At 66.9% G+C, this 57,124-nt stretch carries 47 protein-coding genes and 3 riboswitches (1 of these 50 cut by a window edge); of the genes, 19 read left to right on the top strand and 28 right to left on the bottom strand.

Annotated features, from left to right (window positions below; genetic code table 11):
- The first annotated feature begins 11 nt into the window (after window positions 1-11).
- From AAFG50_RS15330 to AAFG50_RS15315, 4 genes are all read left to right on the top strand, one after another.
- A complete protein-coding gene (locus AAFG50_RS15330) occupies window positions 12-1,154 on the top strand; it encodes an acyl-CoA dehydrogenase family protein (RefSeq protein WP_028172101.1) in 1,143 nt (380 codons plus the stop codon).
- Window positions 1,155-1,170: 16 nt separating this feature from the next.
- Window positions 1,171-2,754, top strand: coding sequence for a CoA-transferase (locus AAFG50_RS15325; protein WP_028172102.1), 1,584 nt, complete (start codon window positions 1,171-1,173; stop codon window positions 2,752-2,754).
- A gap of 9 nt (window positions 2,755-2,763) precedes the next feature.
- On the top strand, window positions 2,764-3,252 hold the full coding sequence (locus tag AAFG50_RS15320) for a MaoC/PaaZ C-terminal domain-containing protein (RefSeq protein WP_028172103.1): 489 nt from the start codon (window positions 2,764-2,766) through the stop codon (window positions 3,250-3,252).
- 71 nt (window positions 3,253-3,323) lie between these two features.
- Complete coding sequence (locus AAFG50_RS15315) at window positions 3,324-4,160, top strand: ABC transporter substrate-binding protein (protein ID WP_028172104.1); 837 nt, start codon at window positions 3,324-3,326, stop codon at window positions 4,158-4,160.
- Window positions 4,161-4,205: 45 nt separating this feature from the next.
- Here the strand turns inward: AAFG50_RS15315 and hydA are convergent, their stop codons facing one another.
- The 5 genes from hydA to AAFG50_RS15290 are packed head-to-tail and all read right to left on the bottom strand — an operon-like array spanning window position 4,206 to window position 8,983.
- Complete coding sequence (gene hydA / locus AAFG50_RS15310) at window positions 4,206-5,666, bottom strand: dihydropyrimidinase (RefSeq protein ID WP_074077099.1); 1,461 nt, start codon at window positions 5,664-5,666, stop codon at window positions 4,206-4,208.
- Window positions 5,627-6,364: an aspartate/glutamate racemase family protein gene (locus tag AAFG50_RS15305; RefSeq protein ID WP_028172106.1), complete on the bottom strand. Its 738-nt coding sequence runs from the start codon at window positions 6,362-6,364 to the stop codon at window positions 5,627-5,629. The genes hydA and AAFG50_RS15305 overlap by 40 nt, the downstream gene beginning before the upstream one ends.
- Window positions 6,365-6,367: 3 nt before the next feature.
- Window positions 6,368-7,144, bottom strand: coding sequence for an ABC transporter ATP-binding protein (locus AAFG50_RS15300; protein WP_011086077.1), 777 nt, complete (start codon window positions 7,142-7,144; stop codon window positions 6,368-6,370).
- Window positions 7,144-7,995, bottom strand: a complete 852-nt coding sequence (locus AAFG50_RS15295) for an ABC transporter permease (protein ID WP_039184144.1) — start codon at window positions 7,993-7,995, stop codon at window positions 7,144-7,146. The genes AAFG50_RS15300 and AAFG50_RS15295 overlap by 1 nt, the downstream gene beginning before the upstream one ends.
- A complete protein-coding gene (locus AAFG50_RS15290; RefSeq protein ID WP_011086075.1) occupies window positions 7,979-8,983 on the bottom strand; it encodes an ABC transporter substrate-binding protein in 1,005 nt (334 codons plus the stop codon). The genes AAFG50_RS15295 and AAFG50_RS15290 overlap by 17 nt, the downstream gene beginning before the upstream one ends.
- A 174-nt stretch (window positions 8,984-9,157) precedes the next feature.
- Between AAFG50_RS15290 and AAFG50_RS15285 the strand changes: the two genes are divergently transcribed.
- Window positions 9,158-9,892 (top strand): GntR family transcriptional regulator, encoded by a 735-nt coding sequence (locus tag AAFG50_RS15285; RefSeq protein ID WP_231166670.1) that lies wholly within the window; start codon window positions 9,158-9,160, stop codon window positions 9,890-9,892.
- A gap of 2 nt (window positions 9,893-9,894) precedes the next feature.
- On the top strand, window positions 9,895-10,644 hold the full coding sequence (locus AAFG50_RS15280) for an aspartate/glutamate racemase family protein (protein WP_028172108.1): 750 nt from the start codon (window positions 9,895-9,897) through the stop codon (window positions 10,642-10,644).
- Here the strand turns inward: AAFG50_RS15280 and AAFG50_RS15275 are convergent, their stop codons facing one another.
- Window positions 10,645-12,033 carry an amidase gene (locus tag AAFG50_RS15275; protein ID WP_028172109.1) on the bottom strand — a complete coding sequence of 463 codons (1,389 nt, stop codon included), beginning with the start codon at window positions 12,031-12,033 and terminating at the stop codon, window positions 10,645-10,647.
- Window positions 12,034-12,121: 88 nt separating this feature from the next.
- Between AAFG50_RS15275 and AAFG50_RS15270 the strand changes: the two genes are divergently transcribed.
- The 4 genes from AAFG50_RS15270 to AAFG50_RS15255 are packed head-to-tail and all read left to right on the top strand — an operon-like array spanning window position 12,122 to window position 15,990.
- Window positions 12,122-13,216: an ABC transporter ATP-binding protein gene (locus tag AAFG50_RS15270; protein WP_028172110.1), complete on the top strand. Its 1,095-nt coding sequence runs from the start codon at window positions 12,122-12,124 to the stop codon at window positions 13,214-13,216.
- A 29-nt stretch (window positions 13,217-13,245) separates the two neighbouring features.
- Window positions 13,246-14,292: an ABC transporter substrate-binding protein gene (locus AAFG50_RS15265; RefSeq protein WP_028172111.1), complete on the top strand. Its 1,047-nt coding sequence runs from the start codon at window positions 13,246-13,248 to the stop codon at window positions 14,290-14,292.
- 19 nt (window positions 14,293-14,311) lie between these two features.
- On the top strand, window positions 14,312-15,175 hold the full coding sequence (locus AAFG50_RS15260) for an ABC transporter permease (protein ID WP_011086069.1): 864 nt from the start codon (window positions 14,312-14,314) through the stop codon (window positions 15,173-15,175).
- Complete coding sequence (locus AAFG50_RS15255) at window positions 15,175-15,990, top strand: ABC transporter permease (protein ID WP_028172112.1); 816 nt, start codon at window positions 15,175-15,177, stop codon at window positions 15,988-15,990. The genes AAFG50_RS15260 and AAFG50_RS15255 overlap by 1 nt, the downstream gene beginning before the upstream one ends.
- On the opposite strand, the gene AAFG50_RS15250 is transcribed toward AAFG50_RS15255, so the two are convergent.
- Entirely contained in the window at window positions 15,991-16,326 is a 336-nt protein-coding gene (locus AAFG50_RS15250) for a hydroxyisourate hydrolase (RefSeq protein WP_028172113.1), read from the bottom strand.
- A gap of 26 nt (window positions 16,327-16,352) precedes the next feature.
- Between AAFG50_RS15250 and AAFG50_RS15245 the strand changes: the two genes are divergently transcribed.
- Window positions 16,353-17,543, top strand: coding sequence for an MFS transporter (locus AAFG50_RS15245; protein ID WP_028172114.1), 1,191 nt, complete (start codon window positions 16,353-16,355; stop codon window positions 17,541-17,543).
- Entirely contained in the window at window positions 17,524-18,891 is a 1,368-nt protein-coding gene (locus AAFG50_RS15240) for an amidase (protein ID WP_028172115.1), read from the top strand. Before AAFG50_RS15245 ends, AAFG50_RS15240 begins: the two co-directional genes overlap by 20 nt.
- A 155-nt stretch (window positions 18,892-19,046) precedes the next feature.
- On the opposite strand, the gene AAFG50_RS15235 is transcribed toward AAFG50_RS15240, so the two are convergent.
- Together AAFG50_RS15235 and AAFG50_RS15230 are read right to left on the bottom strand one after the other, a co-directional pair.
- Window positions 19,047-20,468, bottom strand: coding sequence for a PepSY domain-containing protein (locus AAFG50_RS15235; RefSeq protein WP_028172116.1), 1,422 nt, complete (start codon window positions 20,466-20,468; stop codon window positions 19,047-19,049).
- A gap of 12 nt (window positions 20,469-20,480) precedes the next feature.
- A complete protein-coding gene (locus tag AAFG50_RS15230) occupies window positions 20,481-22,826 on the bottom strand; it encodes a TonB-dependent receptor (RefSeq protein ID WP_028172117.1) in 2,346 nt (781 codons plus the stop codon).
- A 112-nt stretch (window positions 22,827-22,938) separates the two neighbouring features.
- Window positions 22,939-23,141, bottom strand: a riboswitch (cobalamin riboswitch).
- A 72-nt stretch (window positions 23,142-23,213) separates the two neighbouring features.
- On the opposite strand from AAFG50_RS15230, the gene AAFG50_RS15225 reads away from it, so the two are divergent.
- Window positions 23,214-23,786: a histidine phosphatase family protein gene (locus tag AAFG50_RS15225; protein ID WP_028172118.1), complete on the top strand. Its 573-nt coding sequence runs from the start codon at window positions 23,214-23,216 to the stop codon at window positions 23,784-23,786.
- A gap of 6 nt (window positions 23,787-23,792) precedes the next feature.
- Here AAFG50_RS15225 and cobT read toward each other — a convergent pair whose 3' ends face one another.
- From cobT to AAFG50_RS15185, 8 genes are all read right to left on the bottom strand, one after another.
- Window positions 23,793-24,845: a nicotinate-nucleotide--dimethylbenzimidazole phosphoribosyltransferase gene (cobT, locus tag AAFG50_RS15220; protein ID WP_028172119.1), complete on the bottom strand. Its 1,053-nt coding sequence runs from the start codon at window positions 24,843-24,845 to the stop codon at window positions 23,793-23,795.
- 10 nt (window positions 24,846-24,855) lie between these two features.
- Window positions 24,856-25,605, bottom strand: a complete 750-nt coding sequence (gene cobF / locus AAFG50_RS15215) for a precorrin-6A synthase (deacetylating) (protein ID WP_028172120.1) — start codon at window positions 25,603-25,605, stop codon at window positions 24,856-24,858.
- Window positions 25,606-25,651: 46 nt separating this feature from the next.
- Window positions 25,652-26,329, bottom strand: coding sequence for an energy-coupling factor ABC transporter permease (locus AAFG50_RS15210; protein WP_028172121.1), 678 nt, complete (start codon window positions 26,327-26,329; stop codon window positions 25,652-25,654).
- Window positions 26,330-26,365: 36 nt separating this feature from the next.
- A riboswitch (cobalamin riboswitch) is annotated at window positions 26,366-26,577 on the bottom strand.
- Window positions 26,578-26,631: 54 nt separating this feature from the next.
- The gene (cobA, locus tag AAFG50_RS15205) at window positions 26,632-27,363 is read right to left on the bottom strand and encodes a uroporphyrinogen-III C-methyltransferase (RefSeq protein WP_028172122.1); all 732 of its coding nucleotides are present in this window, start codon (window positions 27,361-27,363) and stop codon (window positions 26,632-26,634) included.
- Window positions 27,360-28,670, bottom strand: a complete 1,311-nt coding sequence (locus AAFG50_RS15200) for a cobyrinate a,c-diamide synthase (RefSeq protein WP_028172123.1) — start codon at window positions 28,668-28,670, stop codon at window positions 27,360-27,362. The genes cobA and AAFG50_RS15200 overlap by 4 nt, the downstream gene beginning before the upstream one ends.
- Window positions 28,670-29,452: a precorrin-4 C(11)-methyltransferase gene (gene cobM / locus AAFG50_RS15195; protein ID WP_011086055.1), complete on the bottom strand. Its 783-nt coding sequence runs from the start codon at window positions 29,450-29,452 to the stop codon at window positions 28,670-28,672. Before cobM ends, AAFG50_RS15200 begins: the two co-directional genes overlap by 1 nt.
- The gene (locus AAFG50_RS15190) at window positions 29,449-29,817 is read right to left on the bottom strand and encodes a cobalamin biosynthesis protein (RefSeq protein WP_028172124.1); all 369 of its coding nucleotides are present in this window, start codon (window positions 29,815-29,817) and stop codon (window positions 29,449-29,451) included. The genes cobM and AAFG50_RS15190 overlap by 4 nt, the downstream gene beginning before the upstream one ends.
- A complete protein-coding gene (locus AAFG50_RS15185; protein ID WP_028172125.1) occupies window positions 29,814-30,995 on the bottom strand; it encodes a bifunctional cobalt-precorrin-7 (C(5))-methyltransferase/cobalt-precorrin-6B (C(15))-methyltransferase in 1,182 nt (393 codons plus the stop codon). Before AAFG50_RS15185 ends, AAFG50_RS15190 begins: the two co-directional genes overlap by 4 nt.
- On the opposite strand from AAFG50_RS15185, the gene AAFG50_RS15180 reads away from it, so the two are divergent.
- A complete protein-coding gene (locus tag AAFG50_RS15180; RefSeq protein ID WP_028172126.1) occupies window positions 30,994-31,740 on the top strand; it encodes a cobalt-precorrin-6A reductase in 747 nt (248 codons plus the stop codon). The genes AAFG50_RS15185 and AAFG50_RS15180 overlap by 2 nt on opposite strands.
- On the opposite strand, the gene cobJ is transcribed toward AAFG50_RS15180, so the two are convergent.
- The 7 genes from cobJ to AAFG50_RS15145 are packed head-to-tail and all read right to left on the bottom strand — an operon-like array spanning window position 31,716 to window position 39,638.
- On the bottom strand, window positions 31,716-32,450 hold the full coding sequence (cobJ, locus tag AAFG50_RS15175; RefSeq protein WP_011086051.1) for a precorrin-3B C(17)-methyltransferase: 735 nt from the start codon (window positions 32,448-32,450) through the stop codon (window positions 31,716-31,718). The two genes, AAFG50_RS15180 and cobJ, sit on opposite strands and share 25 nt — an antisense overlap.
- Window positions 32,447-33,178 (bottom strand): precorrin-2 C(20)-methyltransferase, encoded by a 732-nt coding sequence (locus tag AAFG50_RS15170; protein ID WP_011086050.1) that lies wholly within the window; start codon window positions 33,176-33,178, stop codon window positions 32,447-32,449. The genes cobJ and AAFG50_RS15170 overlap by 4 nt, the downstream gene beginning before the upstream one ends.
- Window positions 33,179-33,180: 2 nt before the next feature.
- On the bottom strand, window positions 33,181-33,810 hold the full coding sequence (locus AAFG50_RS15165) for a precorrin-8X methylmutase (protein WP_028172127.1): 630 nt from the start codon (window positions 33,808-33,810) through the stop codon (window positions 33,181-33,183).
- On the bottom strand, window positions 33,810-34,973 hold the full coding sequence (gene cobG / locus AAFG50_RS15160; protein ID WP_028172128.1) for a precorrin-3B synthase: 1,164 nt from the start codon (window positions 34,971-34,973) through the stop codon (window positions 33,810-33,812). The genes AAFG50_RS15165 and cobG overlap by 1 nt, the downstream gene beginning before the upstream one ends.
- Window positions 34,970-38,218, bottom strand: coding sequence for a cobaltochelatase subunit CobN (gene cobN, locus AAFG50_RS15155; protein ID WP_028172129.1), 3,249 nt, complete (start codon window positions 38,216-38,218; stop codon window positions 34,970-34,972). Before cobN ends, cobG begins: the two co-directional genes overlap by 4 nt.
- On the bottom strand, window positions 38,218-39,267 hold the full coding sequence (cobW, locus tag AAFG50_RS15150; RefSeq protein WP_011086046.1) for a cobalamin biosynthesis protein CobW: 1,050 nt from the start codon (window positions 39,265-39,267) through the stop codon (window positions 38,218-38,220). The genes cobN and cobW overlap by 1 nt, the downstream gene beginning before the upstream one ends.
- A complete protein-coding gene (locus AAFG50_RS15145) occupies window positions 39,264-39,638 on the bottom strand; it encodes a DUF1636 domain-containing protein (protein ID WP_011086045.1) in 375 nt (124 codons plus the stop codon). The genes cobW and AAFG50_RS15145 overlap by 4 nt, the downstream gene beginning before the upstream one ends.
- A 94-nt stretch (window positions 39,639-39,732) precedes the next feature.
- A riboswitch (cobalamin riboswitch) is annotated at window positions 39,733-39,953 on the bottom strand.
- 40 nt (window positions 39,954-39,993) lie between these two features.
- Between AAFG50_RS15145 and cobO the strand changes: the two genes are divergently transcribed.
- Window positions 39,994-40,629 (top strand): cob(I)yrinic acid a,c-diamide adenosyltransferase, encoded by a 636-nt coding sequence (cobO, locus tag AAFG50_RS15140; RefSeq protein WP_028172130.1) that lies wholly within the window; start codon window positions 39,994-39,996, stop codon window positions 40,627-40,629.
- A gap of 11 nt (window positions 40,630-40,640) precedes the next feature.
- Window positions 40,641-42,089: a cobyric acid synthase gene (locus tag AAFG50_RS15135; RefSeq protein WP_028172131.1), complete on the top strand. Its 1,449-nt coding sequence runs from the start codon at window positions 40,641-40,643 to the stop codon at window positions 42,087-42,089.
- On the opposite strand, the gene cobD is transcribed toward AAFG50_RS15135, so the two are convergent.
- Together cobD and cbiB are read right to left on the bottom strand one after the other, a co-directional pair.
- Window positions 42,078-43,043, bottom strand: coding sequence for a threonine-phosphate decarboxylase CobD (gene cobD, locus AAFG50_RS15130; RefSeq protein ID WP_028172132.1), 966 nt, complete (start codon window positions 43,041-43,043; stop codon window positions 42,078-42,080). The two genes, AAFG50_RS15135 and cobD, sit on opposite strands and share 12 nt — an antisense overlap.
- A gap of 11 nt (window positions 43,044-43,054) precedes the next feature.
- On the bottom strand, window positions 43,055-43,996 hold the full coding sequence (gene cbiB, locus AAFG50_RS15125) for an adenosylcobinamide-phosphate synthase CbiB (RefSeq protein ID WP_028172133.1): 942 nt from the start codon (window positions 43,994-43,996) through the stop codon (window positions 43,055-43,057).
- Window positions 43,997-44,123: 127 nt separating this feature from the next.
- Between cbiB and cobU the strand changes: the two genes are divergently transcribed.
- The 3 genes from cobU to bluB are packed head-to-tail and all read left to right on the top strand — an operon-like array spanning window position 44,124 to window position 46,043.
- Window positions 44,124-44,627, top strand: coding sequence for a bifunctional adenosylcobinamide kinase/adenosylcobinamide-phosphate guanylyltransferase (cobU, locus tag AAFG50_RS15120; RefSeq protein ID WP_027549028.1), 504 nt, complete (start codon window positions 44,124-44,126; stop codon window positions 44,625-44,627).
- Window positions 44,624-45,406: an adenosylcobinamide-GDP ribazoletransferase gene (cobS, locus tag AAFG50_RS15115; RefSeq protein WP_028172134.1), complete on the top strand. Its 783-nt coding sequence runs from the start codon at window positions 44,624-44,626 to the stop codon at window positions 45,404-45,406. The genes cobU and cobS overlap by 4 nt, the downstream gene beginning before the upstream one ends.
- 4 nt (window positions 45,407-45,410) lie before the next feature.
- Window positions 45,411-46,043 (top strand): 5,6-dimethylbenzimidazole synthase, encoded by a 633-nt coding sequence (gene bluB, locus AAFG50_RS15110; protein WP_011086038.1) that lies wholly within the window; start codon window positions 45,411-45,413, stop codon window positions 46,041-46,043.
- Between the two features lie 123 nt (window positions 46,044-46,166).
- Here the strand turns inward: bluB and AAFG50_RS15105 are convergent, their stop codons facing one another.
- Window positions 46,167-47,852: a ShlB/FhaC/HecB family hemolysin secretion/activation protein gene (locus AAFG50_RS15105; RefSeq protein ID WP_028172135.1), complete on the bottom strand. Its 1,686-nt coding sequence runs from the start codon at window positions 47,850-47,852 to the stop codon at window positions 46,167-46,169.
- Between the two features lie 4 nt (window positions 47,853-47,856).
- Window positions 47,857-57,124: the 3' portion of a leukotoxin LktA family filamentous adhesin gene (locus AAFG50_RS15100; RefSeq protein WP_028172136.1), read on the bottom strand. The gene runs 7,790 nt beyond the window's last position; only the last 9,268 of its 17,058 coding nucleotides appear in the window; its start codon lies beyond the right edge, outside the window; its stop codon occupies window positions 47,857-47,859.

Below are 57,124 nucleotides of genomic sequence, written 5' to 3'. Positions count from 1 at the left end.
GGGAGCACACCATGGACCGCTTTTACAGCCAAGACCAGAAAGCCCTGCGCGAGACCGCCCGTCGCTTCGCCGAAGCGGAGATTTTGCCGCGCGCCGCCACGATCGACCGCGAGGACCGCTTCGACCGCACCCTCTACAAGGGCATGGCCGATCTCGGACTGTTCGGCATCTGCCTGCGCGAAGGCGCCGGAGGCGCCGGCCTGGATGCAGTCGCGGCCTGCATCGCGATGGAGGAGCTGGCGCGATGCTCCGGCGCAGTCGCCAATGCCTTCGCGATCCCCGTCGAGGCGGTGCTGTTCTTCGACCATCACGGCACCGACGCGCACAAGGCACTGATCCCGAAAATTCTCAGCGGCGACATTATTCCTGCGACCGCCGTCTCGGAGCCCGACCATGGCTCCGACGTCGCCGGCATCCGCACCCATGCGGTGCGCGAGAGCAACGGCTGGCGGCTCAACGGCACCAAGGCCTGGGTGACGCTCGGCGGTGTCGCCGACCGCATCATGGTGTTCGCGCGCACCGGCAGCGAGGCGGGCCACCGTTCCATCTCCTGCCTGCTGGTCGACGGCGCCCTGCCCGGCATCGCCCGCGGCAAGAACGAGGAGCTGCTCGGCATGCACGGCCTCGACGACTGCCAGATCACCTTCTCCGACGTGCGCCTGCCGGCCGACAGTGTGATGGGGCCGGAGAACCAGGCCTTCAAGATGGCCATGAGCAATTTCAACTTCAGCCGGCTGATGATGGCCTCGATGGCGCTCGGCATGGCGCAGGCCGCGTTCGAGGACGCCACCGCCTATGCCCGCGACCGCAAGCAGTTCGGCCAGGCCATCATCGGCTTCCAGGCGGTTCAGTTCATGCTCGCGGACATGTCGACCGACATCGCCGCCGCGCGGCTTCTGATCCACCACGCCGCGCGCCTGCACGATGCCGGCGAGCCAATCGCCAAGGAGGCGGCGCAGGCAAAGCTGTTCACCACCGACATGGCGATGAAGCACGTCTCCAACGCGCTGCAGATCCACGGCGGCAACGGCTATTCGCGCGAGTACCGCATCGAGCGGATCTTTCGCGACGTCCGCCTCGCCCAGATCTACGAGGGCACCAACCAGATCCAGCGGCTGATCATCGCCCGCCAGGTCGAGAAGGAGGCCGCGTGATGCGGGGCGTGCAATCATGCTGAGCATCATCACGGCGGCAGAGGCCGCCGGCCTCATCCGCGATGCCGATTCGCTGATCGTCGGCGGTAATGGCGGCACGGGCGCGGCCGAAGCCATTCTCGACGCGCTGGAGCGGCGTTTCCTCGGCGGCCAGGGCCCGCACAATCTGACGCTGATCAACATCACCGGCGTCGGCGCCGTGACCGAGAAAGGCCTCTGCCATCTCGCCCATGAGGGCCTGATCGCGCGCGTGATCGGCGGCAATTTCGGCTTGCAAGTGCCGTTCATGCGCCTCGTTCGCGACGAGCTGATCGACGCCTACAATTTCCCGCAAGGGGTGATGAGCCAGCTCTGCCGTGCCATGGCGGCGAAACATCCTGGCGTGCTCACCCATGTCGGCCTCAACACCTATATGGACCCGCGCCAGGACGGCGGCCGCATGAACAAGCGCACCACCGCGCCGCTGGTCGACCTGCTCGAACTGCACGGCCAGTCGTGGCTGCTCTACCGCGTCCCCGCCCCGCCCGATGTCGCCATCATCCGCGGCACCTCCGCCGACGAAGACGGCTATGTCAGCATGGAGCACGAGGGCACGACGCGCGAGGATCTCTCGATCGCGCAGGCCGTGCACAATGCCGGCGGCACCGTGATCTGCCAGGTCAAGCGCATCGTGAAGCGCGGCTCGATCCATCCGCAGATGGTCAAGATCCCCGGCTTCCTGATCGACCACATCGTGCTCGAGCCCGATCAGATGCAGACCTACGGCACCGCCTACGATCCGGCGCGCTGCGGTGAAACGCGTGTGCCCGAGGCGATGATCACGCCAGATCCGCTGACCGAGCGTCGCGTGATCGCCCGCCGCGCCGCCTTCGAGCTGCGCCCGCGCGACGTCGTCAATCTCGGGGTCGGCATCTCCGCGATGATCCCCAATGTCGCGGCTGAGGAAGGCATCTCCGACCTGATCACGCTGACGGTGGAATCCGGCGTGGTCGGCGGCGTGCCCGGGCACGCGCGCGAGTTCGGCACCGCGATCAATCCGCGTGTCATTCTCGACCAGGCCTATCAGTTCGACTTCTACGACGGCGGCGGGCTGTCTTGCGCCTTCCTCTCCTTCGCGGAGGTGGACGCGGCTGGCAACGTCAACGTCACCCGCTTCGGCGATCGCCGCGATGGCTCCGGCGGCTTCATCGACATCACGCAGAACGCCAAGCGATTGATCTTCAGCGGCACCATGACCGGTGGCAAGTTCGATATCGGCGTCGAGAACGGGCGCCTCGCGATCCGGCGCGACGGCGCCTTCCGCAAGTTTGTGCCGCAGGTTGGCCAGATCAGCTTCAGTGCCTCGCTCGCCGCGCAGCGCGGCCAGCACGTCAGCTATGTCACCGAGCGCGCCGTGTTCGAACTGGAGAACGGCAGCGTGACCTTGACCGAGATCGCGCCGGGCGCTCGCCTGGAGGAGGACATCCTCGCGCATATGGGCTTTCGGCCGCGCATCAGCCCGCAACTGAAGGACATGGATCCGCGCATCTTCCGCTCCGGGCCCATGGGCATCGCGCAGAGCTTCAAGGCCTTGCCGGCGCGGCCGCGCAAGGTCGCCTGAGGATTGGGCATGGACACCAGCGCCCCGATCAATCTCCGTTACGAGGACATCGCGCTCGGCACGGAGTTCGAGACCGCCGCGCACACCGTGACGGAGGCCGATATTGCTGTCTTCGCCGACGTCACGCGCGACCATCATCCGCTCCACCTCGATGCCGGCTATGCGAAGTCGCGCGGTTTTCCCGCGGTGATCGGCCACGGACTGTTCGGCCTGTCGCTGATGGAAGGGCTGAAGTCGGAGTTGAAGCTGTACGAAGAGACCTCGGTCGCCTCGCTTGGCTGGGACGAAGTCAAATTCAAAGGTCCTATCGTCGCCGGCGATAGCTTGCGCGTGCGTTTCCGTTTCGTCGAGAAGCGGCCGACCAAAAATCCCGCGCGCGGCATCGTCATCGAGACGCTCGACCTTCTCAACCAGCGCGATGAGGTGGTGACCACCGCCCGCCACACCTCGCTGATCCTGACCCGGCAGGCCGATCGCGACGCGACGGCGGCCATTTGACGAGACAATGAAGAAGACGTCGGACCGGAGAACGGCTCCTCTGCCACCCACGATTTGATCGGAGTATTCAGATGCGATTTCTCAAGATCTTCTCCGCCTTCGCCCTGCTGGTCGGCCTGTCCCAGGCCGCCGGCGCCCAGACCTGCACGCCGAAGGTGCCGGCCTCGAGCCTGATCGAAGCGCCGAAGTGGCAGATGTCGATCAACCCGACGCTGCCGCCGCAGCAATTCGTCGACGACAAGGGCGAGTTGCAGGGCCTCAATGTCGAGCTCGCCCGCGAGATCGCCAAGCGCATCTGCGTCGAGCCGGTGTTTCTGCGCATGGACTTCCCGCCGATGATCCCGGCGCTGCGCTCGGGCCGCTTCGATGCCATCAACACCGGCCTGTTCTGGACCGAGGAGCGGTCCAAGATGCTCTACCTCGTGCCCTACGCGCAGCAGGCGATCAGCATCTACACCGATCCCTCCTCCAGCCTGAAGCTGGAGAAGTTCGAGGATCTCGCCGGCCGCGTCGTGGGCGTGGAATCGGCGACCTACACCGAGCGCAAGGCGCGCGAGTTCAGCACCGCGATGGAGGCCAAGGGCCTGAAGCCGATCGAGCTGCGCACCTTCACCACTGTCACCGCCACCTCAGCGGCGCTGCGTGCCGGTCAGCTCGAGGCCGCGCTCAACATCAACGAGACCGCCAACTCGCTCGAACAGAAGGGCATCGCAAAGATCTGGGTCCGCGACATCGCCGGCACCGACATCACCCTCGCCTTCCGCGACAAGCTGCTGGCCCAGGCCGTTGCCGATGCGCTCACCGCGATCCGCGCTGACGGCACCTATGACAAGCTGTTCGACAAGTTCGGCATGACCAAGCTGAAAACCACGACATTCGCCATCCGCGGCGACGGACCGACGAACTGACGGCGGAGATCGCCGACCCGATGTGATCCTCACATCGTGTGAGGATCACACCAGGCTGGACTTGCCGCGGCTCAGCACCTCGCCCGCGCCCTTGTCGCCGACGATCCTGCCGTGCTCGTACACCACGCGGCCCCGGGCAACGGTCGTGACGGGCCAGCCGGTGACGTCAAAGCCCTCCCACGGCGTGTAGTCTGCGCCGTGATGCAGATCGGCCTGCTGGATCGGCTTCTTCAATTTGGGGTCCCACAGCACGATATCGGCATCGAAGCCGACACCGATCGAGCCCTTGCGCGGATAGAGGCCGTAGATGCGCGCATGGTTGGTCGCGGTCAGCTCGACGAATTTTTGTAGGCTGATCCTTCCCTTCGACACGCCCTCGGAGAACAGGATCGGCAGTCGCGTCTCGACACCGGGGATGCCGTTTGGCACCCAGCGGAACGAGGTGCGCGAATTCGGTGTCAGCTTGCCCTTCGGGTCGTCGTAGCGGAACGGGCAGTGGTCGGACGAGAAGGTCTGGAACACGCCTGATGTAATGCCCTCCCAGATCGCCTGCTGGCTTTCGGCATCGCGCGGCGGCGGCGAACAGACGTATTTCGCGCCCGTAATGTCCATGTTCAGGCCCTTCATGTCGTCGGCCGTCAGCGTGATGTATTGCGGACAGGTCTCCGCATGAACAGGCAATCCGCGCTGCTGAGCCCAACGCACCTGCTCCATCGCCTCGCGGCCGGAGACATGGACGATCATGATGGGGACGCCGACGATTTCGGCATGGCTGATGGCGCGATGGGTCGCCTCGCGCTCGACCGCCTGCGGCCGCGAGACGCCGTGATAATAGGGCGCGATATGGCCCTCGCGCTCCAGCTTGGTGGTCAGGAAGCGGATGGCGTCGTAGCCCTCGCAATGGACCATGACCAGCGCCTCCTCGCGGCGCGCGACGTCGAAGACCTCGAGCAACTGCTTGTCGCTGAGCACGAGGTCGTCATAGGTCATGAACACCTTGAACGAGGTGTAGCCGTCCTTGACGAGGGCCGGCAGTTCCTGCCCGAGCACGACCGCGGTCGGATCGGAGATAATGAGATGGAAGGCGGTGTCGATGTAGCACTCGCCCTCGGCGAGCTTGCGGTAGTTCTCGACGCAGGTCCGCAGCGAGGTGCCCTTCTCCTGAAGCGCAAAGGGCAGCACCATGGTGTTGCCGCCGGCGGCCGCCGCGCGCGTCGCCGAGGCGAAGTCGTCGGCCATCACCACGTCGGGGCCGGAAGCTTGCGAGATGTGCACGTGGCTGTCGATGCCGCCCGGCAGTGCCAGCAGGCCCGTCGCGTCGATCTCGCGCGCCGCACCCTCGAGATGATCGGCGATGCTGACGATGCGGCCGTCACGGATGCCGATATCCGCACGAAACTCGTCGCTGGCCGTCACGATGGTGCCGCCGCGAATGGCGAGATCGAGCTGCGTCACTGATGTCTCCGTCACTTGATGGCTGGCATTGTCTGGAATATCCGGCCCCATTCCGCAAGAGCCGCAATGTCGCCGCCGGCAAGGCTCAGGGTCCGCCACAGCGTGACCGCGACCGAATCGAGCACGGCGATATCCAGTTCCCGCTCCAGCGAGGCGGCCAGCGCGGCCCCGTCGAGATTGGTGCAGAGGATGACGATCGCATCCGATCCTTCCGCCGCCACCGCGCGGATCATACCCGCAATCGTCGCCGGCGCGACCTCGCCGAAGGAAAAATTGTCGCGCAGTCCAAGATGCCGCTCGGCACGCGGGGCGATCCCCTCCTCGGCCCAGACCTCTGCGATCCGCCGCTGCACGTCGTCCGTATAGGGCGAGACCAGGCCGACGCGTTTGGCACCGAGCGCCCGGGCGGCATCGATGCAGGCGAGCGTCGACGTCGTCGCGGGCACGCCTGTGCGCGCCGTGATCGCCTCACAAAGGTTCCTGTCGCGGCCGATGCCGAGCCAGCTTGCGGACGTGCCGTTCCAGGCGATCGCGTCGACTTTCGCATCCGCCAGCAGGTCCGCCGCCGGCAGCATCACCGAGGCGTCGAACTGGCTCAGCGCGGCGGCGTCCAGCGCAATCTCGGTGACGCGGAAGCGTGAGAAATGCGCGGTGACATCGGCCACGCCACGCAGCATGGCGCTGGTGACGGGCTCGAGCACCGAGTTGGACGATGGCGTGATCATGCCGAGACGCTTGCGCATGACCATACTCTACGACGCCTGCGCGAGGCGCGTCGACTCCTCCCGGATCAGAGCCAGGATGTGGCGCTTGGCGTCGTTGAATTCGGGGCTGGTGATGTCGCGCGGACGCGGCAGGTCGAAATTGACGGCCTCGCGGATCCGACCGGGCCGCTTGGTCATCACCACGATCTTGTTGCCGAGCACCAGCGCCTCGTCGACACTGTGGGTGACGAACACGATGGTGCAGCGGCGCTTCTGCCAGATCGCGACCAGTTCCTCCTGCATTTCGAGCTTGGTCTGGGCGTCGAGCGCCGCGAACGGCTCGTCCATCAGGATGACGCTCGGGTTCATCAGCAGCGCGCGGGCTATCCCGACCCGCTGGTTCATGCCGCCGGACATCTCGGACGGATGATGGTGCTCGAAGCCACGCAGGCCGACGAGATCGATGAACTCCATGGCGCGGTGATGCCGTTCGGCCTTGCCGACGCCCTTGAGCTTGAGATGGAACGCAATGTTGTCGATCGCCGTCAGCCACGGCATCAGGGTCGGCTGCTGGAACACCACGCCGCGGTCCGAGCCGGGCCGCTCCACCTGCTTGCCGCCGACCAGCGTGCGGCCGCTCGTCGCCTGCTCGAAGCCGGCGATGATGTTGAGCAAGGTTGACTTGCCGCAGCCGGACGGGCCGAGCAGGCAGACGAAGTCATTGGCCTCGATGTCGAGATTGATGTTGTCCAGCGTCAGGAGATCGCGGCCGCGCCGCTTGTCGGAGAATACCTTGACGATGTTGCGAAGCTCGATTGCCGCCATCAGCCTGCCCTGCCCTGCACGGTGGTCGTCTGCTGCCAGCGCAGCGTGCGCGCCATGATCGCCTTGAGGCCGAGGTCGGAGAGATAGCCTAGCAGCCCGATCGAGATCATCGCGGCAAGCACGATGTCGTAGCGCAGGAAGTAGTAGGAATCCCACAGGACGTAGCCGAGGCCGCTCTTCACCGCGACCATCTCGGCCGTGACCGTCAGCATCCAGGCCGATCCGACCGCGATGCGCAGGCCTGCGAAGATCGAGGGCAGCGCCGCCGGCAGCACGATATCGGTCAACATCTGCCGCTGGCTTGCGCCCATCATCGCGCCGGCACGCACGAGATTGTGGTCCACGGTCTTCACCCCGTGAATGCTGTTCATCAGCACGGGAAAGAAGGCGCCGAGGAAGACGAGGAAGATCGCGGGCTTGTCGGCGATGCCGAACCAGATGATCGCCAGCGGAATCCAGGACACCGGCGGGATCGGCCGCAGCATCTGCAGCGTCGGCTCCAGCGTCTTCTCGAACAGGCGCGACCAGCCGATGGCGACGCCGGCGAGAATGCCGAGCGCGCTTGCCAGCGCAAAGCCGCCGAAGACGCGAAGAGCGCTGGCGAGCGCATCGCGCAGCCAGTGCCCCGAATAGGTCTGCGTGGTCTCGTCGAAGCCGAACACCCAGTCGCCGAGCGCATGCAGCACCGCGCTCGGCGCCGGCAGCAGCGCCGGCGGCAGCATGCCGCTGCGGGCAAAGGCTTCCCAGCCCGCGATCAGCAGCGCGGGGACGACGACGCGTTCGAGCCCCTGAAACGCCCGTGTCAGCCGGAACGCCGGCTTGGCCGGCGCGGCATCAATAACCGAGGTCATTCTTGGCTTTTCCCGTGGCCTGCTCCAGGAACGAATAGTCCATGTTCTTCTCCGCTTCCGCGGAGACGTCCTTCGCAATGTATTTGAGGTCGCGCATCATCGCGGCGATCGCGAGCGTCTGCGAGCGATGGATCGCGGGATCCGGCGAAGCGTTCTTCAGCGCCTCGGTCGCCACCGTCTTGTCGAGGCCGGTGAGCTTGTTGATGACCTCGATCCATGGCCCCTTGTCGGCGATCAGCTTGTTGTCGAGCTCGACCACGGCGCTGACGACGCCCTGGACACCGGCGCGCTGGCTCGCGATCACGTCGGAACGGGTGACGATCAGGTTGGTGAGATTCCCCGCGGCCTGGTCGTAGGGCAGCACGAAGTGCTTGCCGGCGCCGGCGAGCCGGATCTGCGAGGCAAACGGCTCGACCGAGCAAATCATGTCGACCTCGCCGCGCTGGAGCGCCGCGAGATGGTCCGACGGATTCGGAATGTTGATGAACTGGATGTCCTTGTTCGGATCGACGCCCTGCTTGAGGAACGCGCCGCGCATGTGGATGTCCTGCGCATTGCCGCGGGACGCTGCGACCTTCAGCGGCTGGCCGTCGCTCTTCGCCTTCAGAGCGGTCGTCTTGAAAGTGGTCCAATCCTCAGGGGGAAGGTTCAGTTTCGCGGAGGAGAGACATTCCGAGCCGCCATTGATCTGGCCTGATACGGCGACGACGTCAAAGCCTTTGTCGAGCGCGGTGATGTAGTGGAGGTAAGTGACCTGCGCGACGTCGATGCTCTTCGACACCAGCGCGGTGAGCACGTCATTGCCCGAGTTGAAGCCGGTGGCCTCGACCTCGACACCCTTCGCCATGCCTGCAATCAGCGACATCGGCAGGCAGTGCGCGCATTTGGCGTAACCGAGCTTGATCTTGGCGGTCTGCGCGGAGGCGAGATCGCTGCCACCGAACATCGCCGCCATCACCACGAGGCCCCATCGCAAACTCGTCCGCATCGCTCACTCCGTTTCGAAGGCGCGAGGTCTCGCGCGTCACCAGAGATCATCGGCCGGCCTTTGCGGCAGCGCAACGGGGATTCTGCATGCTGCATACAATTTGCGCGTTGTGCCATTGTTTTCAGCGAGATGCGTCGGTATTTTGGGCAAGTCAAAGGGCTGGAAACGGCTAAGATGAGCGGAAGCAGTGAGGCACGCGTGCAGCAGAAATCGGAAGCGCCGAAGGGACGAAAGTCGCCCAAACTCAAGCGGATGGGCCTGCATGAGCGCGCCGCCGCGCGGATGCGGACGATGATCATCCGCGGCGAGCTGCCGCCGGGATCGCAGACCCAGGAGACCAGGCTGTCGAAAGAGCTGGGCGTGTCGCGCACGCCCTTGCGCGAGGCGATGAAGGTGCTCGCGGCCGAAGGGTTGATCGAGCTACGCCCCAATCGAAGCCCTCGCATCGCCGACATCGCGGTCGATGGCATCTCGGAGCTGTTCGAGGCACTGTCCGGGATCGAACGGCTGGCCGCCGAGCTTGCCGCGGAGCGCGCCACCGAGCGCGATCTCGCCCGCCTGCGCACGCTTCAGACCCGCATGGAGGGTCATCACCGCAACGGCAAGCTCGACGATTACTTCGCCATCAACGGCGAGATCCACAACACCATCGTCCGCATGGCGCGCAACACGCCGCTGCGCGAGGCGCACGAGACGCTGATCTCCCGCGCCGAACGCGCGCGTTACCTCGCGCTCGGCGCCGACCGCCGCTGGAGCAATTCGGTCGACGAGCACGCCGATATCCTGGCAGCGCTCGAGGCGCGCGACAGCGAAGCGGCCGGCCGCCTGCTCGGCGCCCATGTCCGGCGCACCGGCACTGCCCTGCTCGAAGTGATCGCCGCCTCTCAAGCCAAGCAGACGGCGGCGTGACCATGAAGCTGCTGCTGCTCAATCCGAACACCAGCACCGAAGTCACGCACCTGATGATGGGGGTCGGGCAGCGCGCGGCCTCATCAGGCACCGAGCTGATCCCATGCACCGCGACCCGCGGCGTGCCCTACATCGCGACGCGGACCGAGGCGCAGATCGGCGGCGCCATTGCGCTGGAGATGCTGGCCGAGCAGCACCGGAACGTCGATGCCGCGATCATCGCCGCCTTCGGCGATCCCGGCCTGTTCGCGGCGCGCGAAACCTTCGACATTCCCGTGGTCGGCATGGCGGAAGCCGCGATGCTGACGGCTTGCATGGCGGGCCGCCGCTTCGCCATCGTCACCTTCGCCCAGGCATTGGGCCCCTGGTACGAGGAATGCGTCCGCGCCCACGGGCTATGGGAGCGCTGCGCCGGCATCCGCATGCTCGACACGCCGTTCCAGGCGATCTCCGAGGTCGGCACCGAGAAGGAGGATGTGCTGGTCGATCTCGCCCGGCGCGCCATCGTCGAGGATGACGCCGACGTGCTGATCTTCGCCGGTGCGCCGCTCTCGGGCCTCGCCGAACGCGTGGCCGACCGGATTCCCGTCCCCGTCGTCGATCAAGTCGTCGCCTCGGTGAAGCAGGCCGAAGCGCTTCATGCGCTGCGCCTGCGCAAGGCAACGGCAGGCACGTTCCGCCGGCCCGCCGCCAAGCCGACCATCGGTCTTGCCGAGGCGCTCGCCGCCCGGCTCGAGCATCGCGACAGCTGATCAGAGAGGCGGCCGGCGATGCGAAAACCCCAATTCGTTCTCGATGGCACGGCCGAAGGCAAACAAGCGGGATTCGCCGCCGGGCGGCGCGATGATCTGGATGCCGAACGGCAGCTCGTTCACATCCCTGGGTGCCGGCAAGGTCAGGACCGGAAACCCGACCAGCGACACAATGAAGGTGACGGCGAGATAGTCGATCGGCGTCTCCAGCGCGGCGCCGTCGACTGCGGTGACGTCGCTGATCTCGTTCGGCCAGGGCAAGACCGATGCCGCCGGCGCGACCAGGAAGTCGGCGCGCGTGAACAGCTCGCGAAAGCTGCGGTAGATCGCCGTACGGCGCCGCTCGGCGGTGAGATAGTCCTCGGCGGAGAGTTTTGCGCCCGCCTCGATATTCCAGATCACGGTGGGCGTGAGCTCGGCGCGGCGGGTCCTCAGCAACTCGCCATAGCTGTTGGCAATGTGCGCCGCGCGCAAGGTGCGGAAGGTTTCGATCGCTCCGCCGCAATCGGGCGAGGACGGCACGACATCGACAACACGCGCGAGCGCCTCGCAAGCCGCTGCGAAACGCGCACGAACCTCGCGTGCAACCGGCGCGACGCCGAAGTCAAGCGTGACGGCGATCCGGGGACGTCCTGCGATCGCTCGATCGTCACTGACTACGCGGGCCGAGAGCGGATCGTGCGCGTCGCTTCCCCCGCATACCGACAGCGCAAGCGCGAGATCGTCGACGCCGCGGGCGAGGAAGCCGTGGCTGGCCAGCATATCCCAGCCGAGCGGACGGCGCGGCGACGGGATGCGGCCTGGCGTCGGTCGGATCGAGGCGACGTTACAGAAGCTGGCGGGCGTGCGCACCGAGCCGCCGAAATCGGTGCCGTGCGCCAGCGGCACCATGCCGGCCGCGACCGCAACGGCAGAGCCGCCGGACGATCCGCCGGAGGTCAGCGCGGGATCGAAGGGATTGCGCGTCGGCCCGCGCAACCGGTTGGTGCAGACCGCACCGAAGCCGAATTCCGGCGTGTTGGTCTTGCCCAGAATGATCGCGCCGGCGCGCCGCAGCCGCGCGACCACGAGATCGTCCTCGGCCGGGACGTGATCGCGGAACAGAGCCGATCCGTAGGTGGTGATCAGCCCGCCGGTATCGGTGAGGTCCTTGATCCCCATCGGCACGCCATGCAGCGGTCCGATCGGCGCGGGCGCCGCATCGCAGATTTCCGCCGCGCGGCGGGCGCCCTCCGCATCCACCGTGACGAACGCCGCCAATTGGGCGTCGAGGCTCTCAATCCGTGCGAGGTGCGCCTCGACGGCGTCACGCGAGGACAGCTCGCCCCTGGCGATAGCGCGCGCAAGCTCCGTAGCGGTGAGATCACAGATCGATGGCTCGGGTATCATCGGACCACCATGCCAAAACTCACGCTGAAATGCGACCGGCGCGGGCACGAGACTTGCTTTCTTTTCCGGGGCAACGGGAGGCAACACCATGGCTGATGCGCCAAGCGGACGTTCGCTCGTCGTCGATGCGGTCACGCACCGCTATCCGAGCGGCGCACTCGCGGTCGAGAACATCAATCTCGACATCAAGGGCGGCGAGATCATCGCCCTGCTCGGTCCGTCAGGCTGCGGCAAGACCACCCTGCTGCGGATCATCGCCGGCTTCATCGCGCAGACGCAGGGGCGCATCATCATCGGCGACGACATCGTCGATTCGCTGCCGCCGAACCGCCGCGCGGTCGGCATCGTGTTCCAGAACTACGCGCTGTTTCCGCACCTGTCGATCAGCGAGAACGTTGCCTACGGGCTCGCCGCGCGCGGCATCGACAAGGCGAGCCGCCAGCGCGAGGCGCAGCGCCTGCTGGAGCTGGTGCAACTACCGACCATGGCAGAACGATTGCCGCGGCAGCTCTCCGGCGGCCAGCAGCAGCGCGTTGCGCTCGCCCGCGCGCTCGCGATCAAGCCGTCGATCCTGCTGCTCGACGAGCCCTTTGCCGCGCTCGACAAGAATTTGCGGCTCGACATGCAGATCGAGGTCAAGCGGCTGCAACGCGTCTCCGGCATCACCACGCTGATCGTGACGCACGACCAGGAAGAGGCGCTGTCGATGGCCGACCGCGTCGCCGTGCTGAGCCATGGCAAGCTCGAGCAGTTCGGCTCGCCGTCCGACGTCTACGACCGTCCGCAGACGCTGTTCGTCAATACCTTTGTCGGCTCGACCAATCGCATGCCCGGTGTCGTGGTCTCGGCGGACCGCACCGCCGCAAAGGTCCGCCTCGATGCCGGCGCGGAGATCATCGCACGGCCCGCGGGCGGCGCGCTCGCCGAAGGTGGCCGCGTCACCGTGTGCATCCGGCCCGAGCATCTGCAATTCGTCGGCGACGAAACCGGCTTTGCCGGCGTCGTCGGCATGTCGCTGCCGCTTGGCGCCACCGTCGTGCACGAAGTCACGACCGCCGACGGCTCCGGCGTCAAGGTCTCGCAGGCGCGCATCGGCGAGACGCGCGCGCTGGAGAACGGCGCGGCGGTGCGCCTCGCACCGCTCGCCCCATCGCTCGCCAACGCCTTTCCCGCAACGCTTTAGATCCAGTTCTTGTCCAGAGGGAGTTCCACATGATCATGAACCGCCGAAGCCTGATGACGACCGCACTCACACTCGGCGCCATGAAGGCGTTTCCCGGCCTGAGCTTCGCCCAGGCCCGCCCGCTGGTGTTCGCGACCTTCACCGGAAGCTGGGAGGAGGCGCACAAGGCCGTGCTGGTTCCCGCGTTCCGCAAAGCCAACGCGGACGCCGCGATCGTGCTCGATCCCATGCTCTCGGTCGACCAGATCGCGAAGGTCAATGCCGCCAAGGCCAATCCGCCGATCGACGTCATGCTGCACGATCCCGGCCCCGCCCTCGTCGCGATCGGCCAGGACCTGGTCGAGCCCTATCCGGTCGAGAAGAGCGCCTCTTACAAGGACCTGATCGCCGAGGCGCAGGAGCCGATGGGCCCCGCCCCGTTCTTCCAGGTCGTCGGCCTCACCTACAATCCGGAAGCCGTCAAGACGCCGCCGACCTCCTGGGCCGATCTCTGGAAGCCGGAGTTCAAGGGGCGCGTCGGCATCACCAATCTCAACTCGACGCTCGGCACCGGCTGGCTGGTCGAGATCGCCAAGATGCGCGGCGGCTCGGAAGCCAATGTCGATCCCGGCTTCAAGGCGCTGGAGGAGTTGAAGCCCAATCTCGCCGCGGTCGCCGCCAATCCCGGCGCGCTCGCCACCCTGTTCCAGCAAGGCCAGATCGACATCTCGCCCGGCAATTTCAACGCCATCCAGATCCTGAAGGCGCGCGGCGTGCCGGTCGAGTTCGTGGCCCCGAAGGAAGGCGCCATCGCCTTCAAGACCACGATCCACATCGTCAAGAACTCGCCCAACCGCGAGCTCGCCTTCAAGCTGATCGAGGCGGCGCTGACGCCCGAGGTGCAGACCACACTGATGAACCCGCCCTACCTGATCGTGCCCACCAACACCAAGGTGACGATGGGCGGTGAGATCGCGCGCGTGCTCGCCAAGGACACGGCCGAGCTGAAGCAGAAGTTCGTGTTCCAGGACTGGAAGAAGATCAACGAGCAGCGCTCGGCCTGGATCGAGCGCTTCAACCGCGAGATCAAGATCTAAGAGCTCCAAGGACCTGACGATGGGCGCAGCACCGGCATCACGGGACGTGACCTCCTACGGGATGGGATTGGCAGTGCCGCTGGCGCTGTTCTTCCTGGTCTTCTTCGTGGCGCCGCTGCTGCAACTGCTCTGGCTCTCGCTGCACAACGACACGGCCGGGCTCCATTGGGGGCTCGGCCAGTACCTGCACTTCCTCACCGATCCCTTCAGCCTCGGGGTGCTCGGCTCGACGCTGCTGCTAGGCGCGGAGGTGACGGCCGTCTGCCTCGTGCTCGGCTTTCCCATCGCCTGGCTCTATCAGCGGGTCGGGCCAAAGCTCCAGACCATCATCATCCTGATCGTGCTGCTGCCGCTGCTGACCAGCGTCGTGGTCCGCACCTTCGCCTGGATTGTCATCCTTGGCCGCCAGGGCATCATCAACGCGACGCTGCAATCGCTCGGCATCATCAATACGCCCTTGAAGCTGCTCTACACCCAGTTCGGCGTCGTGATCGCGCTGGCGCAGGTGCAGATGCCGCTGATGACGTTGCCGCTGATCACCGCGCTCGGCCGCATCGATCCCAATCTCGACGATGCCTCCTGCTCCCTCGGCGCCGGGAGCTGGCGCACCTTCTTCAGGATCGTGCTGCCGCTGTCCTTGCCGGGCGTCATCGCCGGCTGCACGCTGACCTATGCCGCCGCGATCACGGCGTTCATCACCCAGTCGCTGATCGGCGGCGGACAGATGCTGTTCATGCCGATGTATCTTTATCAGCAGGCTTCCACGCTGCAGAACTGGCCCTTTGCATCCGCGATCTCGATCATCTTCCTGCTCGCCGTGCTCGCGGTCGTCTCCGTCTTCACCACGCTCGGCCGCCTGTCGCGCGGCTATGGAGGCGCGTGATGAGCGGTCGCAAGCGCACCCTGGAGGCGATCAGCTTCGAGTTGGCCATGACCGTGATCGCTGTCATCGCGCTGATCATCATCATCGCGCCGTCGCTGGTGGTGCTGATCGTCTCCTTCACCAGCGGCTTCTCGCTGCGCTTCCCGCCGCCGGGTTACTCGCTGCGCTGGTACGCCGAACTGTGGGAGGCCTGGCAGCTTCACTTCGCGGCGAAGAACAGCCTCATCGTCGCGCTGTGGGCGACGGGCCTGTCCGTCGTCCTCGGCGTTGCCGCCGCGCTTGCGATCTCGCGCTCGCGGACGCTGTCGGCACGACTGCTCGATTCCCTGTTCATGTCGCCGCTGGTGCTGCCGGCGCTTGCCTTCGGGCTTGCCGCCCTGATGCTGTTCTCACTGGTCGGCCTGCCGGTCTCGCCCCTGACGCTGGTGATCGGCCACACCGTGGTGTGCGTGCCCTACGTCGTGCGCAATACGGTCGCAGCGCTCGCCCAGCTCGAGCCGACCTTGCTGGAGAGCTCGGCGGTGCTGGGGGCGAGCCGGCTCTACACGTTCCGCCGGATCGTGCTGCCGCTGATCCGGCCGGGCATCATCGCGGGTGCCTTCATCGCCTTCATGTCGTCGTTCGACAATGTGCCGGTGTCGCTGTTCCTGCGCGACGCCGCCACCGACATGCTGCCGATCCGGATGTGGCAAGACCTCGAGGGCAAGCTGGATGTGACCATCGCTGCCCTGTCGGGCGTGCTGATCATTGCGACCGTCGCGCTGGTTGCCGTCATGGAGCGCGTCACGGGCCTGTCGCGGCGGCTGACGAATTGATCAGGCGCCGCGGAACAGCGAATACCCCCAGCGCGTGAATTTCAGCGGCAGGTGAAAATGCTCGTCAACGTTCTTGATGCGGAAGCGGAACGGCGTCACCGTGAGAAAACCGTCGCTGTCCGCAAAGAACTCGCCGAGATGAAACAGGACCTCGTACTCGCCGGCCGTCACACCGGCGCCTTGCACTATGGGGTGATCGAGCACGCCATTGGCGCCGAGCCGCCCGTCGGCGATGCGCGAGGAGTCGGGATCGATCCGCCAGATCTCGACGCGCAGCCCCTGCGCGGGCCGTCCGCTCGCCACATCGACCGCGTGAATGGAAATACCGCCTGCCATCATGTCCCTCCCCTGAGCGTGCCGCCATGGTAGACGGAAACGCCGCCGCTCGGCCAGCACTGCTGCCAGCCCTGGGCGCGATGACCTGGCTCCAGGCGCTGGTCGCGCTCGCCTTGTTCGCGCCCGGCGTGGTCGCGCCGCGCGCCCATATCGAGGTCTGGCAGCTCTCGATGTTCTCATGCGCGGTGTTCGCCGTCGGTATCCCCGCCTCGTTCTGGGGCGGCGGCTTCATCGCGCGGGTTGGCTCGCTGCGGATCGCGAGCCTGTGCGCGGCGGCCATCGTCGTCAGCATGGCACTGGCTTCGCTCGGATCGAGCGCCGCCCTGCTCGCCGCGGGCCTCTGCCTCGGCCTTGCCATGGGCCCCGAGACGCCGGCAAGCGCAGCGCTGCTGGCGCGGCTGGTGACCGCCGAGCGCCGCGCCTTCGTCTTCTCGGTGCGCCAGACCGGCAACCAGATCGGCGCGGTCTGCGGCTCGCTGGCCCTGCCCGCGATCGCCATCGCGTTCGGGCCGGCCTGGTGCTATGCGGCCGTTGCTGCCCTGGCGCTGTTCGCGATCGCGCTGTTCGAGTGGCTGCGGCCGGCCTACGCCGGCAAGCTCGTCCCGCCCCCAAAGCTCGATCTGCGCGCGCGGCTGGCACTGGTGACCGCGGACCGGCGGATCGCGATGCTGGCGCTGGCATCGATGCCGTTCAGCGCGATGCAGGTGTCGCTCAACACCGTCTTCGTCACGCTCGGCACCCGCGAGCTTGGTCTCAGCCATATCGAGGCCGGCATGGCGCTCGCCTGCGCGCAAGCCGGCGGCCTCGTCGGCCGGCTCGGCTGGGGCTACGTCGCCATGCGCCTCGACGCCCCCCGCGCCATGCTCATCGTCATCGGCCTCGGCATGGCCTTCTGCGCCGCGCTGCTCGGCCTCGACGGCGGATCGCTCAGCCGCACCTGGCAGTTCGCAGTTGCGGCGCTGTTCGGCCTGACGGCGTCGGGCTGGAACGGCGTCTTCATCGCCGAGATCGCGCGCCTCGCCCCGCAGGACCGGATCGGCGAGACCACCGGCGCGGTGCTGACCGCGTCCTATGCGGGCCTACTGGCGGCGCCGGCCGTGGTGTCGATCCTGGACGGTGTGGCCGGCCTTGGCGCGGCGTTCTTCGCCTTGGCCTGTCTTGCCCTCTGCGGCACATTGGCGCTGATGTGGGGAGGCCATGACAAAACCGACGCATAGTGCGCGCGAGATCGCAGCCGCCGTCACCGCCGGGCGGATGACCGCCGTCGACACGGCGAAGGCCGCCCTTGGCCGCATAGACGCCGCCAAGGCCTTGAACGCAGTGGTCACGACCGATCCCGCACGCACGCTGGCCGACGCGGCGGCGGTCGACGATCGCCTGCGTGCCGGCAAGACAATGCCGCTGGCCGGCGTCCCCATCCTCGTCAAGGACAACATCTGGGCCAGCGGCTGGCGCATCACGCAGGGCTCGCGCCTGTTCGCCGATTTCATCGCGCCACAGGATGCAATTGCGATCGAGCGCCTGCGCAAGGCCGGCGCGGTCATCGTCGGCATTGGTGCAACCTCCGAATTCGCCAGCAAGGGCGTCACGACATCGCCGCTGTTCGGCCCGACGCGACATCCCCTCGATCCCGCGTTGACGCCGGGCGGCTCTTCGGGTGGACCCGCCACCGCCGTCGCAGCCGGCCTCGTGCCCCTCGCGATCGGCACCGATGCGGGCGGCTCCAGCCGCAGGCCGCCGGCCCATGTGGGCGTCGCCGGCTTCAAGCCGTCCTATGGCGCGATCCCCTACGGGCCCGGTTTCGCCGAGCCGTTCTTCGGCCTGTCGGTCATCGCGCCGATCGCCGCCGATGTTGCCGATATCGCGCTGGCGTTCGAAGCCATGGCCGGCGCCGATCCGCGCGATCCGGATGCAGCCGGCATTGCGCAAGAAGCCGAGGACATCGCCGGCCTTCGCATCGCCTTCTCACCGCGGCTCGGGCTCGACGTTGCGGTCGATGACGTTGTCGCCAACGGGCTCGTTTCCGCAGTCGCGCGTCTCTCCGCCGCAGGCCTCAGCATCGCGCTGCGCGATCCCACCTGGCCGGCGGGTGCGACGGAAGAGGCCCTCATGCCGCTTCAGCACGCTGGCCTTGCCGCGCTCCATGGAGACGCTTTTCGCAAGGACCCGACTGTCTTCGACCCTGACATCGCCAGGCAGATCGAGCGAGGGCTGTCCTGGTCAGGCGCGGACGTCGCGGGTGCGCTGGTCGCGAGCGCCGCGATCGCCAATGCATTCGCGGCCTTCTTCGCCGAGGTCGATCTGCTGCTGACGCCGACCGTCCCCTGTGTCGCCTGGCCGTTCACCCAGCTCGGACCCGACATGATCGGCGGCCGCGCGGCGAGCCCGCGCGCGCATGCGGTGTTCACGCCGTTCGTCAATCACGCCCGCCTGCCGGCGATTTCACTTCCCTGCGGCACCGACGCCCGCGGGCTTCCGTTCGGTCTCCAGATCATCGCCCGGCGCGGCCAGGACCGCACGCTGCTGCGCGCCGCGCGACATATCGAGGCGCAGTTGCAGGCGTAACTTTGCGAGATCGCGACGATTTCGGAATAGTCGCAATATACCCCTGTTTTGCCCGACGGGTCAAATCGCGCCGATGCCTGCGTAAGCCGTTGATTCCACTATCCCCGGGTACTGTGCATGGGGTTGTTTTCGCACTTTTTGTTTTATCGGGCGTCCTAGCTGGCGAAAGACAGACGCAACCGCCGCCAGCCGATGGCGATGCCGGTGATGGAGAACACCAGTCCGAGCGCGCATAGGCCCACGATCAGGACATCGCGCAAACGCGGATGCGCCAGCAGGACTGGAAAGTCGAGCGTGTGGAGCGCGCCGTAGAACCAGCGATAGGCTCGCCGCGACGCATCCAGCCTTTGCAGCACGCGGCCATCGGCGCTGTCGATGTCGAACCACAGGCCGCCGCAGCGGGAACGGTAGACGGGTCCACCGGGAACGACGGACTGCGCGGGATAATCGTCGCTATCCGCGAGAATGGACGGCGCATTGCAGGCCGTCGCAAGCCTCGTCACCATGCTCCCGATCACCCGCGCACTGACGACCGGCGCCTCCTCACTGTCGGGCCCAACCACAACCTGTTTCTCGAGACCAATCCGCTCGCGTCGATAGAGGCTGCCGTCAACGGCAAACCATTCGACCTCTCGGGCCGAGGGCGATATTCGCTTCCGTTCCGCCGATGGGGCGGTCGTCCAGTCCGGCGATGCATCGATCACGCCGGCTTCGGCCGGGGTCAGCAGCCCTCGCGAGAACAGCCGGCCGTGATCCATGGAGAGCCATCCACTGAAGATCCACGTCAGCACGAAGACGGTCGCCACGAGGCCGATGATATGATGAAGGGCGTGCCAGCCGCGATAAGGCGAGGAGATCCGGTATCCTCGCATCCTGGACCGCACGATTCCGAGCACTGCACCCAGCATGGCTGCAATCAGCGCCAACAGCGACAGCGTCCAGACCACGCCGTCCCACAGCGCCCAGTTGCTTCTCAGGACCGTCGGATAAATCCAGTGCAGGACGCTGCCGACGAGGTTCCAGCCGCGCTCGCTTCGCGTCGTATCCAGCACAACCTCGCCGGTGCGCGACGAGACGTAGAGCTCCGTTCCGGCCGCGTCGCCGAGCGTTGCGCGAAACAAGGGCCGGTGACGATCAAAGCCGTTCGGCACGCTCCACTGGTCGTAGTCCGCCTGCGCAACGACAGCCGCATGCGCGGCATCGAGCCCGCGTTGGCGCGCATGCACCTGCGCGATGGCGAGCGCGGCCTCGGGCGACCGCACCGATGCATCCTGCCCGTCTGTCGCGCGAACCGCGCGAAGGTGCGAGGACCCCGACACGACATAGACCGGCCCATCGCTCCGCTGAATCAGGCGCAGGCGCGTAGCATCGGCGATGCCGCTCGCGGCCACGGCATCGGCAACGCCGATCCTCACCTCCGTACGATCCACCGGCGCGAGACCGGCAATCCGCTCCGCTTCCGTCAGCGATGGAAACGGAACGAAGTGCATCACGATTCCCGTCGCGAACCACATCGCGAACAGCAGGCAGAACGCGATCCCGAGCCAGCGATGCAGCAGGACGATCGCACCCATCATGTGGTCAGCGCCCTACCATTTGAATGCGGCCGAGAGTTCATAGGTTCGCGGCGCGCCCAGCAGGATCTGGTCGGGATAGAACGGATCGCCCCATATCGCGTAGCGCTTGTCGGCGATGTTGCGCACGCGGAAGGTCAGGCGAGCCTGATCGACCGCGTTGAATACCGTCTTGGGAATGTCGACGAAGGCATAGACGTCGGCGACGGTATACGCCTTCATCGTCACCGTGTTGGCATCGGTATTGTAGCGGTCGCCGACATGACGGCCGGTGATGCCGACTTCAACCGGCCACGGCGTGAAGAAGCGGTACGAGGCGCCAGCATTGGCAACGATGCGCGGCACGTTCGGCGGCGTGTTGCCCGAGAACGATCCGCCGACGAAATTGTAGTCGGCATAGCGCGCATCGACATAAGCGATGTTGCCCCACAGTCGAAGGGGCTCGATCGGCCGCACCGAGGCGGCGAGCTCGACGCCCTTCGACTCCTGCCGTCCCGCAATATTGAGCGCCTGCCCGCCGGCCGCCGCATAGACGTTCTTGCGCAGGATGTCGTAGGCCGAGAACGACCACTCCGCCCGGTTGTCCCAGAACAGGTGCTTGACGCCGGTCTCGTAGGTCCGCGCGGTCGTGAGGTCCAGCGGCTGGGTCGGCAGCAGCAGGAAGATGTTGTTGGCGGAGATATCAGCGCCGGTCGCGTACTGGCTGAAGAAGGTGAGGCCCGGAACGGCCTCCCAGGTGTAGCCGATGCGTCCCGTCACCGGCGCCCAGTCCTTGGTGAACGGAAAGCCCGCGTTCACCAGACCGTTCTCGTCGGTCGAGTTGCGGTCGAGCCCGATATGCTCGACGCGCAGCCCGCCGATCAGCGCGAAGGTCCGCGTCAGCTTCAGCCGGTCCTCGAACGACAGCGCCTCGTTGTCGATGCGCGCGGTCTGCTGCTTGGTCGCGAGCAGTCCGTAATAGCCACGATCGAAATCGACCAGCGGAACATAGTCGTTCGGGAATTTCGCCGCGCCTGGCCTGACGAAGTCGAGATAGCTCGACGACAGCGTCGTGACCAGCCGGTTGTCGAAGCCTGCGATGTTCGTGTCCCAGATCAGGTCGGTGATATTGCCGACAAGGCGCTGGCTGTGCGCGACATAGAAGCGCTCGCGATACACTTGGTTTTTCGTGGAATCGAACGCCTCGATCTCGTTGTTGAACCACGACCGCTCCGCGCCGTAACCATAGGCCTGGCTCTTCAGCGTCAGGTCCGGCGCCAGTTTCAGCTCGAAGCCGCCGCGCAACCAGACCTCTTGCGCTACGTTTCGGTTGTCGAGAACGTTGTAGTTGGTGTTGAAGGTGCGGTCGTCGATCGTGACGGCCCCGAGGTCGGTCCTGTTGAAGTAGGTGCCGGAAACAATCCCCGTCGTCGCATGCGAGCCGCTGAAAGCGATCGGCACCAGCGGCGCGCCCCAATAGGCCTTCCCGCGATCCTCGCGGTACTCGATCGCACCCCAGACCTTGAGGCTGTCGGAGATGCGGTAGTTGAGCTGGCCGGACACGTCGAGCGTCTTGGTGTTGGTGTCGTCGACAAAGCCGTTGAGCGAGGAGCGGCTGATGTCGAAGCGGTAGTCGAGGCCCTGAACGTTGGTGCTGCCGCCCGAGCCGTAATGCGCGCGGAACGAGTTCAGGGAGTCGTACGAGAAGTCTGCCTCGTTGCGGATCGCTCCGGTGTGCGGCTGCTTGGTGACGAGGTTGATCGAGCCGCCGGCGGCGCCCTCGCCCGAGATCAGCGAGGCCGGGCCCTTCAGGAATTCGACGGCCTCCAGATTGGCGGTGTCCATGATCCGCGAGGTCATGTTCTGCGGGCCGATCTTGATGCCGTTGTAGAGCGTGTTGATCTGGCTGTTGGTGAAGCCGCGCATCGAGAAGCCCGCCGGCTCCCCCGGCGCGTCGCCGGAGGTGACGCCGACTGCGCCCTGCGCCACCTCGGACACGATGCGATAGCCCTGCTCGCGCATGGTCTCGGCCGAGATCACCTCGACGGTCGCGGGCGTCTCGCGCACGGTGAGGCCGAGACGCGAGGCGCTCTCGGCCACCGCATTGCTGTTGAGCGGCGTTGGCGCCGCTTCGCCTGGCACGGCGGGCTTGGGCGCCGCCGATGCGGCCGCTGGCCTCCGCGGCGTCGCGCGGCGCGCGCTCTGCGCGTCCCGGCCAGCCGGCTTGGCCTGCTTACGGGACTGGGCGGGCGACACCTCGACAGGCGGCAGCGGTTCGCGGACCTGCTGCGCCAGCGCGGCGGGCAGATCGGCGACTGTAAACGACGTGAGAGCAGCAGAGGCGAGCAGGAAACGCGACCGTACAATACGGATAGAAGACACAGCGGGACCTCGGTATGACGTCAGTGGCACGTCACAGCGAACGAGGTCTCACCTTTGGCCTTTCAGCCGTCCGATGAAGCCGAATGTCTGTACTCCCCGACCGACATCTTCGCGTGTGACCACGGCTGACGGCAGGTCTCCTGGCTCGCGGGTCGTCACCACTTCGTCGCCTTCCCGGGACCGAGGACCCAGTGGCTTCTGACGAAGGATTATCCGCTTACAGTTGCGGGGGCAGCCGCGGCATTGGGGAAACATCCCCGCACCGCATTCCCTTTTCATCCCCTCTCGGGGGAAACCGTCGCGAGCATCTAGGATTACGATCGAGACAGAGTCAATGTGGCAGTTGCGGCGTTATTGCCACAGCGACCAACTTCCTTGGAGATAAGCATGGAAGGCGAGACCTTCCTCTGGCTGATACGCCATGCACCCGTCGACGGCGTCGCGGGGACGATTCACGCGCCGGACGCGCCCGCCGATCTCGGCGATCGCGCGCAACTGCAGGCGTTGCGGCAGCGCCTGCCGCGGGACTCTGCGAGCTATGCCAGCCCGTCGCGGCGCACGGTCGAGACGGCGCGCGCGCTGGGGCTCGAACCGGATCTGGTGGGCAACTTCAGCGAACAGGATTTCGGCGACTGGACCGGCCGGCGACATGACGAACTCGCCGCGAGCGGCGGCGAAGCCTACGCGCAATTCTGGAGCGACCCTGCGCACCTGAGACCACCGGGCGGCGAAAGCTTCGAAGATCAGGTCGCGCGCGTCCACCTGGGCCTGTCACGGATCGGAGCCGGGCCAGCTACGCTCGTCGTGCATTCCGGCACAATCCGCGCCGCACTGTGCATCGCGCTGGATCTTGCGCCGCAAGCCGCCCTGCGCTTCGTGATCGATCCGCTGTCGCTCACCAGGATCGACCGGCTCGCGATCGGCTGGCGCGTCGTGTCGGTCAATCAGCGCGTGGTGTGAGCCCGATCAGGCCGGGCGATCCGGCACATTGGCCTGCGCGAACGTCGCCATGCCGTTGTGAAGCGCACAGGCCGATCGCACCAGCGGCAGCGCGATGGCGGCGCCCGATCCCTCGCCGAGCCTGAGATCGAGGCTGATCAGCGGCTGCACGTTCAGTGCCCGGAGCACCAGCCGATGCCCCTGCTCCGCCGATTGATGCGAGGGCAGCAGGAAAGGCTGGCACGACGGATTGAGGCGCACGGCCGCCAGCGCCGCGACCGACACGATGAAGCCGTCGATCAATACGGGAATGCGGCGCTGCGCGGCCGCGATGATGGCCCCGCAGATGGCCGCGATCTCGAGGCCGCCGACGGCGCACAGGATTTTTTCGGGCGATGCAGCCGCAACGCCATGACGCGCAATCGCGGCATCGATCACGCGCACCTTGTGCGCACGGCCGGCGGCATCGACGCCGGTGCCGCTGCCCGCGATCTCCTCGGCGCTCACGCCGAGCAGACTCGCCGCGATCGCCGCCGAGGTCGTGGTGTTGCCGATGCCCATCTCGCCGAAGATCAGAAGATCGGGCTGGCCGGCTGCCGCGCGCGCAACCGCACGCTCGCCGGCCTCGAAGGCGAAGGCCAGCTCTGCAGGCGTGAGCGCAGCCTCGACGCTGAAATCGCGCGTGCCGCTGCGCGGCTTGTCGGTGACGATGCCTATCATCTCGTCTTGCGCCAGCGTGCCGGCGTCAACGACTTCCAGGTGCGAACCCAACTCACGCGCCAGCACCGAGATCGCGGCGCCGCCCGAGGCGAAGTTCGCCATCATCGCGATGGTCACGGCTTGCGGATAGGCCGACACGCCTTGCGCAACGATGCCGTGGTCGCCCGCGAAGATGATGATCGGCACGCGTGCCGCGCGTGGCTGCTCGGTCGCTTGCAGGCCCGCGAGCTCGATCGCGAGCTGCTCGAGCCGGCCGAGCGCGCCGGTCGGCTTCGTCAGTTGCGCCTGCCGCACGATCGCCGCCTCGCGATGGACCGCGGAGATTTCGGGGCACTTATGGTAGACCCATTCGGGGAGCATGCTGCCTCGCTTACGGCCTGCGCTTGAGAATGTAGCAGTCCATGATCCAGCCGTGCCGCTCGCGCGCCTCCTGCCGCAGCGCGGCGATGCGCGGGCCCACCTCGGCCAGCGCGCCGGACATGATGATCTGATCGGGCATGCCGAGATAGGCACCCCACCAGATCTGGAGCCCGGCCGGATCGAGCGACTGAAACGCCGTGCCGCCATCGAGCATCACGACCACGGTGTCTGCGCTTACCGGCCAGCCGCCTTCACGCAAGCGGCGGCCTGTCGTGACCAGAAAGGGCTCGCCGATGTCGTTGAGCGGCAGCGCATGCGCCGCGCACAACGCCTGGATCGACGTGATACCGGGGATGACCTCGATTGTCGGCAAGGGATCGAGCCGGCGCGCAATACGCAGCGAGGAATCGTAGAGCGACGGATCGCCCCAGATTAGCAGCGCGACCCTGCCATCCCCTTCGAGATGGCTCGTGATGGTCTGCGACCATTTCGCGGCGACCGCATCGTGCCAATCGTCGACGCCCTTGCGGTAGTCCGCCTCGCCTGCGTCGCGCACGGGAAGATCGAACTCGGCGATGCGCGTCTTGTCGCTGGTCAGCACATCCGCGCAGATCGTCCGCCTGAGATCGGCGAGATCGGACTTTGCGCTCCCCTTGCGCGGGATCAGGACGAGATCGGCCGCGTTGATGGCGCGGGTCGCGGCGTGCGTGAGCTGCTCGGGATCGCCGCAACCGATGCCTATCAGGGAGAGCGTGAGCATCGCGTTCGCGAAGGGCGGCCATCACGGCCGCCCTTTCGCTTGTCTCTCAGGCCGCGTTGTGCAGGCGCGGGGTGACGAGGCCGGGCGCGGTGACGCCGCGCAGCGACTTCGCCAGCGCCAGCACGGCGAGATCGGCCAGCGGCTCGATCACGATGACGAGCGCATAGGAGGCCGCGAAGGTCGCGATGTTGACGAGGTTGGTCATAGCAAAACCGGAGCCATAGAGCGCCCAGAACGCCACCCAGCCGATGACGCCGGCCTGATAGGTCGTCGAAAGCGCCAGCGCCTGGCGATACCTGAGATCGACATAGGCGGTGTTGCGGGCAATGATCCGCGTGGCGATCGCCTGGATCGCGAACAGCGGCACCAGCAGCGTGGTGACGTTCATGCCGTATTGCGGCAGGTCGGCCGGCTCGAAGAGCACGCCCTGGAACAGCAGGCCGAGCGCGAGGCCGAAGGCCGCGGGGGCAGCACCGAACAGCAGGAACAAGGTCGAGCCGAGGATGAAGTGCACCTCGGACACGCCGACCGGGAAGTGCGGCAAGATCTCGAAGAAGGTGAAGACGAGGCCGGTGGTGGCGAGGGTCCGCGCCGCGAACGACGTGATGCCCTGTTCGCGCACGGTCTCGGCCGCGAGCTTCAGCGCAACGCCGCCTGCGGCGATGCCGGTTGCGTAACTCAACACGAGCTTGGCGCCCGTCACGATCCCGGGTTCGATATGCATGGCTCAGTCCTTTCCTGCCGTCACACCCGACGGCCTTGGCCTCAAAACATGCACGGCCGGTCTCCTGGCTCGCGGTTCACTGGGGATCTCCGGCCTTCCCGGACCTTGCGATCCAGTGGCGGTTCGGAGCCCCTCACCGCTTACAGTCGCGGGGGCGGCTGGGGTTTTGGGCGCCGCAACTGGGTCCGCCCATCCCCATTCCCGATTATGCTCCGGCGCTTTGCGCCACCTCGAGCACCATGCTTGTCCTGTGTGCCCCTTTCACGCAGCCTGCGTCAAGGGCCGAACGGCGGCGGTCGCCGTCATGACGGGTATTCTCCCGCCAGTGCGCCGAACAGGATCACGGCGGCCGTCGAGGCAGCCCCGCCCCGCGCAAGCTGCTCGGCAAGCTCGGCAATCGTGGTGCGGACCAGCCGCTCGTCGGGGCGGCCGAGGGATTCGGCGAACAGCGCCGGGGTGGTCGGCGCGAGGCCGTGCGCGATCAATTTTGCGGCAAGCGCCGGAAAGGTGCGGCGGCCCATATAGACCACGGTGGTCGCCTCCGGATCGGCCAGCGCCGCCCAGTTCAGGTTTTGCGGCAGCTCGCCGGTGACGTCGGCTCCGGTCACGAACTGCACCCGGCGCGAGGTGTGGCGCCGCGTCAGGGGCATGCCGGCTTGCGCAGCGGCCACGCAGGCCGAAGTGACGCCGGGAACGATCTCGTAGCCGATGCCGGCCGCGCGCAGCGTTTCGAGCTCCTCCTCGAGCCGTCCGAAGATGCCGGCGTCGCCCGACTTCAACCGCACCACGCGCGCGCCAGTCGCGGCATAATCGACCAGCAGGCGGTTGACGTGATGCTGCTTGGTCGAGGGCCGCCCGGCCCGTTTCCCGACCGCAACGAGATTGGCGCCGGGACGGGCGAGATCGAGAATCGCGCCGGACGCGAGGTCGTCATAAAGCACGACATCGGCCTCGCGCAGCCGCGCGGCACCCTTGAGCGTGAGAAGCTCGGGGTCGCCGGGACCGGCGGAGATGAAGGAGACAAAACCGCTCACCGGTCCTCCGCGATCAGATGGAAGAACGTGCCGGTGGCATTGCCTCGGCGCGAACCGGTCTCGGCGATGACCGCACCGGTCGCGTCGTGCACCACCGCGAGCGGCATGTCGGGCTGGGCGGCAATCGTCGAATAGTGGAATTCGTGGCCGCGCAGGCGCGCGCCGGGGCTATGTCCCGGCATCGGTGCGGCGAGTTCGGCGAGACGATAGCCCAGATGCATGCGGCGTTTGGCAAAGCTCGTCTCCAGGCCGAGCAGGCCCGCCATCTCATGGCGGACACCGTCGGCGTCGGTCAAAGCGGTTCCGAGCACCATATAGCCTCCGCATTCACCGTGCACCGGTCGTGTCTCGGCGAAGGCGCGCAAGCCGCTGCGAAAGCGCGCGTTGGCCGCGATCTTCCCGGCATGAAGCTCGGGATAGCCGCCGGGCAGCCAGCAGACATCGGCGCTCGCGTCGGGCGCCTCATCGGCAAGCGGCGAGAAGGTCGAGATGTCGGCACCCGCCGCGCGCCAGGCTTCCAGCATATGCGGATAGACGAACGAGAATGCCGCATCGCGGGCAAGCGCAATGCGCTGCCCGGGCGGCGTCACGTTCAGACCGTTCGCAGCGGGTTGCGGCGCCCAGGCGGCCGCCGATTGCAGCACCGCATCGAGATCGACATGCTCGGCGACGAAACGCGCGGCCTCGTCGATCAGTTTTCCGATCTCCGCCTGCTCCTCGGCCTGCACCAGGCCGAGATGCCGCTTCGGCAGGCTGATCTCGGCATGGCGCGGCAGCGCGCCGAACACGGCGATGCCGGCGTCGTCAAGCGCGCGCCGTACGAGGTCTTCATGGCGCGGGCTGGCGACGCGATTGAGCACGACGCCGGCAAGGCGCACGCCCGGGCGGTAGTCGCGAAGGCCCGCAGCGATCGCCGCCGCCGTCTGCGCCTGTCCCGAGGGATCTATCACCAGCAGCACCGGCCAACCCAGCATCTCCGCAATGTCGGCGGTGGCGCCTGTGCCGGAGACGCCACGCGCGGCGACGCCGTCGAACAGACCCATCGAGCCCTCGGCAAGCACGACATCGGCGTCGGCGCCGCGGCCGACGAGATGCGCGATTCCCCCGCGATCCATCGCCCAGCTATCGACGTTGACGGAAGCGCGGCCCGTCGCAGCGGCATGGAAGGCGGGATCAATATAGTCGGGCCCGCTCTTGAAGCACTGCACGTTCAGTCCGCGATTGCGCCAGGCGCGCGCGAGCGCCAGCGTCAGCGTCGTCTTGCCGACACCGGAGGCAGGCGCGGAGATGACGAGCCCTGCCGGCATCAGGAGGCCTCCGGAAAGCGCGGCTCGGCGCCGACCGGCCGATAGCGGCGGTCGTAGTCGGCGGCATAGAGGCGGCTCTCGTCGAAATCCGCGGCGCCAAGCGTCTTGCCGACGAGAATGAGCGCGGTGCGTTCCATCTCGGCGCCGACGGCGGCATCGAGCGTCGCAAGCGTGGCGCGGACGATGCACTGGTCCGGCCAGCTCGCGCGCCAGACGATGGCGACCGGGCAATCCGCGCCGTAGTGAGGCAGCAGCTCCGCAATCACCTGGTCGAGCAGATGGATCGACAGATGGATGGCGAGTGTCGCACCGGTCGCAGCGAAGGCGGCGAGCTTCTCCCCTTCGGGCATCGCACTGGCGCGGCCCGGCGTGCGCGTCAGCACCACGGTCTGAGCGAGCCCCGGCAAAGTCAGCTCCACCTCGAGTGCCGCGGCGGCGGCCGAGAAAGACGGAACGCCGGGCGTCACGGTGAAGGGAATGTCAAGCGTACGGAGACGGCGGAGCTGCTCGCCCATCGCCGACCAGATCGAGAGATCGCCGGAATGCAGCCGCGCGATGTCCTTGCCGTCCGCATGCGCGGCGGCGATCTCCGCGATGATCTCGTCAAGCGACAACGGCGCGGTGTTGACGATGTGCGCGCCCGGCGGGCAATGCGCCAGCACGCCCTCAGGCACCAGCGAGCCGGCATAGAGGCAGACCGGACAGGCGGCGATCAGGTCGCGTCCGCGCAACGTCAGCAGATCGGGAGCACCCGGCCCGGCGCCGATGAAATGCACCGTCATGCACCGTCTCCTTCCGCGATCGCGGCCGTCGCGGTACGGTCCTGCGAAATCACCCGGGTCGCAATCAATCGGGCGCGAGGGCCGGCCGCGGCGAGCGCCGCGGCTTCGGCGACCGATCCGGTCCCGAACTTTTCCGCGATGAGCCTGGACTGCGTCGGCGTGTCGATGCCGGCCAGCACCTCGGGCGACACCGCCCTGATCGGCACACCGCATTCGCGCGCGAGCTGCTGCAGCGCTTCTACATCGGCCTTGTCGCTGACGGTCGCCACCGCCGCAAGGTCTTCAGCGCCGCCCGCCGCCAGCAGCGCCTCACGCAACGAGGCCAGCGTGACATCCTGCCTGAATCCGAGCCCGGCGACCTTCATCGGACCGCACTCCACTGCACCACGGGACGCGCCGCTTCCCAGGATCGGTAGCGGCCGAGCGGGCCGGCATGGGCGATCTCGACCCGCATCAACTCGCCGCCGTGGCGCTGGTGCAGTTCGCCAAGCAGCGCTTCCGTCTCCAGCGTCACCGCATGCGCAACGAGCCGTGTGCCTGCCCCGATGCGCGACCAGATGGCATCGAACATCGCGCTATCGAGACCGCCGCCGAAGAAGACCGCATCCGGCGCGTCCAGCCCGGCGAGAGCCTCTGGCGCACGGCCCGTGACAACAGCGATCCGATGCGCCAATCCGAACGCCGCCGCATTGCTGCGGATATTCGCGGCGCGATCTTCGCGCATCTCGATTGCCGTCGCCGTCCCGCCGCAAAGCGCCCACTCGACCGAGATCGAACCCGATCCGGCGCCGATATCCCACAACCGTTCGCCCGGGCGTGGTGCCAGCGCAGAAATCGCGAGCGCACGCACCGGCCGCTTGGTGATCTGGCCGTCATGAGCGAAGAGATCGTCGGGAAGTCCCGAGCTGCGAGGAATGCCCCGAGCTCCCTTCGCCTCCACGGCCACCGCGACCAGGTTTCCGGCGAGATCGCCAGTAAAACCATCGGCACGATGTTCCGCAATGCTTTCGCGTGGCCCGCCGAGCGCGGCGAGAGTCCAGAATGCCGAGGCGCCCCATCCGCGCTCGCTCAGCCACTTTGCAAGGTCGCCTGCGGCCTTGCCGTCACGCACGAGGCAAATGATGCGCGCGCCAGGCGCAAGGTGTGGCACGAGGCGCTCGAAGGGCGCGGCGTGGAGACCGAGGCAGACGACGGATTCAAGACGCCAGCCGAGCCGCGCAGCGGCGAGCGAGAATGTCGACGGCGCAGAATGTGCGACCCACTCACCCGCCTCAAGCTTCTCGGCAAGGCTTGCGCCGGCGCCGTGCCAGAACGGATCGCCGGAGGCCAGCACCGCGGTCGGCCGGCCGCGGCGGCTGAGCACGGCCTCCGCATCGAACGGCACCGGCCACGGGTGGCCGCGCCCGGTCACACCGGCAAGCGCGAGATGACGCTCGCCGCCGAAGACAGTTTCGGCCTCACGCAGCGCCTTTCGGCTTGCGTCCGACAGCCCGGCAAGGCCATCTTCGCCGATACCGATGATGGTCAGCCAGGGATCAGCCATGACACGCGCCCTCATTCTGGGCGGAACGAGCGATGCGAGCCAGCTCGCGGCGGAGATCGCGCGCACCGGCATGGATGCCGTCTATTCCTATGGCGGCCGCACCCGTGCGCCTGCCGACCAGCCGCTGCCGACCCGCATCGGCGGCTTCGGCGGCCTGAGCGGCCTTGCCGATTACATTCGCCGTGAAGGCATCACGCATGTGATCGACGCGACGCATCCTTTCGCTGCCGAGATGAGCCGCAACGCCGTCGCGGCATGCGCGGAAACCGGCACGCCGTTGATCGCGCTCGAACGCACCCCCTGGGCTAAAACACCCGGTGACAACTGGATCGAGGTCGGCGACGTCGATGCAGCGGTCGCCGCTCTGCCCGAGTCGCCGGCAAACGTGTTCCTCGCCATCGGCCGCCAGCACATCGCGCCGTTCGGGAATAAACCGCAGCACGCCTACACACTGCGCTTCGTCGATCCGCCCGAAGCGCCGCTGCCCTTCCCGGCTGACGTGATCGTGTCGCGCGGACCGTTCACGCTTGATGGCGAGCTGGAGATGCTGCGCATCCGCTGCATCGCCTGGATCGTCGCCCGCAATTCCGGCGGCGATGGCGCGCGCGCCAAGATCGACGCGGCCCGCACGCTCGGCCTGCCCGTGATCATGATCGTACGGCCGGAGTTGCCCGAGCGCCAGCGGGTCGAGAGCGTGGCCGAGATCATGCAGTGGCTTGGTCATCGCACCTGCCTCGGCGCATAGATCCAGCGGCCGACACGGCGCGTCTGCGAGTTGCCGACGATCACCAGCGTTCGCATGTCGGCCATCTCGGGCCGCGCCGCGTTGAGCGTGACGGTCTCGATCGTCTCGTCGGATGCGCTGATCGCGCGCGCGAAGATCACGAGCCGCTCGCCGCAGCCGGCGTCCTTCAGCACGGCCAGCGCGCGGCCAAATCCTTCCGGCCGGCTCGCCGAACGCGGATTGTACAGAGCGATCGCGAAATCCGCTTCCGCGGCCAGCCGCAGGCGCTTCTCGATCAGCGCCCATGGCTTGAGATTGTCGGAGAGATTGATCGCGCAGAAATCATGGCCGAGCGGCGCGCCGGCACGCGCGGCCGCCGCCAGCATCGCAGTGATGCCGGGCAGCACGCGGATCGGGAGCTCGCGATATTGCGGCGCCTGCTCGAGCGCCTCGAACACGGCCGATGCCATCGCGAAGACGCCAGGATCGCCGGAGGAGACGACGACGACCTGCCCGCCTTCGGCGGCCAGGCGCAGCGCCTCGCTCGCTCGCGCGAGCTCCTCGCGGTTGTCGGATGGATGCAGCGTGAGCCCCGGTCGCGGCGGCACGCGCGCGACATAGGGCGCATAGCCCAGAATATCGGTGGCGGAGCCCAGCGCGGCGGAGACCTCGGGCGTCACCAGCGCGTCACTGCCCGGGCCGAGGCCCGCGATGGTCAGCGTGCCCGTCATTCGGCGGCGTCCAGATGCCGGCCCTTGCCGTGCACGAGCACGATCGCAAAATAGGGACAGTCGGCGGCATCGATCTCGGCGAGCCGCGCGACGCGCTCGCCCGGCATGGTGCCGCGCTCGACCAGCCAGGCATCGTCCAGCCTTCCGGCGGCGGCAAGCGCGCGGCGCACTTTCGCAAGATTGCGGCCGGTCTTCATGACGACCAGCGCATCGGAGTCCCGCATGCGGCGCTCGAGCTCGTCCTCCGCGAGCGTGCCCATCAGCACCGTCGTCACGTCGTCGCCGAGCGCGATCGGCTGGCCGACGGCATTCCAGCAGCCGACCATGCCGGGAATGCCCGCGATCACCTCGATCTCGACGCGTCCCTGCAAGCGCGTGTGCAGATGCATGAAAGAGCCGTAGAAATAGGGGTCGCCCTCGCAGAGCACGACCACGTCGACCGCGCGCGCCAGCCGCGCCAGGCGCTCGGCCCATTCGTCGTAGAAGCCGGCGAGCAACTGGACGTATTCCGCGCTGTCGAAAGCGATCTCGGTCGTAACAGGGTATTCCATGGGATATTCGGTCACATCGCCGGCGAGCATGCCCTCGACGATGCGGCGCGCCTGACCCGGCCTGCCCTTCTTGCGGAAATAGGCCACGTGCTGTGCGCCGCGCACGGTACGATCGGCGCGCACGCTCATCATGTCAGGATCACCCGGGCCGAGACCGCAACAGATGATGCGTCCCATGACTATTCGCTCCGGCTCGCCAGCGCATTCACGGCCGCAACGGTGATCGCGGAACCGCCAAGGCGGCCCTCGACCGTCAACGCCGGCACCGGCGGATCGGCCATCAGCGCGGCCTTGGATTCAGCCGCGCCGACGAAGCCGACCGGACAACCGATGATCGCCGCCGGCCGCGGGCAGTCGCGGTCCTCCAGCATGTTGAGGAGATGAAACAGCGCGGTCGGCGCGTTGCCGATCGCGACGATCGCGCCGGCGAGATGCGGCCGCCACAGCTCCAGCGCCGCGGCCGAGCGGGTGTTGCGCATGGATTGCGCCAGCGCCGGGACCGCGGCATCGCCGAGGGTGCAGATGACGGCATTGGCCGCCGGAAGTCTAGCGCGCGTAATGCCCTCGGAGACCATGCGCGCATCGCACAGGATCGGCGCCCCCTTCTGCAACGCTGCACGCGCGGCGGTCGCCATGCCTGATGTGAAACGGATATGCGCTTCCAGGCCCACCATGCCGGCGGCATGGATCATCCGCACGACGACCTGTTCCTCATCCGGCGTGAAGCGGGCAAGATCGGCCTCGGCCCGGATGGTCGCAAAGGATTGCCGGTAGATCGCCGCGCCGTCGGTCTCGTAGACATGCGGCATCAGTGCCCTCCCATCAGGATGGAGGGATTGCCGACGATGTCATCGCGGTTCAAGCCGCGCAGGATGGGCTCGTCGCGCGTCGAACCCCCGCGCACGAGATCGAAGCCGGCGCCGGTCGCGACCAGCGTGATCGCGGCCGCACCAGAATGAGCGCAGCCCTTGGCGCAGCCGGAGACGTGAAGTCGTGCGGCCGCGCCGATGTTCGGCGCGAGCGCTGCCGCCAGCGCGCGGGTATCGGCATGCGCCTCGCGGCAACGCGGCGCGCCGCTGCAGGCGATGACACGCAGCGCCGGATCGTAGGCCTCGGTGATGAGACCGGGCGTGGACGGCATGGTCCGCTTGCCCTCGCTCAGAACCATCCGCCACGGCGTCATGCGCAGGGCATGTCCGCAGCCGGCGAACTGGCTGAGCGTCGCATGCGGCATTTGCCCGAAGGCGACGCCGACCATCGCGCCCTGCGGATAAAGGCCGGGGCGCGCCGCAGCCATGATCGGCGCCGGCTCGGCCTCGCCGCGCAACGCGTCAGGCAGGGCTGCGCCGGCGGCAAGATGCGCCGCCATCCGCCCTCGCCCGTCCCGGGCACCGCCTGATGTCACGAACCAAGTTGCGAGCGCGAGGGCGGCGGTCACAGCCTCGCCGCGTCCGACGGAACGGCCGAGGCTGGCGCCATTGGCCCGCACCAGCAGTCCGCCGGCGCCATCACGCTCGATCCGCACATCCGCGGAATCGCCGGCGAGCACGCGCGAAGCGCCGTCATCGATGGCAAAGCCGAATTTCGTCGGAAGCGCGAGCACGCTATTCTCGAGCGCCTCCTCGAGCTCGGCGGCAAGCGCCTGGGTCTCGTCGCCCGCGCGCCAGAACGGCGTCACCAGGATGTTGCGCCGGGATTCGGTGTCGGCGTCGGGATCGAGCAGCGCCAGTTGCGAAAGACCGTCGAGCAGCAGCCGGTGGCTGCCTTCGCTGACGCCTCTGATCTGGAGATTGGCGCGGCTGGTGACATCGATCAGGCCGTTGCCATGGCGTTCGGCCAGACGCGCCAGTCCGGAGATCTGCGCCGCATCGAGCCGGCCGCCGAACGGGCGCACGCGGACCACGAGCCCGTCGCCCGATTGCATCGGCCGCAGCGCGCCGGGGCACCAGCCCTTGACCATGGCCGCGCTCATGACGCCTCCCGCAACGCTGCCGCGATCGAATTGCGACGCGTTCGCCAGAGTGAGGCCTCATGCAGACGGGTGAAGCACGTCTCCATCGCGGCGAGCGCCGCGGAATTCTCGCGGGCCATGAAGGCGCGGACGTCGTCGTTGCCGAGCGTCGCATCGTAGTAGAGATCGAACAGATGCGGCGGCACGGCGCCGGCCAGATGGGCGAAGGCGGCCATGTGCTCGAGTGTCGCGGTGATCTCGGCGGCGCCGCGAAAACCATGGCGCATCATGCCGGCGATCCAGGCCGGATTGGCCGCGCGCGCGCGGACCACGCGTGAGATCTCCTCCGTCAGCGTGCGCGCATGCGGCTGATCGGGACGCGTCGCGTCGAGATGATAGAGCGATGGTCCCGCCGCGCCGAGATGTGCTGCGGCCGCGGCAACGCCGGCTTCATGCGCGGCATAGTCGGCGGCGAGCAGAAGATCGGTTTCCGGCAAGTCTTGGACGTGAACGAAAGCATCGGCCGACGCGAGCCGTTTCTCGATGCCGGCGCGATCGGGCTTGATCTCGCCGTCGGCGGAGAACGCCCAGGACGACGCCGACAGCCAGGCTTCGCCGGCCGCATCGCGCGTCTCCGCCGTGAAGGCATCAGGGATCGCCGAGAGGCCGACGCCGTATTGCCCGGGACGCGGCGCGAACACGCGGGACGCACGGTGTCGGTACGGATTCTCGTCGCCCTCCTCCTCGCGCGCGGCGAGCGCCTCGGCCGCCGCCTCGAACAACTGGGCGAGGCCGGAGAAGACATCGCGGAACAGGCCCGACAGCCGCAGCGTGACGTCGATGCGGGGACGGCCGAGCTCGGCCGGCGCGATGATGTCATAGCCGGTGACGCGGCCGGAGGCGTGATCCCAGCGCGGCGCAAGTCCCGCCAGATGCAGCGCCATCGCGAATTCCTCGCCGGCGGTGCGCATCGTCGCCGAGCCCCAGAGATCAACCACGAGGCCTTTCGGCCAGTCGCCGTGATCCTGCAAATGGCGGCGAAGCAGCTCTTCCGCGAGCTTGATGCCTTGCGCATGCCCCGAGGGCGTCGGCACGGCGCGCGGATCGACGGCAAACAGATTGCGTCCCGTCGGCAGCACGTCCTGGCGCCCGCGATAGGGCGAGCCCGACGGCCCCGGCGCGATGCGCTGGCCCGCAAGTGCGGCACGCAGCGCGTCCCGCTCCGCTTCGCCGCAGGCGCCGCGGCCGAACACGTGCAGGCCGTCGCCGAACTGGCTTTCCTTGAGATCGCAGACAAAGCGATCGATCCGCGGGATCGCCTCGGCCGGCGCTGCCGATGCATCGAGGCCGAGATCGTCCTCCAGTCCGGCCACGCGGGCTTCGTCCCGGATCGCGGCGATCAGCCGCTGGCGGCGGGCGGGATCGAGACCATCGGCCGTCGAATATTCGTCGAGGAGCTGTTCGAGCCTGCGCAGGCCATCCGGCACGGCGGACTTTTCGAGCGGCGGCGGCAGGTGGCCGATGGTGACGGCACCGATGCGCCGCTTGGCCTGCGCGGCCTCGCCGGGATCGTTGACGATGAAGGGATAGATGACAGGCAGATCACCGATCAGGGCTTCCGGCCAGCAGCTCGATGACAGCGCCACGGATTTTCCCGGCAGCCATTCCAGCGTGCCATGCGCGCCCATGTGCACGACAGCATCGCAGCCCTGCTCGCGGAGCCAGAGATAGAACGCGACATAGGCATGCCGCGGCGTGCGGGCGAGATCGTGATAGTCGGCGTCGCGCGTGGTTGCATCGCCGCGTTCCGGCTGAACCGCGATGATCGACTTGCCGCATTGGATCGCGGAAAAGTGGAACGCGCCGCCGCGGCAGCTCGGATCGCTCTCCGGCGCGCCCCAGGCTTGCGCGAGATCATCCTGCAAGGATTGCGGAAGACGCGAGAGCGCCGCGCAGTATTCGGCGACGCTCCAGGTGAGTTGCCGCCTCAGCAGCGTCTCACCGAGAGCCTGGACCGGCGCGACATCGAGGCCGCTCCCCGCAAGATCGGCCATCAAGGCTTCGACCGAGGCCAACGCGTCAAGACCCACTGCGTGCGCGATCTGGTGCGGGCGGCCCGGATAGTTCGACAGCACGACCGCCAGCCGCTTCTCGCCGGCCGGCTTCACCGCGAGCTTCTGCCAGGCCGCGACGCGCGCGGCGATGGCCTTCACGCGCTCCGGATCCGGGCGATGGGCAAGATGCGAGAATTGCAGGTCGGGATCACGTTCCGCAGCCGACTTGAAACTCACCACGCCCGCAAACAGGCGGCCGTCGACTTCGGGCAGCACCACATGCATCGCGAGGTCGCCGGGCGACAGGCCGCGCAGCGATTCCGCCCAGTCCTCGCGCCGCGCGGTGGAAAGCGCGACCTGGAACACGGGACACGATGCCGCATCGAACGGTGTCGTGCCGTCGTCGCCGATCGCGGAGAACGCGGTCGCATTGACGATCGCGGCCGGAGGATTTTCCACGAGCTGGAGCCGCAGCCAGTCCGCGACGCCCGCGGCCTTCAGCGAGGTGACGAACACGCCATAGGCGTCAAATCCCTTCTCGCGCAGCGTCGCAATCAGCGCATCGACCGGACCGGTGTCCGCGGCGGTCAGGTACGACCGATAAAACGTCACCAGCGCGCGAGGCTTGCCCTCGCCGGCGGTCGGCACGGCGATGACACCGCGCGCGGGCTCGTAAAAGCCCATCTCGGGCACGGTCGTCTCGCCGACGACCGGACCGGCATAGAGTCCCGAGGCCAGCGCAAGTTGCGCAATCGCGGCCTGCGCTGCGACCGGACCGCCGGTGTCGCAGAGCACCTTGAGCCGGCGCAGCGTCGAGACAGGCAGCGTTGAGTATGCATCGAGCCGCGTGTCGTCGCGGCCGTCGGCCGGCAGCACGGCGAGCACGATACCGCGCGCCTGCGCGAGTTGCTGGAGAGCCGCGAGACCGTAGGGCCAATAGGACTCGCCGCCGATCAGGCGGACCAGAATGCCGCGTGCCTGGGCCAGCGTGCGCTCGATGTAGGTGTCGATCGAAAGCGGATGACGCAGTTCGGCGAGATTGGCGAGCCGCAGCGACGGCAGGCTGTCGCGGCCACGCCGCCAGCCGGCCGCGAACGCGGCAAGATCGGAATCCGAATACGAGAGCACCACGAGATCGGCCGGGTCCTGGCCGATGTCCCTTGGCGTCGCGGTCTCCTCGAGACCGCGGCTCTCGCGGAAGACGACGTGCATCAGATGCCAGATCCTGAAAGACCAAGTCCCGCTCTTATCGCGGCCTCGTCGATATCGCCGTGCTCGCCGATCACGACGAGCTTTGACTGCCGCGCGAGCGCGCCCCAGGGCTTGTCGAACTGGTGACGCACGCGCTCGCCGACGGCCTGGAGCAGCAGGCGCATCGGCTTGCCCGCGACCGCGATGTAACCCTTGGCACGCAGCACGTTCTGCTCGCGCGCCAGGCGCTGAACCGAGGCGACCAGCGCATCGACGTCGCCGACTTCCGGAAGATCGATCACGACGGACGCAAAATCGTCGTGCTCATGCTCCTCCTCGCCGTCGTGATGCGACGGGCGCGCGGCAAGATCATTCTCGGCGGCGGCACCGAGACCGAGGATGACGCGCGCATCGATCGCGCCGTCGGTAACGGCAAGCATCGGCACGCGGCGCGGCATCTCGGCGGTGATGGCAGCCTTGGCCGCTTCGAGTCCCGCCGGGCCGGCAAGATCGGCCTTGGTCAGCAGCACGATGTCGGCGCAGGCGATCTGGTCCTCGAACACTTCCGACAGCGGCGTCTCGTGATCGAGATTTTCGTCCGCCGCCCGCTGCGCTTCCACTGCGGCCGGGTCCGGCGCGAAACGGCCGGCGGCGACGGCCTCGGCATCGGCCAGCGCGATCACACCGTCAACGGTGATGCGCGAACGGATCTCCGGCCAGTCGAACGCCCTAAGCAAGGGCTTGGGCAGCGCCAGGCCCGAGGTCTCGATCAGGATGTGATCGGGCCTCACCGGCCGCGCCAGCAACAGCTCCATGGTCGGGATGAAATCGTCGGCAACGGTGCAGCAGATGCAGCCATTGGCGAGCTCGACGATGTTTTCCTCCGGGCAATTGGCATCGGCGCAGGACTTCAGAATCTGGCCGTCGACGCCCTCGCTGCCGAACTCGTTGACGAGCACCGCGAGCTTCTTGCCGTTGGGGTTGGCGAGCAAATGCTGGATCAGCGTCGTCTTGCCGGAGCCGAGAAAGCCGGTGACCACCGTGACCGGGACTTTTGCGAGCGAGTTCATTCGGCGGCCTCCGGCACGACGGCAATGGGGGGAATGCGCGCAAGCGACTGCTTGCGGAAGATCTCGGGACGGCTGCGCCAGGGCACAAGGCCGTCGGGCGCGGCCGCATAGGCGGCGGCGCCTGCGATCACGTCGCGCGCGTTGGCGTCCGACAGGCGGCCATAGACATAGGACCAGCGGCCGGGCGCACTGAGCGCCACCGAGCAGCCCTGGCTGCATGCCGACAGGCATTCGACCGGAACCACAGTGACACCATCGGGCACGCCGGCGTCGACAATCGCACCGTGAAGGCGCTTGCCCGGCGTGACTTCGCCCTCGCCAAGCGTCTCGCCGGCACGGCAGGTAATGCAGACGTGAAGTGTGACGCTCATCGCCTCTTCCAGAATAAACAGCGGGAGGCGAAGAGGCCCACGAACCGGTCTTGCGAGGGTCCGCTTCCCCGTCGCGGAACACCCCGTCCGCCGGTCCAAAATCGTCCGCGCTGGCAGGTCTCCCGGCTTGCGGAGCAGGGTTTTGCCCTTCGATCCCCGCCTTCCCGATCCCGTCAGGGATCAGTGGCCTCGGGCATCTCTCCGGTCACGGTCGCGGGGGCGGCTGCATTTTGGACCCAAATCTTGCCGATTCGGACCCTATCGCATTCCCTCTTCGCCTGTCATAGGACAGGAACCAACGCCGGGCCACCATTTGCCCCTGGCCGCCTCTTGTCAAGCCGAAGGACCCCGTCCGATGACGCCTGAACCGGATACCCAAACGGCCGAGGAAACCGATGCCCGCCACGCCGCGAAAATGGCGAAGAAGAAGGCCGCCCGCGACAAGATCATGGCGACCAAGAGCGGCGAGAAGGGCCTCATCATCGTCCATACCGGCGCCGGAAAGGGCAAGTCCTCCTCCGCCTTCGGCATGATCGTGCGCTGCGTCGCCCATGGCTTCCCCTGCGCGGTCGTGCAGTTCATCAAGGGCGCCTGGGATACAGGCGAGCGGCGCCTCCTCACCGGCCATTTCGGCGATCTCTGCCAGTTCCACGCGATGGGCGAAGGTTTCACCTGGGAGACGCAGGACCGCGCCCGCGACATCGCCGCTGCGCGCGCCGGCTGGGAGAAGGCCAAGGAGCTGATTCTCGATCCCAGCTTGCGCATGGTCGTGCTCGACGAGATCAACATCGCGCTGCGCTACGACTACCTCGATATCGCTGAGGTCGTCGAGTTCCTGACGACGCAAAAGCCTGCGATGACACATGTCGTGCTCACCGGGCGCAATGCCAAGGACGAGCTGATCGAGATCGCCGACCTCGTCACCGAGATGACGCTGGTCAAGCATCCGTTCCGCTCCGGCATCAAGGCGCAAGCCGGCGTCGAGTTCTGAAGACACACGCGATGGCGCGCGCATTGATGATCCAGGGGGCCGGCTCGGACGTGGGCAAGTCGCTCATCGTCGCCGGCCTTGCGCGCGCCTTCACGCGGCGTGGGCTGCGCGTGCTTCCCTTCAAGCCGCAGAACATGTCGAACAATGCCGCCGTGACCGTCGACGGCGGCGAGATCGGCCGCGCCCAAGCACTGCAAGCCCTCGCCGCCGGCGTCGAGCCGCACACCGACATGAACCCGGTGCTCCTGAAGCCCGAGACCGATGTCGGCGCGCAGGTCGTTGTCCACGGCAAACGCATCGCGACCGCGCGGGCGCGCGAATACGCGGCGATGAAACCGTCATTGATGGGCGCGGTGCTGGAGAGCTTTGAGCGGTTGAAGGCGCGCGCCGATCTCGTGCTGGTCGAAGGCGCCGGCAGCCCCGCCGAGGTCAATTTGCGCAAGGCCGACATCGCCAACATGGGTTTTGCGCGCAAGGCCGACGTGCCCGTCGTGCTGATCGGCGATATCGACCGTGGCGGCGTCATCGCCCAGCTCGTCGGCATCAAGACGGTGATCGACCCCGACGATGCCGCGATGATCCAGGGTTTTGTCATCAACAAATTTCGCGGCGATCCCACGCTGTTCGATGACGGCTACAAGCTGATCGAAGCAAAGACCGCCTGGCGCGGTTTTGGTGTGCTGCCCTGGTTTGCGCGCGCCGGCGAGCTGCCCGCCGAGGACGCGCTGGGCCTGAGTGATGCGCGAAAGCCGGGCCAATGCAAGATCGCTTGCCTTGCGCTGTCGCGGATCGCCAATTTCGACGATCTCGATCCGCTCAAGCTCGAGGCGGGCGTCGATCTCGTCATGGTGCGGCCGGGTGAAGCGATCCCCGGCGATGTGCGTCTCGTCATCATCCCCGGCTCCAAATCCACCCGCGGCGACCTCGCCTTCCTGCGCGCGCAGGGCTGGGACATTGATCTCCTGGCGCATTATCGCCGCGGCGGCCACGTGCTCGGCCTCTGCGGCGGCTATCAGATGCTCGGACGCAGCGTTGCCGACCCCGACGGGATCGAAGGCCCTGCCGGCGACACACCGGGCCTCGGGCTCTTGGATGTGCAAACGGTGATGAGCCCGCAGAAAACACTGACACGGGTCACGGCCGTGCATGCGGCAACCAACCAGCCGATCCAGGCTTACGAAATCCACATCGGCCGCACCGACGGGCCCGATCGCGCCCGTCCGTTCGCCAAACTGAATGGCGAGCCTGAAGGCGCAATCTCCAGCGATGGCCGCGTACAGGGTAGCTATTTGCACGGCCTGTTCACGTCGGATGATTTCCGGAAAGCGTTTTTGACCAAGCTCGACATCCCGGCAGGCGACGAGCCCTATCACAGCAGGGTCGAGAGCGCGCTCGATGCGCTCGCCGATCACATCGAAAAGCATCTCGACGTCGAAGGCCTGCTTTCGCTAGCGCGCTAGGACCTCGGCGAGGCGCGTCCATTCGGGCTCGCTGCCCGGAAGTCCGAGCCGCAGCCATGTCGGCTTCTGCGCGAAGACGCGCGACCAGATCTGGCCGCGCGCGAGCTTCTCCTGCGCGGCCAGCGCATCCGGCGTCTCGTAGAGACGAAACAGCGGCGTGCCGCCAACGAACCGCCAGCCCTGCGCTCGCGCCATGTCGTCGAGACGGGCACAGTCGCGCACAAGCCGCGCTGACGTGGACTCCGCCCAGGCATCATCACGCAATGCGCGGCAGCCGATTGCGATCGCAGCCCCCGAGACCGGCCATGGCCCCGACATCGCCGCAATCCTGGCGATGTCCGCCGCGCTACCGAGTGCAAACCCAAGCCGCAGGCCGGCCAGACCATAAAACTTCCCGAAGGAGCGCAGGATCAGCAGCCCCGGATGATCCGCTTCCGGCGCAAGCGACAGCTGCGGAACGGCGTCGACAAAGCTCTCGTCGATGACGAGACGGCCGACGCGCGGCAGCAGTGCCAGCAAATCCTGCGGCGTATGGCACCGGCCATCGGGGTTGTTGGGGTTGACGACGATGGCGAGATCCGCGCCCACCAGTGCCTCGAGATCGCCGACCTCCAGGACATCCCAGCCCGCAGCCGACAGGACTCCGGCATATTCGTTATAGGTCGGCGCGAGGATGCGGGCGCGGCCGCGCGGCCCAAGCTGCGGCAGCAATTGAATTGCGGCTTGCGCGCCGCCCATCGCGACGAGCGCCGCGCTCGTGCGGTAGGCGTGCTGCGCCGCCTGATGCAAGGCATCGATCTCGGCACGCGACGGCAGCGCGCTCCACGCGCGCATGCTCACCTCGCCCGCCGGATAAGGCAGCCGGTTGATCCCCGTCGAGAGATCGATCCAGTCCTCCGCGCGTCCGCCAAAACGCTGCTGGGCCAGATCGAGATTTCCGCCGTGCTCACGCATGTCCCGTTCTTTCACGCGAAAGCCAGGATCGCAAGGACGCCGGCCAGCAGCAGCATGGCGCGGCGGTAGATCGTCAACCCCCGCGTGATATCGGCGGCGAGCGGATCGCGCGCACCTTCGTTCAGCCAGGGCTCGTTCGTGACGCTGCCGTGGTAGATCCGGGGACCGCTGAGCCGCACGCCGAGCGCGCCCGCCATCGCCGCTTCCGGCCAGCCGGCGTTGGGCGAGCGATGCCGGCGCGCATCGCGCGTCGTGCACGACAATGCTTCCGCCCTGTGCGGCGCCAGCAGCACGAACAGAAACCCGGTCAGCCGCGCCGGAATGAAATTGGCGACGTCGTCGATCCGCGCCGCCGCCCAGCCAAAGGCTTCGTGTCGCTCGCTGCGATGGCCGATCATGGAGTCCAGCGTGTTGATAGCCTTGTAACCCAAAATGCCGGGCAGGCCGAACAGCGCGCCCCAGAACACGGGCGCCACGATGCCGTCGGAGGCGTTTTCCGCAAGACTCTCGATCGCCGCGCGCGCGATGCCGGCTTCATCGAGCGCCGCAGGATCGCGGCCGACGATGCGCGAGACCGCGTCGCGCGCGCCGGCGATGTCGCCGGCCTGCAAAGGTGCGGCAACGGCGGCAACATGATCATGCAGCGAGCGCAGCGCGACCAGCGGCCAGGCCAGGACCCCCGCCAGCACGATCTGGATCCAGCCCGAGGGGAGCAACGACTGAAGCGCCCAGCCGAGTGCGGCCGAGACCGCGATCACAAGGAACGCTCCGGCAATGCCCGCGGCACGGCGCAGCGCCGGCGGATCGGACCCGCGATTCCAGGCGGTGTCGATGGCCGCGATCAGGCGGCCGAGCCAGGTCACGGGATGGCCGATCCGTGCGAACAGCGGGGCCGGCCAGCCCAACAGGGCATCCACCGCCATCGCCACCGCCATCGCACCCGCAAAGCCCACACAAATCTCCCGTCTCGCTCCGCCCCTGTTGCGCAAGACGGCGGCCGAGCGCAAGCCCCTGGCCGCCTGATTTCGGCTTTGTCTTTGGCCCCGTTTGGTGATTAGTGCTGGCCGACAGGAGACTTTTATGGCCGTCATCTTGATCACGGGCGGAGCGCGATCGGGCAAGAGCCGGCGTGCGGAGACGCGCACGCAGGCCTTTCCCGGGCGGCCTGTGTACATTGCCACAGCCGAGGCGCTCGACGCCGAAATGGAGGACCGCATCGCAAAGCACCGCGCGCGACGCGGAGCCGACTGGATCGAGCGCGAGGTGCCGCTCGACCTTGTGCAGGCCCTGGTCGAGACCGAGGGCGGCGGCGCGAGACTGGTCGATTGCCTGACGCTCTGGCTGTCCAACCTGCTGCATTCCGAGCGCGATTGGTCGCGCGAGGTCACGCATCTCGCTGAGGTTCTCCCTCGCTTGCGCAGTCCGGTCATCATGGTCACCAATGAGGTCGGCCTCGGAATCGTGCCCGACAACGCGCTGGCGCGCGCCTATCGCGATGCTGCCGGAATCATGAACCAGACGTTCGCCGGCGTTGCCGACGAGGTCGAGTTCGTGGTCGCCGGACTGCCGATGAAGCTGAAATGATCCCTCGCACCGAAACGATCCGGGACGTCATCGCCGATCTCAGGATGGCGGCGTCGTTCGTCACGCTCCTGCCGGTCGGATCGTCAAAGCCTGCGGCCGACGGCGCCATCGCGCGCGCGACCTGGGCGCTGCCCGTCGCGGGACTGCTGGTCGGACTTGCCGGCGCCTTGGTCTACAAGATCGCCAGCCGGCTCGGACTGACGCCGAACCTTGCCGCCCTGCTCGCACTGGCCACGACCGCCCTCATCACCGGCGCGCTGCACGAGGACGGGCTTGCCGATACCGCCGACGGGCTCGGCGGCGGCCGCACGCGCGAGCGCAAGCTCGAGATCATGCGCGACAGCCGCATCGGGACCTATGGCGCCTGCGCACTGATCCTGTCGTTCGGCCTGCGTTGGAGCGCGCTCGCGGCGATCGCCAATCCGTGGCTGGTGACGCTGGCGCTGTGCGCTGCGCATTGCGCAGCCCGCGCGGGCGTGCCGGCGTTGATGTCGCTGGTACCGCCGGCGCGGCCTGACGGACTGTCGGCAAGCGCCGGAGCGCCGCCGGGCCGCAGCGTCGCCATCGCCTTTGCCGTTGGAACTCTCGCTCTCACCCTCGCACTTGGACCGGGCAAGGCACTGGTCGGCCTGATCCTGCTGTCGCTCGCAGGCCTGATCCTGGCACGGCTTGCCATCCGCCAGATCGGCGGGCAGACCGGCGACCTTCTCGGCGCCTTCGAGCAGACCGGCGAAATCGTGATCCTGCTCGTTGCCGCGGCCTTCCAGATGGGACGATGACCTCATGGTCGAGTTCGACGACACCTTCCGCCAACACTTGCGCGAGCTGTTCGTATGGCGCCGTGACGTGCGCCGCTTTCGCACCGATCCCTTGCCGGACGGCGCGGTGGAACGCCTGATTGAGACGGCCTGTCTTTCCCCGTCGGTCGGCCTCAGCCAACCCTGGCGCTTCGTCATCGTCGACGATGCCGCACGGCGCACTGCCGTGATCGACGATTTCAGGACTTGCAACGGCGACGCGCTGAATGCGTATGCCGGTGAACGCGCCGCGCGCTATGCCACCCTAAAGCTGTCGGGCCTCGAACAGGCCCCCGGCCACCTCGCCGTGTTCGCGGACAAGGCCAGCGACACCGGGCACGGCCTCGGGCGCGCGACCATGCCGGAGACGACGGAGTATTCTGTCGTCGCGGCGATCACCGCAATGTGGCTCGCCGCGCGTGCGGAAGGCATCGGTCTCGGCTGGGTGTCGATCCTGCATCCCGATCGCATCCACACCATTCTCGACGTGCCTGATACCTGGAAATTCATCGCCTATCTCTGCATCGGCTATCCGGAAGTCGAATGCGACCAGCCCGAGCTGGAGCAGGCGAAATGGGAGCACCGGCGAAGCGCGAACGAATTCACGCTGCGGCGCTAGGGCCGCGCCCTCCTCCGTCATTGCGAGCGCAGCGAAGCAATCCAGAATCTTGCCGCGGAGGTAGTCTGGATTGCTTCGTCGCAAGAGCTTCTCGCAATGACGACTGAGAGAGGCAACCTGCCACTACGACTTGCTGCCAGCAACCGCCGCCACAGGCGCGACGCTTTCCTGTTTCTGGAACATCAACAGCGGCCGGAAGATGATGCGGCCATAGGCCTCGTAGTGGTTCTGGGTCGAGACCGCCATCTTCAGCGGCGTCGCGTAGTTTGCCTCAAAGGTCATGAACGGCGCGTAGGTCCAGGAGAAGCCGACGCCGACCGAGCCCAGTTCGGTGACGCCGGGGAATGTCGAATATACTGCACCCCAGTCGGTGAAGATGTAGGTGTCAAAGCCCTTGAGCCATGACGACCAATTGTAGTGCAGCTCGGCGTTGAAATAATAGCCGCTGTCGCCGGACGCCGAGTTGGAGGGATAACCACGCACGGTGGTCGGACCGCCGATCGAGAAGATCTGGTCGCCCGGCAGCAGCTTCTCCTGCGTGTACTGCCAGCTCGCAAGCACGTTGGCGCTGAAATTCGCCGGACCCGCCGCGCTGGTCGCGATCAACGAGCCGGTATAGGTGTTGAACGCGCGGTTGTTGCCGAGCACGTGGTCCTGCCACGCGATGTAGTTCACCGCCGGCGAGACCGTGATCGAATAGCTGTTGCCGGAATTGGTTACCGAAAATCCGGCCGTAGCCTTGTCGTAATGATCGTCGGTGACGGCGACCGTGGCGAAGCGGCTCACCGTCTTGCCCTCGGTCTCGGCGGCGTTGAACAGCACCAGCCAGTTCTGTGTCACCCAGATCGGCTGGCTGAAATTGATCGCGGCCTGGCTGGAGCGTCCGGTGACGTCGAGCGCGACGAACGGTCCCTGGATGATCTTGATCTTGCCTTCGGTGTAGCTGACGCCGACGCGGCCGCCCCAGGGATTGACCGGAATGCTGTAGGCGGCGTTGCCGTTGAGATTGCCGTCGGAGCGCACGCCATAGAAGGTCAGGCGGTCGTCGACGCCGAACAGGCCGTGGCGCTTGTAGAACGCCCCGCCCTCCCAGCGCCCGGTGTTCTCGACGCCCTGGTTGTCGGTGAAGAGCTGCAAGGTGTCGATCGGCGGCTCGATCACCGCGAATTGGAGGTCGGTCAGACCAAAACTCGTGCCGGGCTGGAGCAGCGCCTTGATCTGCACATCGTTGGTGCGGTTGAACCAGATCACGTCGCGATTGAGCTTTGGAACGTCGAGGACCTCGCCTTCCGGCTCCTTGACGCGCTGAAGGATGTAGTCGGTGCGAGTCTGCTTGTTGCCTTCGATGGTCGTCTTCTGGAGCCGGCCTTCGGTCAGCTTGATCTTGACCACCCCGCCCTTGGCATCCTGATCGGGCAGCGTCGCGATGCCGGTGACGATGCCGCGCGCGGTGTAGACGGCATTGATGTCGGCGACGAGCTGCAACAGCGAGGCGATGTCGACATCCTTGCCGACATATTTCTTCGCGATCTCGTCGAGCTCCGCGGGCGTGATGAACTTCGACGCGTCAAACTCCACCTTGCGCAGGCGGAATTTCGGCCCGCCCGGTTTCAACAGCTGGGACTTCTCCCGCTCGCCGCCAATCACCGCCGGCCCGTTGAGCTTGGGCGGCGCGCTCTGCTGTTCGAGCTGCCGGCGCTGCCGGTCGACGTCGTTCTGGATCACGCCGGGATTGATCGACTGGGAGCGCGCGGAGACAATGCAGCAAGCTGCCAGCCCGACCCCCAATGCTGCCCCCAGAATCCGCATCCCGCTACCACGCTTCCGCGAGGCGACCAATGGCCGGCTTCGCTGTTTCAATCGCGGCGTCCTTCCAGCCCTGACGTCCCGTACGCTGCCCCTGGCGGCGCAGCTTGCGCATGTCGCTCAGCCCCTCGATATTGACGGCGGGACCGGAACCGATGGTTTCGACCGGTCGCGGCGTCAGCAGCGCATCGAGACGCGCCTGGCCGGAGAGGCCGAGCAGGTAGAACGTTCCTCCGTCCTTCTTCGCGAGCCAGGTTTCGATGCTCTCGCTACCCTCGCCGTCGACGGAAATGTTGCGCACCATGCTAGCGCCGGTGAAGTTGCTGCAGCAGATGTGGTTCGGACCGTAATTGGTGACGGTTGCCGAGATGTCGCCGGTGTAGAACACCACATAGGCATTGCTGACATTGGCGTTGCCGACCTGGCTCATCGTGAACACGCCGTCCGGCTGGTACAGCTGGATCGTCGGCCCGTTGGACGGCGCCAGCGTGCGGTTGTTGAGCAACACCTGCTGCGTGGCGGTGGTGAGCAGGAGCTGGCCCGGGACATAGCCGTTCAGGATCGTCACGGCGTGCGCATCGGTGAAGAAGTTCGCGTCCACCACCTTGAACTGGTTGACGATGATGCTGTCCGGATCGATCGAGATGTTGGCGGACTTCGCAACGCCGCCGTTGTAGCCGGTGATGTTCATGATCAGCGGGACCGCTGGGTTCGAGCGGATCTGCTCGCCCCTGACGTTGATCGTGTCTGCCGCAAGATCGAGCTCCCTGACGACGCTGACCCAGCCGATCGTCAGGTCACCCGACGAGGTCATCTTGACGGTGTCGCCGCTGATCCGGTCGAACGAGACCGATCCGGCCACCTCGAAATGTGTATCGCCGTGCGCTGAGATTGATCCGCCGCGGAGCGAGCCCGTGTCGGACTTGACGTCGAGGTCACCGGCATCGCCCGGGATACCCGTCGTGGTAAGCTGGCTGAAGACAATGTCGTTCACGGCGTGCACGGTCTGCGTGCCGCCGCTGGTGGCGGTGCCAACAGTGATCCCTCCGGCGGTCGCGGTGATGCCGAGCGTGCCGCCCACGTTGAGATTATCCCAATGAACGACCGTTCCGCCCAGGACCGCGTTGCCGGTCGAGGCCGTGAGGTTATGACCGGTGTTGGTGCCCGCCGCGATCAGCCGCGCCGAGCCGTTGGCCGTGACCGAGCCCAGCGTCGGCATGCCACCGGCCATCACCGTCTGCGCCAGGATGAAGCCGTTGTCGGCGGTAACGTTGATGCTGCCGGCATCGCCGTTGATGCCCGTCGCCGTCAGCGCGTTAAACGTCACGCTGTCGTGGGCGCGGATAGTTTGCGTGCCGCCGCTCTGCGCGGTCTGGAGCGCAATGCTGCCCTGGCCTGCGGTCATGCCCAGCGTTGTGCCGACATTGAGGACGTTCCAGTTGATCGGGCCGCCGCCGGCCGTCAGCAGCCCCGAGCCGGTCGTGGCGGCGAACGTGTTGCCGGTGATGGTCGTGGCGGCAACCAGGCTCGCCGAGCCGTTGGCGGAGACCGAGCCCTGCGTTGTCACACCGCCCGAGGTCACCGTCTGGGCCAGGATGAAGCCGTTGTCGGCGGTGACATTGATATTGCCGGCATCGCCATTGATGCCCGTCGTGGTCAGCGCGTTAAAGGTCGCGTTATCGCGGGCATGGATGGTCTGGGTGCCGCCGCTCTGCGCGGTCTGGAGCGTGATGCTGCCCTGGCTCGCGGTCGCGCCCAGCGTCGTGCCGACATTGAGGGCGTTCCAGTTGATCGGGCCGCCGGTGGCCGTCAGCAGGCCCGATCCGGTCGTCGCAGCGAGCGTGTTGCCGGTGATGGTTGTGGCGGCAACCAGACTCGCCGAGCCGTGGGCGGAGACCGAGCCCAGCGTTGTCACACCGCCCGAGGTCACCGTCTGGGCCAGGATGAAGCCGTTGTCGGCGGTGACATTGATGTTGCCGACGTCACCGCTGTTGCCGGTGGTCGCGAGCGACTTGAACGTCACATTCTGGCCGGCATGGACCGTCTGCGAGCCGCTGCTGTCGGCGGTGCCGATGACGATGCTGCCGTTGTTGGCGACCGCGCTGAAGCTGCCGCTCGCGCCGGTCGCGGTGCCCGCCAGCACTTGGTCGAGCGTTAGCCCACCGGCGCCGATGATGTCCACGTTGCCTTTCACCGCGGAGAGCAGGCTCGCCTCGGTGTCGGTCAGCGCCTTCAGGTAGATGCCCCCGGCGCTCGCGCTCGCCGACAGCCGTACCGCGTTGAGCGTGAACCGACTCGTCGCGTTGCCGATGCCGTTCGACGCGTTCAGCGACACCCCGGCGCCCGCGCCGGATGCCACAAACTTGGTCTGGCCGTCGCCGTTGTCGATGATCGCTCCGAGCGAGGCGACGCCGCCTGCGGTAACGATGATCGAGGGCGCGTTCGAGGCCGCCGCGTAAGACAGCAACGAATTCAGCTGGCCGATCGTCGCATCCCCCGTGGTGGTCACCGAGATCACACCAGCCGCGTTGATGGCCGAATAGGCGCCCATCGACAGCGTCGCGGCGACCAGCGTCACGCCGCCCGAGCTGCTGGTCGCAACCACCGGCGCCGCGCTGGTGCCGGCCGCGAAGGTCATGCCGCGGTTGGCGAGCAGTTGCATCAGGCCAGCGCTGGTGATGCTGGTATTGATGGTGAGCGCGCCGCGCGGCACGTTCAGCGTCAGTACGCCGCCGGCCGTCAGCGCCCCATAGGCGCCGCTCGTGCCGACCATCAGATCGCCGGCGACCGCGAGGATGCTGAGGTCGCCGACCGCCGAGCCGGTCACCGCGCCCGAGATGTTCACCTGCAGCGGCTGGAAGGTCGAACCGTTGAAGCCAATGTTGCCGCCGGCGCGCAGATCGAGGTCGGTGCCAAGGATGTGGATCGCCGTGCGATCCGTGAAGTCGGATTCGGCGTAGATGCTGCCCGTCGCGGCGAGCTGGATCGCATTGCCGGCGGCGATATTGCCGAGGACGAGATCGCCGGTGGTCTGCTTCACGTAGATGCCCTGCGCCGACGAAACCTGGTCGAGCTGGTCGTTGCTCGGATCGGCGAACGCGATCTGAAGCGCGTTCGTGTTGGTCGCGGGATTGCTTCCGGCGGCCCCGGCTGCACCGACATTGCCGCGCTCCGCGATCAGGGTCAGGTTGCCGATATCACCTGATATGACCGGCCCGCTCACATTGGCGAAGATGCTGGTCACGGCGTCGAGCTTGACGTCGCCGCGGCCGGTCACCTGGATGCCGCCAGCCTGCGCGGCCGCGATCGGGCCGTAATTCGCGGTGACGCCGCCGAGCGCGAGGCTGTTCTTGCTGCCGAGGTAGATGTTGGTCAGCGCCTTGGCCGAGATCGCGATCGGGTTGTCGACCACGACGAGGTTCTGCTGCGACAGGCTGACCGTATAGGTCGTGACATGGGTCGTGGGATCGGTGACCGCACCGACGGTGAGCTGGCCCGGACCGGCGGTGGCCAGCAATCCCCTCTGCTCCGGCGTCAGCGAGGAGGCATCGACGCTGGTGAAGGTGAACGTCTGGGGCGCCGCCGAATTGCCGACCGAGCCGCGCGGCGCGTAGAGCATGATCTGGTTCGCACTGACATTGGCGACCACGTTGTCGTCGATCGGCGGCGGCGCCGCGCCGACGGCCGACGACGACACCGTGTAGGCGAGCTGGCTCTGCGTCCACTGCGAGCCCGCCGTGATGATGCCGTAGACCCGCTCGGTCGAGGCCAGCGTGTAGCTGTAGGTCGCATTATAGGCGTTCAGCGCCGTCTGCAGCGCCGTATTGGTCGGCATGCGCTGATTGGCCGTCGAGACGCCGTCGAACAACTTGGTGAACAGGGTCGACGACAGCGAGCTGCCGAACAACGTCGCCAGCGGATCCGCGGGTGCGGTGCCGAGCAATGTCGTCAGCGAGCTCTTGAGTTCGTCGGTGGTGATCTTGCCGAGCAGGAACTGATCCCTCAGGAACCGCGTCGTGGCCTCGTTCTTCATCTGCGTCGTCGAGACGTTGGCGGGATCGATGCCGAGCTTGGCAGCCACCTGCGCCCGCAGCACCGTCAGCCCCACCGAGGTCGGGTTGTAGGTGCTGCCGTTCGTGAACGCGATGTTCTTGAGCTGGAAGTAGTCGTTGTAGGCCGACGTCACCATCGACTGGTAGCTGTTGACGGCGTTGGTCGCCGCATTGCCGCTCAGCAGGTCGAGGCTGGCCCAGACGTCCTGCAGATGCTGGCTCTGCGCCTGCGTGAGACCAACCACCGCCCGGCCGTTCAGGATGTTGGCCGGATTGTTGTCGGAACCCGCTGCTTCCAGGAAGACCGGGCCGCCGCTCGACTGCACCGTGCCGAGGCGCAGATCGCCCTTGGACTGGACGATATAGGTGCCGGTCGCCGAAGAGCTGTCGAGCACGCCGCCATCGACGGCGCCGCTCGCCTGAACCGTCCCCGTCGCCTGGATCACCAGCGGATTGATATTGGTCAGGGTGGAGGCGTTGTTGACGACGGCGCTCGTCGCGCCGATCGCACCGGACGTGGAGTTGATCTCGATATTCTTGCCGATCACGACCGGGTTGGCGACGTTGTAGGCGGAAGCCGAGTTGATGTCGCCGGTCGCCGACAGGAAGACGTTGCCCTGCGGCGTGGCGCCCGCGGCATTCACCTTCACCTGGTTGATCGACAGCGCCCCGATGGCCGAGATCGCGATGTCGCGGTCGATCGAGCTCGCGGTCAGGCTGCCGCCATAGAGCTGCACCTGGACGGGCGCCTTGGTGGTGCCGAGCGTGCCGATACCGCCGTCACCCCGAAGCGTCACGCTCGTCCCCGAGATCACCGGGTTGTTGGCATTGGCGCCGACGGTGATCGACGAGTTGGTGCCGGTGGCGGCAAGCGTCGTCGTGCCCTGCTGGTTGTTGATCGACCCGTTGATGACGATGCCGGAGGTCGAATTGACCACGACGTCGCTGCTACTGCCGCCGATGAACTTGATGTTGATCGGGTTCGACGCCTTGACCGTGTTGGTCAGCGTGAGCGTCAGGTGATCATAGATCGCCTGGTACCAGTTGTACTGGGCGTCCGCGCCGCAGCACGCGTTGGAATGGGTGTTGAGTCCAACGGGGCTCCCATCCGGATTCACGCCTCCCGCCCAGTGATAGCTGCCTGTGGCGGTGGTGACTTTCTGATAGTTGCTGCTCTGCGTGCCTGAAACCAGGTTGGTCGAGCGGGTCCAGTTCTCGCCGGTGACCTGATTGGGCGTGAAGCTCCAGCCATAGTCGAACTGCGTGCTGGTGGGTAGACGATCCAGCGTCGCGGTGTCGACCCATTGATAGAGCATGTTCTCCTGCGTCGCGTACTGGACGCCCGCCGTACCGGTCCTGGCCGTAAGCATCGACGGGTCGATCGCGGCCGCAGTGACACTGTTGGTCTCGTACCGCGACACCTGCTGGCTGCTTGCAGCCTTGGGATCGTAAACCCACCACGTCGTCTTCCCCTTGAGCTGGTCGACGATCTCGACCACGCTCTGGGCAGTGACGCTGGTATTGATGGTGTTGGTGACGAGCTGGAGCCCGCTGGTGTTGTTGACGGTGACCGTGCCGGCGCCGCCTTTGATCTCGATGTTACCCTGGGTCTGGGTGTTGTCGGTCGAGGTCGAGATGATCTTGCCGTTGAGGTAGACGTAGCCGCCGGCGCCCTGCGCCACGCCATTCAGGATGAGCTGGTCGGTGAGAGCGTTGTACCTGACCCCGATCTTGGCGTCGCCGCTGGCCGACGCCGTCACGGAGCCCGAGATGTCGTAATAGACGCCGTTCCGCGCATTGGCCTGGGCCGCGGCAAAATCCGCGCCGCCGTTGCGATTCTTGAGGCCGTTGCTGCCATAGATGGCATCGTACGCAGCGGCGCCGATGTTGACCGAGTAGTTGCTGCTCGAGCCGGCCTGGATGATGCCGTTGATGTTGATCACCGACGCCGAGATGATGACCGCCTGGCCGCTGATGGTCCGGGTGGCTGTCGCGGTGGCCGGCGAATCCGCGGTCTTCGGCGTGATCGCATCCGGCTGGATGTTGATCACCTGGAAGAAGCCCGAGCTGTCGCAGGCTGACGCACAGTTGAACGGCGTCTTGTACGGACCGCTATCGGTGTAGACGTTGCGGCCGTCATAAGTCGTTTTCTTCCACTGCGCGAGCACGACATTGGCCGAGTCCTGCGACTGCCCCTCGATGATCTTGAGGGTCGCGATGTCAGGCACGCTGCCGGCATCGGGAGTGCTGGTGTTCCCAGGCGTACCCCTGCCCACCGGCAGGAAGATCGATGAATAGAGCGAGGTGCCGTCGTAATACGTCATCAGCATGCGCGCGGTGAAGATCGTGCTGGCGTCGGCGTTGCCGACGGGTTGATACACTCCGTGGCTGCCGTCGGTGCAGCAGTAATAGAAATAGGGGTGATCGGTTCCCGAAGCGATATGCGGAGCGGTATAGTAGTCGCCGTAGGCGCCGAGATAGGTCGCCGCCGTCATCACCGCGGTCAGCGTGTCTTCCGGCCTGTTTTCAGTGGTGGCCCATTGCGAGGTGACCGCGCTGCCGCTGTCGTAGAAGCTCCCGATACCGCCGAGGAAGGTGAAGGTGCCTTTGGGCACCACGATCTGGACGGTCGCGGCGCTGAGCGACTGCGATGCGACGACGCTGCCGAGATTGTTGATGATCTTGAGCAGGCCGTTCGCGTTGTTGACGGCGCCATTGAAATAGATGTCGGGCGTGCGGGTCAGCACGTTGCCGTTCTGGTCAATGCCCTGACCGGAGTCGGGATCCAGGCGGTTGTAGGTGGCGGAGACGTCGATGACCGGCGTCGCGCTCGGCATCGCGGTGAAGGTCACATTGGAATGCGAATCCGGGTCGACATGGTCGATCTGGCGATAGGTGATGTTACCTCCGGTCACATCGGTGACCGTGAGGTTGCCCAGGCTCATGAAGTCGAGGCCCTTGTTCTCGATCTTGATCAATGGCGAGCTGCGCGCGATGACCGCGGGCGCGGCAGGATTCGTGCCGCTGTTTCCGGTGAGCTTCTGCGCCAGGATCGAGACGTTGCCGGCGGACACCAGGATGTCACCGAACGCAAAGGCGTTGCCGGGCGCGTCGGAGGTGAACGGCGCCTGCTTGATCAGCGTGTCGATCTGCCGCTGGATGTCGCCGGTCGGATCGGTGCCGGACGGCGACATGATGGCGGGCGCCGTCGGAGTCGCCGCCGCGAGCTGCGCGCGGACCTGCGTCGCGGTCAGGCCGGTCAGCGTCGCCAGCTGGCTGACGACCAGATCGTAAGGATTGAAGTTGCCGACGATAGTGTACTGAACCGTCTGGTGGTTCCAGCTCATCACCGGACTGAAGTGGTTGACGTCGGAGACGGACTCGAGGACCGACGAGGAGCCGTTGGTCAGCGTCGAGTCCGGACTGGTCGTGCTCAATGTCGGCGTGGATGCGCCCAGATTGATCGTGATCGTCAAATCGTTGTTGACGCCAGCAACCACCCGGCCGTTGAGCGCGACGTCGCCGGTTCCACTGGTGTGGCTGTGGTTGTCGCTGTTCTTGGCGCTGAAGATGTCGAGATACGGATTGTAGTTGCTGCCGTTGCCGGTGGCCGTGACCTGCCCCTGCGTGGCGCCGAGATAGATGTCGCGCGCGCCGAGAATGCTCGAGGTCGGAGCGAGCGTCAGGCTCGTGGTGTCGTCGGCATTGGCCGTGCCGCGATAGAGCGCCGAGATCGGAATGGCGGTGTTGTTGTAGACCACCGTCGTCGCCGTCGCCTGCACGCTGCTGAAGACGGTGCCATCGCCGGACAGGCCGGCATACATGGTGATGTCACGCCAGGCCACGATCTTCGCGTTGTCGCCGACATTGACGGACTGGTTGGCATGGACCCAACTGTTGGTGCTGGCGCCGACGCCCGCGATCGCGCCGTAGAGGCTGGCATTGGCGTTGTTCGCCGCCGCCATCTTCGCGGCCGTGCCGACATAGATCTTGCCGGCGCTGAACAGCTCGCGGGCGTTGATCTTGACCGCGAGCGTGGCATTCGCCGTCATGTTGGATTCGGCGCCGCCGCCGGCGAAGAAGCTGGCGGTGGCGAGGCTCGCGGTATCGTTGGTGCTCAGCGTGTTGTAGGCCTCGATGTTGATCACCGCGGTCGAGGTCCTGGGATCGTCGTTGAGGCTCAGCACCGTGCCGGCGCCGATATTGGTATTGACGCGCTGGGTCACGAAGGACTCGCTCAGCGCCGCCGCTCCCGAGAATGAGCCGCCCGAGCCCGATCGCGCGCCGCCGCCGGCTTGGTTGACGATGTCGTTGGCGATGACGACCATGTCGCCGGCCGCCGAGTTGATGATCAGATGCGTCCCGATCTCGGCTGTCGTGGTGGAGTCGACGTCGTTCCTGGTCTTGCCGGCGGACACGCCCGCCGTGGACGCCTGATAGGCGTCGCCGCTCGCGGCGTAATTCGTGGTGTGCGTCGCCTTGATCGTGAGGCCGCCGAGATAGAGCGTGTCGTCCGTCGAGCCGCCGTCGAACCGCGCATTGGTTACGGCGGTCGAGCTGGTGGTGGCGACCGCCGCCGCACCGGCATAGGTACCGCCCGCGCCGACTATCGCGTTGGAGAAATTCGTGTCCCTGCCGTCCGCCTGGATCGTGAGCTTGCCGGTGTAGGCGGCGCGGTTCAGGGCGTCCATATCTGCGGGCGCGCCCAGATAGGCGTAGGTTTTCGCGTCCGACGACGTTTGGGCCACGGTGGCGCCGAGGGCCAGGAAGCCGCTCGAAAGACCGGTCCCCTCGGCATATTGCGAGCTGTCGTTTTCAGCCGTGATGGACACGTCGGCATTGGGGAGCCGGATTCCCGCCCCGCCATAGGCCTTGACCGTCGCGTTTTCGGAGGCCCTTGCGAAACTGCCCTGCGCGCCGATCAGCGAGCCGCCGCCGCCGGCGAGCGCCTTGGCCCAGGTCGTCGTGCCATAGATCGGCGTGGTCGTGGTTCCGTTCGTTTGCGTGCCGATGATGGGGACGAGCGCCATGGCGGTCACGGCGAGCTTGCCACCCGAGAAGCTGGTGTTGTCACCGACATCGGCCGTGACCGTGGCTCCGACGGTCGATTGGGCGATGGCGACGCCGACCGCGCCGCCGCCGACCGACACGCCGATCGCCTCGCTCAACAGATTCGGCTTGATCGCGGCTCCCACCAGCGTGCCGTCGCCGGTCGCAGACGTG

The sequence above is a fragment of the Bradyrhizobium sp. B039 genome, assembly GCF_038965675.1.
Taxonomy (GTDB): Bacteria; Pseudomonadota; Alphaproteobacteria; order Rhizobiales; family Xanthobacteraceae; genus Bradyrhizobium; species Bradyrhizobium diazoefficiens.
The sequence above is the reverse complement of the archived record's forward strand: the minus strand, read 5'-3'. Positions and strand labels throughout refer to the sequence as shown.

Bases quoted from the DNA above. Each gene is read 5' to 3' on its own strand.
- AAFG50_RS15330 (WP_028172101.1), top strand. From the start codon at position 12: ATGGACCGCTTTTACAGCCAAGACCAGAAAGCCCTGCGCGAGACCGCC.
- AAFG50_RS15325 (WP_028172102.1), top strand. From the start codon at position 1,171: ATGCTGAGCATCATCACGGCGGCAGAGGCCGCCGGCCTCATCCGCGAT.
- AAFG50_RS15320 (WP_028172103.1), top strand. From the start codon at position 2,764: ATGGACACCAGCGCCCCGATCAATCTCCGTTACGAGGACATCGCGCTC.
- AAFG50_RS15315 (WP_028172104.1), top strand. From the start codon at position 3,324: ATGCGATTTCTCAAGATCTTCTCCGCCTTCGCCCTGCTGGTCGGCCTG.
- hydA (WP_074077099.1), bottom strand. From the start codon at position 5,666: ATGGGGCCGGATATTCCAGACAATGCCAGCCATCAAGTGACGGAGACA.
- AAFG50_RS15305 (WP_028172106.1), bottom strand. From the start codon at position 6,364: ATGGTCATGCGCAAGCGTCTCGGCATGATCACGCCATCGTCCAACTCG.
- AAFG50_RS15300 (WP_011086077.1), bottom strand. From the start codon at position 7,144: ATGGCGGCAATCGAGCTTCGCAACATCGTCAAGGTATTCTCCGACAAG.
- AAFG50_RS15295 (WP_039184144.1), bottom strand. From the start codon at position 7,995: ATGACCTCGGTTATTGATGCCGCGCCGGCCAAGCCGGCGTTCCGGCTG.
- AAFG50_RS15290 (WP_011086075.1), bottom strand. From the start codon at position 8,983: ATGCGGACGAGTTTGCGATGGGGCCTCGTGGTGATGGCGGCGATGTTC.
- AAFG50_RS15285 (WP_231166670.1), top strand. From the start codon at position 9,158: ATGAGCGGAAGCAGTGAGGCACGCGTGCAGCAGAAATCGGAAGCGCCG.
- AAFG50_RS15280 (WP_028172108.1), top strand. From the start codon at position 9,895: ATGAAGCTGCTGCTGCTCAATCCGAACACCAGCACCGAAGTCACGCAC.
- AAFG50_RS15275 (WP_028172109.1), bottom strand. From the start codon at position 12,033: ATGATACCCGAGCCATCGATCTGTGATCTCACCGCTACGGAGCTTGCG.
- AAFG50_RS15270 (WP_028172110.1), top strand. From the start codon at position 12,122: ATGGCTGATGCGCCAAGCGGACGTTCGCTCGTCGTCGATGCGGTCACG.
- AAFG50_RS15265 (WP_028172111.1), top strand. From the start codon at position 13,246: ATGATCATGAACCGCCGAAGCCTGATGACGACCGCACTCACACTCGGC.
- AAFG50_RS15260 (WP_011086069.1), top strand. From the start codon at position 14,312: ATGGGCGCAGCACCGGCATCACGGGACGTGACCTCCTACGGGATGGGA.
- AAFG50_RS15255 (WP_028172112.1), top strand. From the start codon at position 15,175: ATGAGCGGTCGCAAGCGCACCCTGGAGGCGATCAGCTTCGAGTTGGCC.
- AAFG50_RS15250 (WP_028172113.1), bottom strand. From the start codon at position 16,326: ATGGCAGGCGGTATTTCCATTCACGCGGTCGATGTGGCGAGCGGACGG.
- AAFG50_RS15245 (WP_028172114.1), top strand. From the start codon at position 16,353: ATGGTAGACGGAAACGCCGCCGCTCGGCCAGCACTGCTGCCAGCCCTG.
- AAFG50_RS15240 (WP_028172115.1), top strand. From the start codon at position 17,524: ATGACAAAACCGACGCATAGTGCGCGCGAGATCGCAGCCGCCGTCACC.
- AAFG50_RS15235 (WP_028172116.1), bottom strand. From the start codon at position 20,468: ATGATGGGTGCGATCGTCCTGCTGCATCGCTGGCTCGGGATCGCGTTC.
- AAFG50_RS15225 (WP_028172118.1), top strand. From the start codon at position 23,214: ATGGAAGGCGAGACCTTCCTCTGGCTGATACGCCATGCACCCGTCGAC.
- cobT (WP_028172119.1), bottom strand. From the start codon at position 24,845: ATGCTCCCCGAATGGGTCTACCATAAGTGCCCCGAAATCTCCGCGGTC.
- cobF (WP_028172120.1), bottom strand. From the start codon at position 25,605: ATGCTCACGCTCTCCCTGATAGGCATCGGTTGCGGCGATCCCGAGCAG.
- AAFG50_RS15210 (WP_028172121.1), bottom strand. From the start codon at position 26,329: ATGCATATCGAACCCGGGATCGTGACGGGCGCCAAGCTCGTGTTGAGT.
- AAFG50_RS15200 (WP_028172123.1), bottom strand. From the start codon at position 28,670: ATGCCGGCAGGGCTCGTCATCTCCGCGCCTGCCTCCGGTGTCGGCAAG.
- cobM (WP_011086055.1), bottom strand. From the start codon at position 29,452: ATGACGGTGCATTTCATCGGCGCCGGGCCGGGTGCTCCCGATCTGCTG.
- AAFG50_RS15190 (WP_028172124.1), bottom strand. From the start codon at position 29,817: ATGAAGGTCGCCGGGCTCGGATTCAGGCAGGATGTCACGCTGGCCTCG.
- AAFG50_RS15180 (WP_028172126.1), top strand. From the start codon at position 30,994: ATGACACGCGCCCTCATTCTGGGCGGAACGAGCGATGCGAGCCAGCTC.
- AAFG50_RS15185 (WP_028172125.1), bottom strand. From the start codon at position 30,995: ATGGCTGATCCCTGGCTGACCATCATCGGTATCGGCGAAGATGGCCTT.
- cobJ (WP_011086051.1), bottom strand. From the start codon at position 32,450: ATGACGGGCACGCTGACCATCGCGGGCCTCGGCCCGGGCAGTGACGCG.
- AAFG50_RS15170 (WP_011086050.1), bottom strand. From the start codon at position 33,178: ATGGGACGCATCATCTGTTGCGGTCTCGGCCCGGGTGATCCTGACATG.
- AAFG50_RS15165 (WP_028172127.1), bottom strand. From the start codon at position 33,810: ATGCCGCATGTCTACGAGACCGACGGCGCGGCGATCTACCGGCAATCC.
- cobG (WP_028172128.1), bottom strand. From the start codon at position 34,973: ATGAGCGCGGCCATGGTCAAGGGCTGGTGCCCCGGCGCGCTGCGGCCG.
- cobN (WP_028172129.1), bottom strand. From the start codon at position 38,218: ATGCACGTCGTCTTCCGCGAGAGCCGCGGTCTCGAGGAGACCGCGACG.
- cobW (WP_011086046.1), bottom strand. From the start codon at position 39,267: ATGAACTCGCTCGCAAAAGTCCCGGTCACGGTGGTCACCGGCTTTCTC.
- AAFG50_RS15145 (WP_011086045.1), bottom strand. From the start codon at position 39,638: ATGAGCGTCACACTTCACGTCTGCATTACCTGCCGTGCCGGCGAGACG.
- cobO (WP_028172130.1), top strand. From the start codon at position 39,994: ATGACGCCTGAACCGGATACCCAAACGGCCGAGGAAACCGATGCCCGC.
- AAFG50_RS15135 (WP_028172131.1), top strand. From the start codon at position 40,641: ATGGCGCGCGCATTGATGATCCAGGGGGCCGGCTCGGACGTGGGCAAG.
- cobD (WP_028172132.1), bottom strand. From the start codon at position 43,043: ATGCGTGAGCACGGCGGAAATCTCGATCTGGCCCAGCAGCGTTTTGGC.
- cobU (WP_027549028.1), top strand. From the start codon at position 44,124: ATGGCCGTCATCTTGATCACGGGCGGAGCGCGATCGGGCAAGAGCCGG.
- cobS (WP_028172134.1), top strand. From the start codon at position 44,624: ATGATCCCTCGCACCGAAACGATCCGGGACGTCATCGCCGATCTCAGG.
- bluB (WP_011086038.1), top strand. From the start codon at position 45,411: ATGGTCGAGTTCGACGACACCTTCCGCCAACACTTGCGCGAGCTGTTC.
- AAFG50_RS15105 (WP_028172135.1), bottom strand. From the start codon at position 47,852: ATGCGGATTCTGGGGGCAGCATTGGGGGTCGGGCTGGCAGCTTGCTGC.